The sequence below is a fragment of the Bradyrhizobium sp. CCH5-F6 genome, from assembly GCF_001556045.1.
Lineage (GTDB): Bacteria > Pseudomonadota > Alphaproteobacteria > Rhizobiales > Xanthobacteraceae > Bradyrhizobium.
Map to the genome: position 1 here is coordinate 1 of NZ_LSIC01000043.1, position 56,100 is coordinate 56,100.

The window sequence follows — 56,100 nt, forward strand, 5'->3', positions numbered from 1 at the left end:
TCCGCCCAGCCATTACAACGGAATACTGCCAGCCTTTTTCAACAGAATCGGCCAATTCCAGGCCATATCGCAGCAGGGTTGGTAATACGGGAGCCGCAGGGGCGATGCAAGGTTCCTGCGCCGGGGACGTCGCGCCAATATGACTGCCGTCAAGCACTCCGGCCGGGCCGTAGCCGATTTACATTGGCGGTGGTTTCTATAGAAGGCTCCGCAAGGGGTCTACACGACATGTATGTGATCGGAATAAGCTCGGGGATCAAGCACGGGCACCACGACGGTGCGGCGGTGCTGTTGCGCGACGGCGAGTTGATCGCAGCCGCGGAGGAGGAGCGCTTCACGCTGGCGAAACATGCGCGCGGCGAGCTGCCGCGTGGCGCGATCGGATTTTGCCTGAAGCAGGCCGGCATCACCATGCGCGAGGTCGACTGGATCTGCTCGCCGTTGAAGACCTACACGAATTACGCGCAGCGCCTCACCGAATACTTCAAATATCAGTTCGGCCACAGCCCGAAGATCGAACTCTACGACCATCATCTCTGTCACGCCGCGAGCTCGTTCTACGGCTCCGGTTTTCCGGAGGCGACCGTCGCCTGTTTCGATTTCTCGGGCGATTCCAGCTCCGGCCTCGTGGCGCATGCGCGCGGCAACGACTTCCGCGTGCTGACGCGATTTGGCCGCCACAACAGTCTTGGTCTCTATTACGGGATGCTGACGCAGTATCTCGGCTATCAGATGACCAATGACGAGTACAAGGTCATGGGCCTCTCCTCCTATGGCAGCCCCGACTATCTCGACAAGTTCGCGAAGCTCTTGCGTCCGAACGGCATCAACTACGAGCTCGATCCCGAGCTCGACAAGCGCCGGCGCGACTCGGACATCTTCACCAGCGATTTCTCGACGCGGCAGGAACGCATCTTCACCGAGAAGATGGAGGAAATTCTCGGGCCGCGGCGGCTGCGCGGCGAGCCGCTCGACCAGCGGCTGACCAACATCGCCGCGAGCGGCCAGAAGCAGCTCGAGATCGTCACCACCGAGGTAATCCGTTCAGCGATCGTCGAGACCGGCTGCGCGGACGTCTGCATCGCCGGTGGTGTCGGCCTGAATTGCAAGATGAACATGGAGATTGCGGCCGAGCCATCCGTGAAGCGTCTTTACGTGCCTCCGGTGCCGCACGATGCGGGCGTGGCGCTCGGTGCCGCGATGATGAAATGCGCCGAGGCAGGCCACGCAATTGCGCCGCTGACCCACGCTTACTGGGGACCGGAATATTCCAACGACACGATCCGGGAGACTCTGGACAAGATCGGCGCGCGGTTCGAGCGGCTCGACGATCCCGTGTCGCGCTGCGTCGCCGACCTGACGGAGCAGAAGACGGTGGGCTGGTTCCAGGGGCGGATGGAATACGGTCCGCGGGCGCTCGGCAACCGCTCGATCCTGGCCGACCCGCGCCAAGCGGGCATGAAGGATCGCATCAATCTCACCATCAAATACCGCGAGGAGTTCCGTCCGTTCTGCCCTTCGGTGCTGTATGAACGCCAGGCCGACTACTTCGAGGACACCTTCGATGCGCCGTTCATGGTTGTGACTTTCCCGGTCAACGAAAAGGTCGCAGAGACCATGCCCGCGGTTGTCCACGTCGACAACACCGCGCGCATCCAGAGCGTCCATGCGGACAGCAATCCGCTCTACAGCCGCCTGATCGGCGAATTCGCGAAGGCGACCTCCCTGCCGGTTCTGATCAACACCAGCCTCAACATCAACGAGCAGCCGACGGTGAACGCTCCGCTGGAGGCGTTGCACACGTATTTCTGCTCCGGTCTGGACGTGCTTTATCTCGGCAACTATCGGCTCTCGAAATCGAGCTGAGACTTACCGCTCATCCGCGATCACCTTGCCGTCGTTCGGCAGCACGCCGGGGCTGACCAGCTCGACGGTGCCGCCGAGTTTGGTTACCGCGCGCAAAGTGCCTGCGATCTCTTCGCGTAGCGTTTCGCTCGGGGCCGCCGTCTCCGCTCTCAATGTCATTGCGTCTGTCTCGCCTTGGCGGGTGACGACGAGGCGTAGTCTTCCGAGCGCAGAGTGGCGCTTGCCGATCTCGGCGACCTGCTCGGGCCGGACGAACATGCCCTTGACCTTGGTGGTCTGGTCGGCGCGGCCCATCCAGCCCTTGATGCGCATATTGGTCCGCCCGCATGGGCTCGTACCGGGCAAGGCCGCGGTGAGGTCGCCGAGGGCGAGCCGGATCCAGGGATGGTGCGGATCGAGCGAGGTCACCACGATCTCGCCGACATCGCCCGGCGCCACCGGATCCCCGGTGCCTGGCTTGACGATCTCCAGGATCAAGTCCTCGTTCACGACCATGCCTTCGCGCGCCTCGGTCTCGAATGCAATGAGGCCGAGATCGGCGGTGCCGAAGGCCTGGTAGGCATCGATGCCGCGCGCCTTGATCTCGGCCTGGAGCGAGGGCGGAAACGCGGCGCCCGAAACCAGCGCGCGCTTGATCGAGGAAATGTCGCGCCCCGAGCTTGCTGCGGCATCGAGCAGGATCTTCAGGAAATCCGGCGTGCCGCTGTAGCCGACCGGCCGGTAGGCTTCGATCAGCTCGAATTGCTGCTCGGCATTGCCCGGCCCCGCGGGAATCACCGCGCAGCCCAGGGCGCGCGCGGACGAGTCGAAGATGAAGCCGCCGGGGGTGAGGTGGTAACTGAAGGTGTTGAGAACGATGTCGTCGGGACGGAACCCGGCTGCGAACAGCGCCCTTGCACCGCGCCAGGGATCGGCGTGCCGCCCTTCCGGCTCGAAGATCGGGCCGGGGGAGGTGAACAGGCGGGCGAACGAGCCGGGGGGGCCCGCCACGAAGCCTCCGAAGGGCGCAGAGGCCTTGTGCAGGGCGGGCAGTTCCGACTTGCGCAACACCGGAAGGCCTGCCAGCGCCGCCCTGGAGGTCACGGCGGCGGGATCGCAACCTCTCAGCCGCTCCGCATAGGCCGGGGCGGCCATCGCGGCGCGCAGCACCTCCGGAAGGCGGGAGAACAGGTCGGCCTCGCGCGCGGCTTGCTCACGCGTCTCGCGGGCGTCGTAATGGGCGGTCATGGTTGTTCTTTCCGTGTTGGCGTCCGTTGCGCGCCGCCCCCGGCATGGCTATCAGACCGCCATGGGCGAGGCTTGAAGAGGACGCGATGGCGGACGAAGGAATCACTGCGGCGGAGCCGTCGAACGTCGTCGCGCGCCTGAAGCGCCGGATGGTCGATGAGGCGCTGCCGCTGTGGGCGACGGTTGGCTGGGATCACGCCGCGGGCGGCTTCATCGACAGGCTGCACCCCGACGGCGCGGCGGATGCGGCCGCGCCCCGGCGCGTGTTCGTGCAGGCGCGCCAGATCTGGTGCTATGCCAAGGCCGCACAGATGGGCTGGTACCCTGAGGGGCGCGCCATCGCGTTGAAGGGGCTGGAGCATCTGCTGGCCAGAGCGAAGGCGCCCGACGGCCGGCCCGGCTATGTGCACCGGCTGACACCGGAAGGATCGGTGCTGGATGCCCGGCGCGATGCCTATGACCACGCCTTCATCCTGTTTGCGCTCGCGGCCGTCTACGCCCTCGACCAGGACGCGCAGGTCCGCACCGAGATCGATGCACTGCTCGCCTTCCTCGACGGCCATCTGCGCTCGCCGCATGGCGGCGTTCACGAAGGCCTTCCGGTCTCGATGCCGCGCCGGCAGAACCCGCATATGCATCTGTTCGAGGCGATGATCGCGTGCTTCGAGGCGACCCACGATCTGTCGTTCCAGAACCGTGCCGGAGAGTTCTTCGCCCTGTTCCTGGCCAATCTCTACGACAAGCAGAAGCGCATCCTGACCGAATATTTCGAGGAGGACTGGTCGAAGATCGAGCCCGTCAGCGTCGAGCCGGGCCACCAGGCGGAATGGGTGTGGCTGCTGAAGGGTTTCGAGCGCATCACGGGCTGCCCGACCGGGGCGCGCCGCGCCGAACTGCTGGCGACCGCGCTGCGCTATCGTGACGAGGCCACGGGCTGCCTGATCGACGAGGGGGACGACGCCGGCAACATCCGCCGCAGCACGCGCCGGCTGTGGCCGCAGACCGAGATCGCGAAGGCGTGGATCGCGCAAGCCGAGTCCGGGGAGGCGGGTGCGGCGGACGAGGCGCGCGCGTCGCTGGTGCGGCTCGAACGGCATTATCTCAGCCATCCCGTGAAGGGCGGCTGGTACGACCAGTTCGATCGCGACGGCAAGTCGCTGATCGACACCATTCCTGCGTCGTCGTTCTATCATGTTCTCTGCGCAGTCACGGAAGCGGAGCAGGTGCTCGAAAGCTGAAGCTCTTTTGTATCGACGCGTTTTCTTCACGCGAACCGGTTCCCACTTCGCTTGAAAATGCTACAGCCAGCGCTTGCGCCGCTTGAAGCTCTTGAGGTTCTTGAAGCTCTTGCGCTGGTCGCCGGCGCCGCCGAGATAGAACTCCTTGACGTCCTCGTTGTCGCGCAATTCGTCCGCGCTGCCGTCGAGCACGACCTTGCCCTGTTCCATGATGTAGCCGTGGCTTGCCACCGAAAGCGCAGCGCGCGCGTTCTGCTCGACCAGGAGTATGGTGACGCCGAGGTCGCGGTTGATCTTCTGGATGATCGAGAACACCTCTTTCACCAGCAGCGGCGACAGGCCCATCGACGGCTCGTCCATCAGGATCATCTTCGGGCGAGCCATCAGCGCGCGACCGATCGCGAGCATCTGCTGCTCACCGCCGGAAAGATAGCCGGCAAGGCCGGTGCGCTCCTTCAGGCGCGGGAAGTAGTTGAAGACCATGTCGAGGTCGGAATCGACCTCGCGGTCCCTGCGGGTGAAGGCACCGAGCTTGAGGTTCTCCAGCGACGTCATGTCGGCGACGATGCGGCGGCCCTCCATCACCTGGAAGATGCCGCGGCGGACGATCTTGTCGGGGTCGATGCCGTTGATCCGCTCACCTTCGAACAGGATCTCGCCGCGCGTAACCTCGCCGTCTTCGGTCTTGAGCAGCCCGGAGATCGCCTTCAGCGTCGTCGACTTGCCGGCGCCGTTGGCGCCAAGGAGCGCCACGATCGCGCCCTTGGGCACATCGAGGCTGAGGCCCCGCAGCACCAGGATGACGTCGTCATAGACGACCTCGATGTTGCGCACGGCGAGGAGGGACGGGGCGGCGATCACCGTAGGCGAGGGACGAGCTGCTTCGGCGGTCTCGGTCATGCTTCATTACTCCGCTGTCGTCGCCCGGCTTGACCGGGCGACCCAGTATTCCAGAGACGCCGGAGGTTCACGGAGAAGCTGCGGCGTACTGGATCCCCCGCCTTCGCGGGGGACGACAGTTGCGTGTGTGGGAATAGTGATGCTCACCACCCCAGCAATTCCGGCTTGCGCGGCAGCTCGACGGTCTTGACCTTCTCGAGCTTGATCGTGCCCTTGGCCATGAGTTCGTTGAGGTCGCCGTCGGTCGGGCCCGAGACCTTGGTGCGATAGAGATCGACCTTCAGCGTGCCGCGATGGTCCTTCTCGGTCCAGGTCGAAGCATTGCAGACGCCCTCCATTCCGGCCGGCACCCAGTCCTTCTTCTGGTGGAAGCCCTTGGCGACGTTCTCGCCGGTGGCGCCGCCGTTCTTGGCGGCCCACTCGATTGCCTCCTTCATGTACAGCGACGAGCAGACGGCCGCGACGTAATGCACGGGGCGATAGACCTTGCCGGTGGGATCGGACATCTTCGAGATCTCCATCAACGTCTTCATGCCCGGCGCATCGCCGCCCCAGCTCACCGCGGTGCGCAGCGGGAAGATCACGCCGTTGGCGGCATCGCCCGCGGTCTTGGCGGCGTTCTCGTCCATGCCCCAGACGTTGCCGAGGAACTGGATATCGACGCCGGCGGTCTTGCAGGCCTTCATCACCGAGATGTTGGAGGCGGCGGTGTTGCCGAGATAGGCGTAGTTGGCGCCCGAGGATTTCAGGCTCAGGCACTGTGCGCTGTAGTCACCTGGCGCGAGGGCGAACACCAGCGGCGGCAGCACCTCGAAGCCGAGCTCCTGCGCCATCGCTTCACCGGCGGCCTTCGGCGCGTTCGGATAAGGATGGTTGGCGCCCATGTGCACGAACTTCGGCTTGCCGGGCTTGCCCTTGGCCTTCCAGTCCTCGGCTGCCCACATCAGCATCGCGCGCAGCGCGTCGGAATAGCTGGGGCCGTAGAAGAAATTGTAAGGCGCGGGCTTGGCCTTGCCGCTGACGCCTTCGGGATCGGTGAGGGCGGCGGCATAGGAGCCGGACATGTCGGGGATCTTGTCCTGGGCAAGGAAGCCGGTCAGCGCCTCGGTGTCCGCGGTGCCCCAGCCCATGATCGCGGCGACTTTGCTGTCCGGCGCCGACCACTTCTTGTAGAGCGCGATCGCACGCGGCACCTGGTAGCCATAATCGTTGGTGTCGACGTTGAGCTGCTTGCCGTTTACGCCGCCGTTCTTGTTGACCCAGGCGAACGTATCCGCGACGGCCTGGCCGTACGGCGTGCCGACGTCGGAGGTGCCGCCGGAATAATCGGCGAGATGTCCGATCGCGATCTGCGCCTGCGCGCCCGCCGAGAATGCGGCGATCGCAAGCGCGAGCGATGCTGTGCTCAAAAGGGACTTTGTCGTCATGGGTCGCTTCCTCCTGTTTTATTGTTTAAGTGAAGTTGCCCGCGCTCAATGCGAGAACGGGTAGAGTTTCCAGTACGCCTTGATCTGTCGCCAGCGATGCGCGAGCCCGTCAGGCTCGAACATCAGGAATGCGATGATGATCACCCCGATCGCGATCTCGCGTAGGAAGGTGATGTTGGTGTTGAGCGAGAGCGCCTGATCGATCGCGCCGCCCTTAAGATGATGGCTCAGCCACTCCATCGATTCCGGCAGCAGCACCACGAAGGCGGTCCCCATCAGCGTGCCCATGATCGAGCCGGTGCCGCCGATGATGATCATGGCGAGGAACAGGATCGAGCGCTCGATGCCGAAACCCTCCTGGGAGACCACGAGCTGGTAGTGCGCATAGAGCGCGCCGGCGATGCCGGCGAAGAAGGCGGCAAGGCCGAACGACAGCGTGCGGTACTTGGTGAGATTGATGCCCATGATCTCGGCGGAGAGATAATGGTCGCGGATAGCCACCAGCGCGCGGCCGTCACGGGTGCGCATCAGATTGGTGACGAGGACGTAGCTCACGAGCACATAGGCCAGCACGACGTAGAAATACTGCCGGTCGCCGCGCAGCGTGTAGCCGAAGATCGAGAAAGGCGCGGCGCTCGCCGGCACCGAACCGCCGGAGAACCATTCGGCGCGCGAGAAGAAGTCGAGCAGGATGTATTGCGCGGCCAGCGTAGCGATGACGAGATAGAGTCCCTTCAGCCGCGCCGCCGGAATGCCGAAGATCAACCCGACCAGCGCGGTCACGACTCCGGCGAGCGGGATCGCGAAGAACACCGGGATCGGCGCGTTGTTGGAGATGTAGGCCGAGGTGAAGGCGCCGAGCAGGAAGAAGGCGGCGTGGCCGATCGAGATCTGGCCGGTGAAGCCGACCAGGATGTTGAGGCCGAGGGCCGCGATCGAAAAGATGCCGATCTGGATCAGGATGCTCAGCCAGTAACCGCTGAAGAATTGCGGCGCAAGACAGAGCAACAGCACGCCTGCGATGGCGAAGTTGCGGCTCGTCGCGGTCGGGAAGATCGTGGTGTCGGCCGCGTAGGAGGTGCGGAAATCACCAGCGGGAATGAGGGCAGGGCCGGCCATGGGTCAGATCCGTTCGATGTCGTGGGTGCCGAACAGCCCGTAGGGCTTGATCATCAGCACGATGATGAGGACGTAGAACGGCGCGATCTCGTAGAGATTGCCCCAGTGCAGGTACTCGCTGTCGATATATTGGGCCACGTTCTCGAGCAGCCCGATGATGATGCCGCCGAGCACGGCGCCGCCGACGGAGTCGAGGCCGCCGAGGATCGCCGCCGGGAATACCTTGATGCCGTAGGCGGCAAGGCCTGACGACACGCCGTTCACGACGGCAACGACGACGCCCGCCACGGCCGACACTGTCGCCGAGATCGCCCAGGCCATCGCGAACACGCTCTTGACGGAGATGCCGAGCGACTGCGCGACCTGCTGGTTGAACGCGGTGGCGCGCATCGCGAGGCCGTACTTCGAGGCCCGGAAGAACCAGGCCATCCCGATCATCATGGCGACGGAGACGACGAGGCTCATGACATAGACGGTCTGGATCTGGAGCCCGAGCAGGCTGACGGATTGGCTTTCGAACACGCGCGGGAACGGCTGCGGATTGACGCCGAATATCCACTTCAACGTCGCCTGCAGCACGGTGGAGAGGCCGATCGTCACCATGATCACCGAGATGATGGGCTCGCCGATCATCGGACGCAGGATGAGCACCTGGATCGCGATGCCGAACACGAACATGAACACCAGCGTGATCGGCATGCCGATCCAGAATGGCACCTGGTACTTCGCCAGCAGCGCCCAGCACACCCAGGCGCCGACCAGCAGCAATTCACCTTGCGCGAAATTGACGACCTGCGTCGCCTTGTAGATCAGCACGAACGACATCGCGACCACGCCATAGAGCGTGCCGACCACGAGGCCGTTGACCAGGAGCTGGATGAGGAAGGCGGTGTTCATGCATGATCTCCTGCTGCACCCACATCGTCATTGCGAGCGCAGCGAAGCAATCCAGGTTCTTTCTGCGGAGACAGTCTGGATTGCTTCGCTGCGCTCGCAATGACGGAGTGCAATTGGGATAGCCCTGCCGCGAGCGGGGAGAGGCGAAGGGCAGCGTCGTGCGTGGCGATCACCTGCCTCACTCCGCCGCCTCCGCCATGTGCCCGTGCCCGCCGAGGTCCACCACGCGCAACGTCGTCCGCACCCGCTGCGTGGTGCCGTCCTGGAAGCGGATCACGGTATCGACGGGAATATCCGGGACGCCGCGGTAGATGGCGTCGATGATGCCTTCGTATTTCTCGTTGATGACGCTGCGCCGGACCTTTCTGGTCCTGGTGAGCTCGCCATCGTCGGCATCGAGCTCCTTGTAGAGCAGCAGGAAGCGGGAGATGCGCTGGGCCGGCGGCAGCGTGGCGTTGACGGTCTCGACCTCCTTCTGCAGCAGTGCGTAAACCTCGGGCCGCGAAGCGAGGTCGCTGTAGGTGGTGAACGAGAGCCGGTTCTTCTCCGCCCATTTCGAGATGATCGAGTAGCGGATGCAGATCATCGCCGCGAGCGCGTCGCGGCCGGCGCCCAGTACCACGGCCTCCGCGATATAGGGCGAGAATTTCAGCTTGTTCTCGATGAATTGCGGCGAGAAGCGTTCGCCGCGAGAGGTTTCGGCGAGATCCTTGATGCGGTCGATGACGACGAGTTGCTGGTTGGCATTGAAATAACCGGCGTCGCCGGAGCACATCCAGCCGTCCTTGATGTCGGCGACGCTGGCCTCGGGATTCTTGTAATAGCCGAGGAACATGTTGGGATGCCGCACCACGATCTCACCGACGCCGTGGACGTCGGCATTGTCGATGCGAATCTCGATGCTGTCGGCCATCGGCACGCCGGTCGTATCAGGGTCGACGTTGCCCTGGGGATGCAGCGTGTAGGCGCCCAGCAGTTCGGTCTGGCCGTAGAGCGTGCGCAGCGGGACGCCCATGGCCTGGAAGAACTTGAACGTTTCGGGGCCGAGCGCCGCGCCGCCGGTGGCGGCCGACCGCAGGCGGGTGAAGCCGAGGCGGTCGCGCAGCGCGCGGAACAGGATGGCGTCGGCGAAGCCCGAGCGCTTGCCCTGCTGGAGCGCGGCGAGGCCGCTCTTCATGCCGATGTCGAACAGGCGTTGCTTGAAGGGCGTTGCGTCCATCACCTTGGCGCGGACGTCGGCCGCGATCGATTCCCAGACGCGCGGAGCGAACAGCACGAACGTCGGCGCGATCTCGCGCAAGTCGTTCATCATCGTCTCGGGCTCTTCGACGAAGTTGATCTTCATCCGGCAGAGCAGGCCTTTGCCGAGCACATAGACCTGCTCCATGATCCAGGGCAGCGGCAGCACCGAGACGTATTCGTCATCGGGCCCCTTCGGATCGAAGGCGAGGTAGGTCGCGCAATGACCGAGCACGCGGCCCGCCGCGAGCATCGCGAGTTTCGGATGCGATGTGGTGCCCGACGTCGTGCAGAGGATCGCGACGTCCTCTCCCTTGGTGGCATCGACCAGCTTGTCGTAAAGCTCCGGCTCCCGCGCAGCACGCGCACGGCCGAGCTCGGCGAACTTCTCGGCCGACATCAGGCGCGGGTCGTCATATTTCCGCATGCCGCGCGGATCGGAATAGATGATGTGCTTCAGCTTCGGGACGCGGTCTGCCAGCGTGAGCACCTTGTCGACCTGCTCCTCGTCCTCGGCGAAGACGAGCTGCGCCTCGCCGTAGTTGAGGAGATAGGAGGCCTCTTCGTCCAGCACGTCGCGATAGAGCCCGAGGCTCAATCCGCCGATCGCGTGGGTTGCGACTTCGGCCGCGACCCAGTCCGGACGGTTGTCTCCGATGATGCCGATGACGTCGCCGCGACCAAGGCCGAGCTCGACCAGACCGAGCGCGAAATCGCGCACGCGGGTCTGGTAGTCGTTCCAGGTGAAGATGCGCCAGAGTCCGAGATCCTTCTCCCGCAATGCGATCTCGTTGCCGTGCTCCCTGGCATTGAGCCGGAGCATCTTCGGATAGGTGTCGGCCTGCGCGGCGCGGCCTGCATAATCCATCATGCCGCGCTCTCCTGCGCCGGCGGCGCATCGTCGGGATCGACCAGCACCTCGTCCTCTTCGCCGAGATAGGCGCGCTTGACGTGGGGATCGGCGAGCACGGTGGCCGGATCGCCCTCGGCGATCTTCTTGCCGAAATCCAGCACCATGACCCGATGGGAGATGTCCATCACCACGCCCATGTCGTGCTCGATCATCACCACCGTCATCCCGAACTCCTCGTTGAGGTCGACGATGTAGCGGGCCATGTCCTCCTTCTCCTCGAAGTTCATGCCGGCCATGGGTTCGTCGAGGAGAATGAGACGCGGCTCCAGCGCCATGGCGCGGGCGAGCTCGACGCGCTTGCGCAGGCCGTAGGAGAGAGTGCCGGCGGCGGCCTTTCGTACCGACTGGAGATCCAGGAAGTCGATGATCTCCTCGACCTTGCGGCGGTGCTCGAGCTCTTCCTTGCGCGCGCCGGTGAGCCAGTACAGCGAGCCCGTGAGGAAATTGTTCTTCAACAGGTGATGGCGGCCGACCATGATGTTGTCGAGCACGCTCATGTGGTGGAACAGCGCCAGGTTCTGGAAGGTGCGGCCGATGCCGAGCGAGGCGCGGGCATTCGGCGTCAAACCGGTGATGTCGCGGCCTTGGTAGAAGAGCTGGCCTTCGGTCGGCTTGTAGCGACCGGAAATACAGTTCACGATCGAGGTCTTGCCGGCGCCGTTGGGGCCGATGATCGAGAACAGCTCGCCGTCCCTGATGGCGAAGCTGACATCGGTCAGCGCCCGGACGCCGCCGAATCGCAAGGACACGCCGCGCACTTCAAGACTGGTAGCCACCAAACAAATCCCTCCCGGTGATGGCGCGTTCAGCGGCGCTCTTCGTCGGTTCCTGTCGGGCGATCCTAGTACGGCCGTGCCGGTGAGGCCATGCAGCAGATGGTCTCCACCGGAGCCGTACCGCTTTCCGCCCGTTCGGGATGAAAAGCCGCATCGCCCAAGGTGGCCCTCAATAGGGGAAAGCGCTATTTTGGATTGTCTTGCGGCTGACAATTCTGCGAGAAAGTTTTTCGGGTGGCTACGGCCTTCGTCTTTCGTCGGATGGCTGTTGAGACAATCGTGTTGCGGTGCAGCAGAAGGCTTGGGTGACGAAACGGTGCGTCTGGCTTCGGGATCATGATTTCAGAGGATCAACTGAAGCGCGTCGCCGCCTGGTCGCGCGAGCTGACGCAGGCTGAAATCGAGGTCGCGCGCGCAGGCATCACGGAGCGGTCCTACGGCACCGGAGAGACCGTGTTCATGCGCGGCGATACGTTCGACTATTGGGCCGGCATGGTCTTTGGCCTCGCCCGGATGGGCGGTGTCTCGCGCGACGGCAAGGAGACCAGCCTTGCCGGTCTCACGGCAGGGGCCTGGTTCGGCGAGGGCAGCGTGCTCAAGAACGAGCCGCGCCGCTATGATGTGGTCGCGCTGCGCGACAGCCGCGTCGCACTGATGGAGCGCAGCGCCTTCATGTGGCTGTTCGAGAACAGCGTCGGCTTCAACCGCTTTCTGGTGCGCCAGCTCAACGAGCGGCTCGGCCAGTTCATCGGCATGCTCGAGGTCAACCGGACGCTGGATGCCACCGCGCGGCTTGCCCGCAGCATTGCCTCGCTGTTCAACCCGATCCTATACCCGGAATCGACCGCGCATCTGGAGATCACCCAGGAGGAGATCGGCGCGCTCTCCGGCATGTCCCGCCAGAACGCCAACCGTGCGCTGAACCGGCTGGAGAAAGAGGGGCTGCTGCGGCTCGAATATGGCGGCGTCACCATTCTCGATATCGAGCGGCTGCGCGGGTACGGGGACTAGGAAGCCCGTAGGATGGGTAGAGCGCCAGCGAAACCCATCAATCCGTTCGCCGCTGGCAAAGCATGATGGGTTTCGCAAGGGGGCAACCCATCTTACGCGGGCTACGGCGAGCCATCGTTCGAATTTATGGGCAATCATGCGGATGGTCTTGCACTTGATATCTGGTTTGCTCAGCGCCTTAGGCGTGATTGCGGCAGGTTTCTTTGGCTACGGCGCCTGGCAACCGCTGTTCTTGTTCGTTTGGATGCCGGCAATCTGGCTGGTCCGCCTATCGGACGTGATATGCCCACCGAAAGGCGTGAGATGCTTTCTGGGATCTGTCAGTCAAGGCTCACATCATCTATGGTTTGGACTTTGCCTGCTGGTCTTCTGGTGGACCGTTATGTGGTTCGCGATATCGCCGCTGTTTCGTTCACGTCAGACGGACCCGCCGAAAGATTAATCTTCTTCGTTTGGCCCTAAGCCAAATGTAAAGACACGCACTTACCGCGCATTGGCGGGAGCGTTGACCGGCCAGAGGTCGGCTCGCCAGAGCCCGTATGATGTGTAGAGCGCCAGCGAAACCCATCAATCCGTTGCCGATGACGAAGCATGATGGGTTTCGCAAGGGCTCAACCCATCCTTACGTGTGCTGAATTACAAACGGAAATCAAACAGAAATGTCCAGTTACAATGGGCGTGCTTACATTGCACGTCGCGCAAGATGCGTCGCGAGGCAATGAGGAGTCCAACAGAATGGTGGAACGTTTCACGCGACGCGGAGTTTTTGCGGTTTTTGCCGGCGCGGCAACTATCGTCATGAGTCAGGCTGGCGCCGAGGCGCAGCCCTTTCCTCCGCCTCCACCCGGACCTCCTCCTCCGCCGGGCATGCGACGGCCGCTACCACCTCCGCCTCCTCCGCCGCGTCGACGGTGGCGTCGTCCGTTGCCGCCTCCGCCCCCGTACCCGCCGCCGCCGCCTCCATTCCCGCCGCCGCTTCGGTGAGAGGCAAGGCAGGTCGGATCAACTCGCGGCTGCCGGTGGCTTCCGCTCCGCAAGCGCGGAGGCCATCGCCGAGATCGGCCCGTAGGATGGTAGAGCGCCAGCGAAACCCCTCAATCCGTTCGCCGCTGACGAAGCATGATGGGTTTCGCAAGGGCTCAACCCATCCTACGCGTGCTGAACCGGTTGGAAAAGGAGGGACTGCTGCGGCTCGAATATGGCGGCGTCACCATTCTCGACATCGAGCGGCTGCGCGGGTACGGGGATTAGGGCGAAAAATTCGTCACCCTGCATTGGCGGGGGCATGGGCTGGCCAGAGGTCGGCGCGCCAGCGGATCGCGATTGCCAGCATCGCGACGAGGCCCGCGGCGGCATAGAGCGAGCCCGTCGCGGAATAGCCGATGATGTCAATCAGGCTGCCGGCTGCGAGCAGTCCGATAGGCAAGCCATAGATGACCATCATGCGCACGCCCATCACGCGGCCGCGCAGATGCGCGCTGGCCGTGCGCATCAGGATCACCGCTGCCGAGATCATCGACATGCTCTGGGCGATGCCGGCGAGAACGAGGCAGGCCATCCCGACCGGCATGGTCCTGACTTCGACGAAGACCAGCAGCATGGCATACCAGGCCAGTGTTGCACCGATCAGAAGCCGGGCAATGCGCACTCCAGTGACCAGGCTGAGCGTGACGGAGCCGATCAGCGAGCCGACGGCGAAGCTCGCCGAGAGATAGCCGAGGCCGGTCTGGTCGGTTTGAAAGATCTCGCGCGCGATGTAGGGCAACAGTCCGCCGGTAAAAGGAAAAGCGGTGAGATTGGCCAGAAAGGCGACGCAGAGCGCCGCCCGCATTCCTGGGCCATTCCAGGCGTAGACGAGCCCCTCCTTGAGTTCGCCAAGTAACCGCGAAATGGCGTGGCTGTTTGCTGGAAGGTTCGTCGTGGTGACAGTCCGTTTCGGCCGGGTGAGGCAGAGCATGAGAAGCGCAGCCACGAGGTAGAGGGATGCGATCGCCACATAGACAAGACCAATGCCGAGGACAGCGAACAATCCGGCGCCCGTCAACGCTCCGGCGATGCGGGCGCTGTCCTGGGTCGTACGCGCGACGCTGATGGCTCCCACGAGTTGCTCGGGCGGCATGATCTCGGCAAGCAGCGCGCCCCGGACGCCGAGATCCGAAGGGCGGATCAAGCCCATGATCGCGACGATGATCATGACGCTCAGCGGCGACAGGTGACCGGTCAGCGCCAGAACCATGATGGTCGACGACAGCACCGTGTAGGCAAGACGCATCGCGACCAGGAGATCGCGATGACCCATGCGGTCGCCGATCATGCCGAATACGGGCGCGACCAGCGTGCCGACGAACTGGAGCGAGGCAAGGACGGTGAGCAGCAGCACCGAGCCGGTCTCGACCAGGATGTACCAGCCGAGCACCAGCGTCTCGACCTCGAAGGCCCAGGAGGTGAGCAGGTCGGACGGCCACTGGAAACGATAGTTGCGGATGCGGAATGGCGCGAGCGCCGAAGGTCGTGCGGTGGCGCTCACGACGCGATGACGGGTGTCACGGCGATTCCCTTGCCCTTGTTGTTTCTTCTTGCGGTGGCGCAACCTAGCGCCGGCGATGCCTGTGTCAATCGCAGCCGCCGCAGGTCGCCCCCGCGCTCGGCTTTTACCTTGCGGCGGCTCCCGGCTTCCGCGATGGCCGCTCCGCGAGCGCAGCGGCCATCGCGGAGATCAGCGGACGCATGAAATACGCTTCATCCGCCGGCGAGACGTCCGTGCGCAGACCGTGCGCGGCGAGCTCGCCGGAGACCGCAGGTCCCACCGAGGCGATCAGCGTCCGCTCCAAGCCGCTGCGAAGGCGCGGCTCGCTGCCATGCGCTTTCGCGGCCTCGATCAGGCGGCGGACTTGGCCGAGATTGGTCAGTGCGATGGAATCGATCCGCCCCTCGGCCATGTCGTCGATGGCGGCGACGATGTTCGCATCCGCCGCCTTGGAATCGTAGACATAGGGCAGCACGCTATCGACGGCGGCGCCTTGCGCGGCGAGCGCGCCGGTCAGGGCGCTGTGGTCCTTGTCCGGATAGAGCTGGAGACCGAGGCGTCGTCCTTTCAGGTTGAGCCTGGCCAGCATCTCGATCACGCCGTCCGTGGTCGGCTTCTCCGTGGTCTGCTGTGCCTCGAGACCGATCTCGCGCAGCGCCTTGCCGGGCTTCGGGCCGCGGGTGAATTTTCGCGCTTTGGCGAGTGCCGCGACAAGGGCGGTGTCGAGCCCGCGGGCGCGGGCGAGCTTCATGATCCGGCGCAGGCCTTCGCCCGTCATCAGCACGAGATCGTCCAAGGGCTCGTCGATGGCACGGCGGATCCAGGCCTCCACCGGAGCCGGGTCCGGTGCATCATGGATGGTGAACATCGGGCACTGCACGACTTCGGCGCCTTGCTCGACCAGAAGCTTCGAAAACTGCGCCTCCTCCCGCGTCTCCAGGATTAAGATGCGGTAGCCGTTCAGGCGGTCGGCCATGGGTATGCTCCGGTCAGACAATCGCAATCGTCCGTTCATCCTGACTCCGCGCGCGGGATTGGCGCAAGGGCGGGGTCGGTGCTAGAGCAGGGCGCAATCGCGGAGAGTTCCGCTGCCCAAACCTTCATCAAGAGCCATTGCTTAAAAGACCATGCCCGACCATCAATATGTCCTGACCCTGTCCTGTCCGGATCGCCCCGGCATCGTCTCGGCGGTGTCGACGTTCCTTGCCCACAACGGACAGAACATCCTCGACGCTCAGCAGTTCGACGACGTCGAGACCAGGAAATTCTTCATGCGCGTGGTATTCACCGCGGCCGATCTCGCCGTGGAACTGTCGGCGCTCCAGACCGGCTTTGCCGCGATCGCCGAGCGTTTCGGCATGGAATGGCAGATGCGCGACCGGGCTGCGCATCGCAAGGTGATGCTGCTGGTGTCGAAGTCCGACCATTGCCTGGTCGACATCCTCTATCGCTGGCGCACCGGCGAATTGCCGATGATTCCGACCGCGGTCGTCTCCAATCATCCGCGCGAGGTCTATGCCGGGCTCGATTTCGGCGGCATCCCGTTCCACCATCTGCCTGTCACCAAGGAGACCAAGCGCGAGCAGGAAGCGCAGATCATGGACCTCGTCGGCAAGACGAAGACCGATCTGGTGGTGCTCGCCCGCTACATGCAGATCCTGTCGGACGACCTGTCGGCAAAGCTGTCGGGGCGCTGCATCAACATCCACCACTCGTTCCTGCCGGGCTTCAAGGGCGCCAAGCCTTATCACCAGGCCCATGAGCGCGGCGTCAAGCTGATCGGCGCGACCGCTCATTACGTAACGCGCGACCTCGACGAGGGCCCGATCATCGACCAGGACGTCGAGCGCATCAGCCATCGCGATACGCCCGAAGATCTGGTCCGCAAGGGCCGCGACATCGAGCGCCGCGTGCTGGCACGGGCCATGCGCTACCATCTCGACGACCGCGTCATCCTCAACGGCCGCAAAACGGTGGTGTTCGTGGATTAGTGAATGGGGAGTAGCGAATGGAAGAGGGTATATTCGCCATTCCCTATTCGCCCCTCAGCGTACCGCGCTCCCCGATGTCGTCCCCGTTGCACCCTTCTGGGCCTGCTCTTCCTTCTCGCGATCCGCGGCTGGCAGCAGGCGTTTGCGTTCGCGCTCCTTCATGTAAGCGTCGTATTGCGGCGTGCCCGGCCGCGGCGGGGCATCGGCCGGCAGGCCGCCGGCCCATTGCGGGACGTAGTCGCCCACGCCGGCCGAGAGCCTTTCGTTGACAGTGCCGCAGCCGGCCAGCCCCGCAGCGAGTGCAACGAGGGCGAGGACGGAACGCAATGGCTTGGACATTATGGGGGCGCGGGTTCGGTCGTTGGACGCCAGCCGATCTGGCGGGAGGAGACTAGCCTTCAACAAGGTAAAATAGGCTTATTCGAGGGCAGGTATTATATTGCCAGATTGCGGCCGGGCGAGACGCGCGGGTGTATAAATTCTCCAAAAGAATGGTGAAATCCTCCATCCACCCGATCCCTGGCATTTCTAGACTCGGGGCAAGGCTCGCGACAACATGGCTTGGTCCGCGGCGGGGTTTTCGTTGACAAGTCCATTCAATTTGTACATTCGTACAAATGAATGGGTCGCGGTGAGTTGTGGGTACCCGGACGTAAGCGCGGCACCGCGTCCGGTCGATCGGTCTACGGACCACTCGGGTTGCGCCGAAGGGCCGCCGAACGTCCGATTGACAAGCAGGGCGCGAAAGACGCCCATGTGGCGCCCGAGAGCACTCGCGCGCGGTCTGAGGTCAAGGGTCTAAAGTCAAGGAAGGGCCGGGCACTCGGTCCAGGGCACAAGAGTCAGGAATGAAGGGGAGGGACATCGGATGTTCGAACGCAAACAACTGTCGCATAAGGCGACTTGGGCCGCTGCCGTTGCAGCCATTGCAGGCCTCGCTGGTCTCGCGCCTGCGATGGCCCAGGACAGCGTCAAGATCGGTCTGATCCTGCCGATGACCGGCGGCCAGGCCTCGACCGGCAAGCAGATCGAGAACGCGATCAAGCTCTACATGCAGCAGAAGGGCGACACCGTCGCCGGCAAGAAAATCGAGATCATCCTCAAGGACGACGCTGCGATCCCCGACAAGACCAAGACAGCCGCACAGGAGCTGATCGTCAACGACAAGGTCAACTTCATCGCCGGCTTCGGCGTGACGCCGGCCGCACTGGCCGCCGCGCCGCTCGCCACGCAGGCCAAGATTCCGGAAATCGTGATGGCAGCGGGCACTTCCATCATCACCGAGCGCTCGCCCTATATCGTGCGCACCAGCTTCACGCTGGCGCAGTCCTCGACGATCATCGGCGACTGGGCCGTCAAGAACGGCATCAAGAAGGTCGCGACCCTGACTTCGGACTACGCGCCGGGCAATGACGCGCTCAACTTCTTCAAGCAGCATTTCACGGCCGGCGGCGGCGAGGTGGTCGAAGAAGTCAAGGTCCCCTTGCAAAATCCCGACTTCGCGCCGTTCCTCCAGCGCATGAAGGACGCCAAGCCTGATGCGATCTTCGTGTTCGTGCCGGCCGGCCAGGGCGGCAACTTCATGAAGCAATATGCCGAGCGCGGCCTCGACAAGGCCGGCATCAAGGTGATCGGGCCGGGCGACGTCACCGACGACGACCTGCTCAACAACATGGGCGATGCGGTGCTCGGCACCGTCACTGCGCATCTCTACTCCGCGGCACATCCCTCGCAGATGAACAAGGATTTCGTCGCGGCCTACAAGAAGGCCTTCGGCAACCGTCCGGGCTTCATGGCCGTGGGCGGCTATGACGGCATCCACCTGATCTACGAGGCGCTGAAGAAGACGGGTGGGGACACCAACGGCGACAAGCTGATCGAAGCCATGAAGGGCCAGAAGTGGGAGAGCCCGCGCGGCCCGATCTCGATCGATCCCGAGACCCGCGACATCGTGCAGAACATCTACATCCGCAAGGTCGAGAAGGTCGACGGCGAGCTCTATAACGTCGAGTTCGCAACCTTCGAAGCCGTCAAGGACCTCGGCAAGACGAAGAAGTGACGCGCTCTTCCAACCTCTCCCGCTTGCGGGAGAGGTCGGCGTGACCGGGCGATGCAAAGCATCGTCCCGCGCGCCGGGTGAGGGTTCTCTCAATGCGGGGATTGTCCCGTTGCGGAGATACCCTCTCCCGAACCCTCTCCCGCAAGCGGGAGAGGGAGCACAGCAGCCCGCTCCGCTAGACCAAATTGTCTGGACAACGACCCGCCCCGATGACCGCAATCCTCACCAACCTGTTCGACGGCGTCGCCTACGGCATGCTGCTGTTCGTGCTCGCCTGCGGGCTCGCGGTCACGCTCGGCCTGATGAACTTCGTCAATCTCGCCCACGGCGCCTTCGCCATGGCCGGCGGCTATGTCTGCATGGTGCTGGTCAACCGGATGGGCTGGCCGTTCTTCGCCGCGCTGCCGCTCGCTTTCGTCTCGTCGGCCGCGATCGGCATTCTGCTTGAGCGCACGCTGTATCGCCATCTCTATGCGCGCAGTCATCTCGACCAAGTTCTGTTCACGATCGGTCTGACCTTCATGTCGGTCGCCGCCGTGGACTACATCCAGGGCTCCTCGCGGGTGTTCATCAACCTGCCGGCCGCGCTCCAGGGTCAGTTCGACGTGTTCGGGGTCGGCATCGGCCGCTACAGGTTGATGATCATCGTGATCTGCGGCCTGCTCACCATTGCGCTTCAGATGGTGCTGGCCAAGACGCGTTTCGGCAGCCGCCTTCGCGCCGCGGTCGACGATCCGCGCGCCGCCAGCGGCCTCGGCATCAACGTGCCGCAGGTGTTCGCCTTCACCTTCGCATTCGGATGCGGGCTCGCCGGCCTCGGCGGCGCGCTCAGCGCCGAGATCCTCGGCCTCGACCCGTATTTCCCGCTGAAGTTCATGATCTACTTTCTGATCGTGGTCACCGTCGGCGGCTCGTCCTCGATCACCGGCCCGTTCCTGGCCTCGCTCCTGCTCGGCATCGGTGACGTCGCCGGCAAATATTACGTGCCGAAGATGGGCCCCTTCGTGATCTACACCATCATGATCGTGATCCTGATCTGGCGCCCGAACGGCCTGTTCGGCCGCACGGCCGCGCGTTGAGAACGCCGATGAGCGCTGCTTCCGAGGTCGGCTATCATGCTCAGCGCCAGGCGCGCTGGCACTACGGCGAAATCGCGTTCTGGCTCATCGTGCTGGCCTGCGGCTTCGCATTTCCCTCGCGCTACCTGATCATGACCGACATCCTGCGGCTGGCGCTGTTCGCGATGTCGCTCGATCTCATCCTCGGCTATGCCGGCATCGTCTCGCTGGGCCACGCGGCGTTCTTCGGCGTTGGCGCCTATGCGGCGGGACTGCTTGCCTTGCACGGCATCGTCACCGAGCCCGTGCTGGCGCTGATCGTCGCCGGCCTCGCCGCGATGGTGCTGGGCTTTGCCACCAGCTTCCTGGTGATCCGCGGCGTCGACCTGACGCGCCTGATGGTCACGCTCGGCATCGCGCTTCTGCTGGAAGCGCTCGCCGAGCGCTTTTCCAACATCACCGGCGGCACCGACGGCCTGCAGGGCATCGAGATGCAGCCCATCTTAGGCACGATTCCGTTCGACATGTTCGGCAAGGCCGGTTTCTTCTATTCGCTGGCTGTCCTGTTCCTGTTGTTCCTGTTCGCGCGCCGCGTCGTGCACTCGCCGTTCGGCCTGTCCCTGCGCGCGATCAAGAACAATCCGCTCCGGGCCGCCGCCATCGGCATTCCGGTCAACCGTCGGCTGATCGCGATCTACACGCTCGCGGCGTTCTATGCCGGCATTGCAGGCGCGCTGTTCACCCAGACTACCGCGATCGCCTCGCTCGACGTGTTCGCCTTCGAGCGATCGGCCGATCTGATGCTGGTGCTCGTCATCGGCGGCACCGGGTATCTCTATGGCGGGCTGATCGGCGCGGTCGTGTTCCGCCTGCTGCAGGAATTGTTCTCGACCATCACCCCGCAATATTGGCAGTTCTGGATCGGCCTCGTGCTGGTCGTGATCGTGCTGGTCGGCCGCGAGCGCCTGCACCGCTGGGTGCTCTATGTGCCGAATCTGGTGATCAAGCAGGTCGCCGGGCGCAAGGCCGTGGTCGCCGTGCCGGAGAGCGATGCATGACCATCGTGCTCGAAACGAAGAACCTCGAAAAGCAGTTCGGCGGCCTCCGCGTCACCCGCGATCTGTCGCTGAAGGTCGAGCAGGGCGCCCGCCACGCGCTGATCGGCCCGAACGGCGCCGGCAAGACCACCGTCATCAACCAGCTCACCGGGGTGCTCAAGCCGAACTCCGGCCGCATCCTGCTCGAAGGCCAGGACATCACCGACTTGCCCGTGCACAAGCGCGTGCTGCGCGGGCTGTCGCGCACCTTCCAGATCAACCAGCTCTATCCCGACCTGACCCCGCTCGAGACCATCGGCCTTGCCGTCTCCGAGCGCCTCGGCCATGGCGGCGACTGGTGGCGGCGCATGGGCACGCGCAATGACGTCAATGACGAGCTTGCCGATCTGCTGACGCGCTTCCACCTTCTCGACGTCATGAACGAGCAGACTGTGACGCTGCCTTACGGCAAGCAGCGCCTGCTCGAGATCGCTGTCGCCATCGCCGCCAAGCCGCGCGTGCTGCTGCTGGACGAGCCCGCCGCCGGCGTGCCCGAGAGCGAGCGCCACGACATTCTGGCGGTGGTCGGCGCGCTGCCGCGGGACGTCACCGTGCTCCTGATCGAGCACGACATGGACCTCGTGTTCTCCTTTGCCGACCGCATCTCGGTGCTGGTCTCGGGCGCGCTGCTCACCGAAGGGGCGCCCGAGCAGGTCGCGCGCGACCCGCAGGTGAAGGCGGTTTATCTCGGCGAGGAGCCGGTCAATGTCTGACTTGCTCGCAATCGAGTCACTTCGTGCCGGCTATGGCGAGGCTGTGGTCCTGCCCAACATGTCCTTGCGCCTCGCCGAAGGACAGGTGCTGGCGCTGCTCGGCCGTAACGGCACCGGCAAGACCACGCTGATCAATTCCATCGTGGGCGTCACCCGCCGCTTCGCAGGCAGTGTCACGCTCGCCGGCACCGACGTCACGATGCTGCGTCCCGACCAGCGGGCACGTGCCGGCATCGGCTGGGTGCCGCAGGAGCGCAACATCTTCCGCTCGCTGACGGTGGAAGAGAACATGACCGCGGTGGCGCAGCCCGGCCCCTGGACGGTCGAGAAGGTCTACGAGATGTTCCCGCGGCTGAAGGAGAGGCGAAGCAATTTCGGCAACCAGCTCTCCGGCGGCGAGCAGCAGATGCTGGCGATCGGCCGTGCGCTGACGCTGAACCCGAAAGTCCTGCTGCTGGACGAGCCGACCGAAGGCCTTGCCCCCATCATCGTCGAGGAGTTGCTGAAGGCGATCGGGACCATCACCCGGGCGGGCGGCATCTGCTCGATCATCGTCGAACAGAATGCCCAAAAGATTCTGGGGCTGGCCGACCGCGTTGTGATATTGGAGCGCGGAACGATCGTCCACGACGCCCCGAGCGCCGCGCTGAAGTCCGACCCATCGGTCCTCGAGCGCCACCTCGGCGTCGCAGGGGCGGCGGCCCACTAGAACATCTCGGGAGTAACACATGCAGCGAACCAAAGCCCCCTTCCGCGCCGACGAGGTCGGCAGCCTCCTGCGTCCGGCCAAGATCAAGGAAGCCCGTGCCAGGCTGGAGAAGGGCGAGATCTCCGCCGACGATCTGCGCAAGATCGAGGACATGGAGATCGAGAAGGTCGTGCACAAGCAGGCCTCGATCGGGCTGAAGCTGGCAACCGACGGCGAATTCCGCCGCTCCTGGTGGCATTTCGACTTCCTGGCCAAGCTCACCGGCTGCGAGCTGTTCCACCCCGACACCGGCATTCAGTTTGCGGGCGTGCAGACCCGTCACGACGCGGTGCGCGTGATCGGCAAGCTCGATTTCCCCGACGACCACCCGATGCTGGACCACTTCCGCTTCCTGAAGAAATGCGCCGATCAGGCCCACGTCACCGCCAAGATGACGATCCCGTCGCCCGCGGTGCTGCATTTCCGCGGCGGCCGCAAGTCGATCTCCAAGGACGTCTATCCCGATCTCGAAGCGTTCTATGAGGATCTCGGCAAGACCTATCGCAAGGCGGTGAAGGCCTTCTATGATGCCGGCTGCCGCTATCTCCAGTTCGACGACACCGTCTGGGCCTATCTCTGCTCGCAGGACGAATTGCAGAAGGCGCGCGAGCGCGGCGACAATCCCGACGGCCTCCAGCAGATCTATGCCCGCGTGATCAACTACGCGCTGGCCGAGAAGCCCGTCGACATGGTGGTGACGACGCATGTCTGCCGCGGCAATTTCCGCTCGACCTGGATCTCGTCGGGCGGCTACGAGCCGGTCGCCGAAACCATGCTCGCCGGCACCAATTACGACGGCTATTTCCTCGAATACGACAGCGACCGCGCCGGCGGCTTCGAGCCGCTGCGTTTCCTGCCCAAGGGCAACAAGATCGTCGTGGTCGGCGTCATCACCTCCAAGTTCGGCGAGCTCGAGAAGAAGGACGACATCAAGCGCCGCCTGGAAGAAGCCGCCAAGTTCGCTCCCCTGGAGCAGCTCGCACTCTCTCCGCAATGCGGGTTTGCCTCGACGGAAGAGGGCAACGTCCTCTCCGAGGAGGAGCAATGGGCCAAGCTCAGCCTGGCGGTGGAGATCGCCAAGGAAGTGTGGGGTAACTGAGCCCCACGTAGTTCGTCACGTGAGCGGTGGCGAAGCCTCTCCACACATTCACTGTCGTTCCCCGCGAAAGCGGGGAATCCAGTACGACCCGGCTTCCCCGCATCTCTCGCTGTCTCTGGAATACTGAATCGCCCGGTCAAGCCGGGCGATGACAGCTGAGGGTTGGGCGAGAGCTGCGAGCCGTCGCAAACCCCGCCCTCACTTTCCCGCCAAGCAAACCTCGACAAGCGGCGACGAGTTCGATCGCGGTACCTGCTTGTTCGTCGTGCCCAGCACGACCTCAGCCTACCCACGCCAGCATCTCCTGCAACTCCAGGCCCCCGCACGCGATAACGGCCGGCTCGCCAAGGTCGCCTCGATCCGCTATTCCCAGGGTGGGCAGAGTTTGCTAGGACGTGAATACCCAATCGGTCTGCCCACCGCTTCCCACTTATGAAAAACGACGAAATCCTCAGCCAGATCACCGACTTCTGCCGCAAGGCGGACATGGCGGAATCGACTTTCGGCCGGCGCGCGGTGAACGATGGGAAGCTGGTGCATCGCCTGCGCGAGGGAAAGCGCATCACCATCGACACCCTGGAGCGGATCCAGGCCTACATGGCCGCATCCATGGCCGGCGGCGTGCCACCGTCCCGGGGCCTCCAGGTGCCACCGGAAAAGCGCGACCCGCGCGGCAATTTCCGCTTCTTCGAGAACCGCCAGAAATATTTGCTGTTCGTCCACACCTGCAGCGAAAAGCGGGTGATCGCGGACCGGGTCGCGCTGGAGCTCGCCTCGATCCATCCGCGCCCGCCGGCGCTGCGCCTGTTCGACGCGGGCGTCGGCGACGGCACGGTGCTGGCGCGGGTGCTGCGCGCAACGCACCAGCGTTTTCCACACATGCCGTTCTATGTCGCCGGCAAGGAGCTCAGTCTCGAGGACCTGCGCCTGACGCTCGAGAAGGTGCCGGACCGCATTTTCGAGCATCCCGCGTCGGTGTTCGTCTTCACCAACATGTTCTACGCGGAGGCGCCCTGGCTCACGCCGGCATCGCCTGCGGCGGCGGCTGCGACCGTCTGGCACGAGGTGCCGCTGCGCGGTGCGTCATCGGGCGAGTTCGAGCAGCAGATCGCCGAGCTGAGGCCGTTCCTGGAACAGAACTGGCGCGCTGCGATCAGCCCACGCACGGCCATGCCGCTCTACGAGCGGCCTGTCGTCCTCGTGCTCTATCGCGAAGACCACAGGTTCTTGCTGGATTCGACCATTCCGCGGCCGGGCCAGACCGAGGCCAATTTCGACCTCGTCATCGCATCCCAGCCCTACCGGGCCCTGTCCTCGGTCAATTTCCGGGCCAAGCGGATCATCGCACCGCTGGCGCGGGCGCTTCGGCCCGGCGGCAGGCTGATCGGAATCCACTCCCACGGCCAGGATCCTGGCATGGAAATGATCCAGGCGATCTGGCCGGGAGAAAATCCTTTCTCGGTCAGCCGTCATGAGCTACTGCGTGCAGTTAAGTATGAACTTGGATCGGTGGGCCGCGACTTAAATTTTAATGCTTACGCGGATAACCGTTCGATCTTCAGGTATGATATGGAAGCGCTGCCCAACGAGGTCACGGGTACCATCGGGACCTCTACGGCCTTTGCAGCGTGGAATGCGGCGGTGTATGTCGCTCAGATTGAGGACGACCGGTTGACGGAAATGACTCAAAACGGCCGCACTCTGGATGCCGCCAGGGACGTGCTGCGAAAGTACAACGGGCTCTGGTTTCTCGACGAATCCTACGTCATCTCGCGTCGGCGTGATTGACATCATCCAAAGTAAACATCGCAAACGCCCGCCGGTAGCGGCGGAACAAGGGGTTACTGATGCGCGCGTCCTATCTCTTCACCAGCGAGTCCGTGTCCGAGGGCCATCCGGACAAGGTCTGTGACCGGATCTCCGATGAGATCGTCGACCTGTTCTATCGTGAAGGGCCGAAGGCGGGCATCGATCCCTGGCAGATCCGCGCGGCTTGCGAGACGCTCGCGACCACCAACAAGGTGGTGATCGCCGGCGAGACCCGCGGTCCGAAGTCGGTGACCAACGAGCAGATCGAAGGCGTCGTTCGCGACGCGATCAAGGACATCGGCTACGAGCAGGCAGGCTTCCACTGGAAGACCTGCGACATCGAGATCCTCCTGCATCCGCAGTCCGCCGACATCGCCCAGGGCGTCGATGCGCTGCAGCCGGGTGAGGTCAAGGAAGAGGGCGCGGGCGACCAGGGCATCATGTTCGGTTACGCCACCAACGAAACGCCCGATCTGATGCCGGCGCCGATCTTCTACGCCCACAAGATCCTGCGCCTGATTTCCGAAGCTCGTCACTCCGGCAAGGAGAAGGTGCTCGGTCCGGACTCCAAGAGCCAGGTCACCGTGCAGTACGAGAATGGCAAGCCGGTCGGCGTGCGCGAGATCGTGGTCTCGCACCAGCATCTGATCGAGGACATCTCCTCCAAGCAGATCCGCGACATCGTCGAGCCCTATGTGCGCGAGGCGCTGCCCAAGGACTGGATCACGCCGAAGACGATCTGGCACATCAACCCCACCGGCAAGTTCTTCATCGGCGGCCCCGATGGCGATTCCGGCCTGACCGGTCGCAAGATCATCGTCGACACCTATGGTGGCGCGGCCCCGCATGGCGGCGGCGCCTTCTCGGGAAAGGATCCGACCAAGGTCGACCGCTCGGCGGCCTATGCTGCGCGCTACGTCGCCAAGAACATCGTTGCCGCCGGTCTTGCCGACCGCTGCACGCTCCAGCTCGCCTACGCCATCGGCGTCGCGCGTCCGCTGTCGATCTACATCGACACCCACGGCACCGGTAAGGTGCCGGAGGAGCAGCTCGAGAAGGCGGCGGCGCAGGCGATGGATCTGACGCCCCGTGGCATCCGCACCCATCTCGACCTCAACCGCCCGATCTACGCGCGCACCTCGGCCTACGGCCATTTCGGTCGCACGCCCGACAATGAGGGCGGCTTCTCCTGGGAGAAGACCGATCTCGTCGAGCCGCTCAAGCGCGCGCTCTAGTTCTCTCGCGTTATTCCGGGGCGCCGCGATAGCGGCGCCCCGGAATCTCGAACCTCCGGATTCCGGGGTCGCTCGTTTCAGAAGCGCACCGGAACGACGGCCAAACAGACAGGAACCCCCAATGAACGCGAAGCCCGGCTTCAACGATTACATCGTCAAGGACATTTCGCTGGCCGATTTCGGCCGCAAGGAACTCTCGCTGGCCGAGACCGAGATGCCCGGCCTGATGGCCACCCGCGAGGAGTACGGCCCGAAGCAGCCGCTGAAGGGCGCGCGCATCGCCGGCTCGCTGCACATGACGATCCAGACCGGCGTGCTGATCGAGACGCTGGCAGCCCTCGGCGCCGACATTCGCTGGGTCTCCTGCAACATCTATTCGACGCAGGATCACGCTGCCGCCGCGATCGCGGCAGCCGGTATTCCCGTCTTTGCCGTCAAGGGCGAGACACTGACCGAGTACTGGGACTACACCGCGAAGCTGTTCGACTGGCACGGCGGCGGCCACCCGAACATGATCCTCGACGACGGTGGTGACGCCACCATGTATGTCCATCTCGGTCTGCGCGCCGAGAACGGCGACACCGCTTTCCTCGACAAGCCCGGCTCCGAGGAAGAAGAAGTCTTCTTCGCGCTGCTCAAGAAGCAGCTCAAGGAAAAGCCGAAGGGCTACTTCGCCGGAATTGCCAAGAGCATCAAGGGCGTTTCCGAAGAGACCACGACGGGCGTGCATCGTCTCTACGATATGCAGAAGGCAGGCACGCTGCTGTGGCCGGCGATCAACGTCAACGACAGCGTCACCAAGTCCAAGTTCGACAACCTCTATGGCTGCCGTGAATCGCTGGTCGATGGCATCCGCCGCGGCACCGACGTGATGCTGTCGGGCAAGGTCGCGATGGTCGCGGGCTTCGGCGACGTCGGCAAGGGCTCGGCTGCTTCGCTGCGCCAGGCCGGCTGCCGCGTCATGGTCTCCGAAGTCGATCCGATCTGCGCGCTCCAGGCGGCGATGGAAGGCTACGAGGTCGTGACCATGGAAGACGCCGCGCCCCGCGCCGACATCTTCGTGACCGCCACCGGCAACAAGGACATCATCACCATCGAGCACATGCGCGCGATGAAGGATCGCGCCATCGTCTGCAACATCGGTCACTTCGACAACGAGATCCAGATCGCGTCGCTGCGCAATCTGAAGTGGACCAACATCAAGCCGCAGGTCGACGAGATCGAGTTCCCCGACAAGCACCGCATCATCCTGCTGTCGGAAGGCCGCCTCGTGAACCTCGGCAACGCGATGGGCCACCCGTCCTTCGTGATGTCGGCGTCCTTCACCAACCAGACGCTGGCGCAGATCGAGCTGTTCGCCAACAACAAGGACGGCAAGTACGAGAAGAAGGTCTACGTGCTGCCCAAGTCGCTCGACGAGAAGGTCGCCCGCCTGCACCTCGCCAAGATCGGCGTCAAGCTCACCGAGCTGCGCAAGGACCAGGCCGAATACATCGGCGTCAAGCCGGAAGGCCCGTACAAGAGCGATCACTATCGCTACTGAGCCGTTGGTTCACAGGCCATCGACGCGAAGCCCCGGAGCGATCCGGGGCTTTGTTGTTTCGGCGCATGGAATTGTCTCGCTTTGCAGTTGCTGCACGGCTGATTGTCAATTGACGGCCGGCAGCGACGAGCGGACAATCCTCGGTGGCGGAGGAAACCATGCAACCAGAACATTTCGACGTGCTGATCGTCGGTGCCGGCCTGTCCGGCATCGGCGCGGGCTATCATCTTCAGACCAGGTGCCCAGGCAAGAGCTACGCCATCCTCGAGGGCCGAGACTGTATCGGCGGCACCTGGGACCTGTTCCGCTATCCCGGCATCCGCTCCGACAGCGACATGTTCACGCTCGGCTATTCCTTCAAGCCGTGGACCGATCCGAAGGCGATCGCCGACGGGCCGCAGATTCTGAGCTATGTGCGCGAAACAGCGAGCGAGAACGGCATCGACAGGCACATCCGTTTCCGTCACCGCGTCAAGCGCGCGTCGTGGTCGACGCCTGATGCTCGCTGGACCATCGAGGCCGAGCGCATGACGGGCGAGGGCGCGATCGAGGTGGTGCGCTTCACCTGCAATTTCCTGTTTCTGTGCTCGGGCTATTACAAGTACGAGGAAGGCTACACGCCGGAGTTCAAGGGCACGGCGGATTTCGCCGGCCGGATCGTGCATCCGCAAAAATGGACCGAGGACATCGACTACGCGGGCAAGCGCGTCGTCGTGATCGGCTCCGGCGCGACCGCGGTGACTCTGGTGCCGGAGCTCGCCAAGAAGGCCGCGCAGGTCACCATGCTCCAGCGTTCGCCGACCTACGTGGTGTCGCGGCCGGCGCAGGATCCCCTCGCCAACAAGCTGCGCCGGAACCTGCCGGCACGGCTCGCCTATCATCTGATCCGCTGGCGCAACGTGATGTGGGGGATGTTCTTCTTCCAGCTCAGCCGGCGCCGGCCCGCGAAGGTGAGGGACCTCATCCTCAACGGCGTCCGCATGGCGCTCGGCCCCGACTACGACGTCGCGACCCACTTCACGCCGCGCTACAACCCCTGGGACCAGCGGCTGTGCCTCGTGCCTGACGGCGATCTCTTCAAGGCGATCCGCGAGCAGCGCGCCAGCGTCGTCACCAGCGAGATCGACACGTTTACACGCGACGGCATCCGCCTGAAGGACGGCCGCGAGCTTGCCGCCGATATCATCGTCACTGCGACCGGGCTGGTGCTCCAGGTCGTCGGCGGTCTCGAGATCAGTGTCGACGGCCGCGTCGTCGATTTCGCCAATACGCTGACCTACAAGGGCATGATGTATGCCGACGTGCCGAACATGGCGTCGGCCTTCGGCTACACCAACGCGTCCTGGACGCTGAAATGCGATCTCACCTGCGAGTATGTCTGCCGGCTCATCAACTACATGGACCGGCACAATTTCCGCCAGTGCATGCCGCACAATGAGGACCCGGACGTCACTCTTCAGCCCTCGCTCGATTTCACCTCGGGTTACGTGCAGCGCTCGATTGCGAAGATGCCGAAACAAGGCTCGAAGCGGCCCTGGCGGCTGTATCAGAACTACGCGCTCGACATCGTTTCCCTGCGCTTCGGCCGGATTGACGACGGCGTGATGCAATATTCCTGATCGCGTCGCCGAGATAGCCGCGAGGTTCGCGGCGCCGGGACAGACGACGTCGGATGGGCGGAACCATTTTGCGGCGATCAAAGCCGTGTAGGAGAAGCGGGCAAGGCCAAGCCCGATCAACGATGCGGACAAACCCCCCAGGGCATACCGCTAGGTCGTGCAAGAGGCCGAGCCCGGCCGCGGTTGCGGACGGGTCTCGACGTGTCGCCTGTGTCTGCGTTGGTCATGTCGTCGTCCGGCGCGCAAGGGCGCGGATCATCCTGTCTTTGCGGCACGGCGGCGCCTGAACTCCTGCACCGGCAGGCCGCCCCAGCCCCAATTGTCTTTGTCCACTTCCTCGATCACCACGAAGGTGGAATCGAGCGGCTTGCCTAGCACGTCGAGCAGGAGCTGGCTCGAGCCCCCGATCAACGCGGCCTTCTCCTCCGCAGTGAGCGACGCCGTTCCCGGCGTCGTTCCCTCGCGGGTCACTTGAATGGTGACGATGGGCATGGTGCCTCTCCTACTCTCAATGACCGGCGCTCTGGCCGCCGTCGACATGCAGGATCTCGCCGGTGACGAAGGAGGCCCCCTCGAGATAGAGGACCGCATCGACGATGTCGGACATCTCCCCCATGTGACCGACCGGGTGCAACGCACTGAGCTGCGCATGTGTCGCGACCGGATGCATCGGCGACCTGATGATGCCGGGTGAGACCGCGTTCACGCGGATGCCGCGCTTGGCATATTCGATTGCGAGCGATTTGGTCGCAGCGTTCAGCCCGCCCTTGCTCAGCGAAGCCAGCACAGATGGCACGTTGGAGTTGGCCTGATCCGCCAGTGTGGTCGTGATCTGCACCACGTGACCGGAGCCTTGCTTCTCCATCTCGGCGATGGCGAGCTGCGTGATGTTGAAGAAGCCCGCGACGTTCGTTCCCATCACCGCCGCATAGTCCTCGGCCGTGTATTGCGTGAACGGCTTTGCGACGAAGATGCCGGCGTTGTTGACCAGCGTGTCGATTCGGCCGAAGCGGGCGATCGCCTGCGAAACCACGCGCTCCGCAGTGGAACGATCGGCGATGTCGCCGGGAACGGCGAGGACATCATCGTCGCCCAACGGCTTGATGGAGCGCGCCGTGGCAACGACGCGGTAGTTGCGATTGCGAAAGCCCTGGACCATGGCGGCGCCGATACCCTGCGATGCACCGGTGACAATGGCGACCTTCTGCTCGATACCCATGATAGGGCTCCTGTTGTTGGCTTTGAGAACCTGCGCCAGCAGCGGCTGGCTTGCGTGCTGAGTTACGCCGCAGCGGCCCGGTCGCGAATATCCGCCGTCCGGCAGACACTCTTTCGCCGCGCGAACGAATGCGGGCCGGTGCGGGCCGGCGCCCGGCGGTAGTTGTCGTGATCGCGGCGAACGCCTAGCCTGCGAGCAGCAGCTCAGGGGACGACGGACGGGAATGGATCGTCTGGATGCGATGAAAGTGTTCGTCCTGGCGGTGGACGAGGGCAGCTTGGCTGCCGCGGGACGCAAGCTCGGCCGCTCGCCGGCGGCGGTGAGCCGGGCCATCGCCTTTCTGGAAGAACGCGTCGGCGCCGAGCTGCTGCACCGGACCACGCGCTCGATCAAGCTGAGCGAGGAGGGCGAGCGCTATGCCGCGATCTGCCGCCGAGTGCTCGCCGAGCTCGAGGAAGCCGACGACATTGCGGCTGGACCGCGCACGGCGCCGCGCGGGCTGCTCACGATCACGGCTCCCGTGGTCTCGGGGGAGATGGTCTTGCGGCCGATCCTTGATGCGTTTCTCGATGCCTATCCCACAGTGTCGGCAAAGCTCCTGCTGTTCGATCGCGCGGTCAATCTGATCGAGGAGGGCGTCGATATCGCGCTACGCATCGGTCCCTTGGCCGATTCGGCGATGATCGCCATGCGGGTCGGCGAGATCAGCCGTGTCGTGGTGGCAGCGCCGCGCTATCTGAAGCAGCATCCGCGCATCGCTGAGCCGGGCGATCTCGCCAAGCACCAGATCGTCGCAATGGCACATCTGCCCAATTCCTGGACCTTCGCGCCGCAGGCGGGTTCATCGGTGTCGCGCTCGGTGCAGTTCACCCCGCGGCTCGTCGTCAACAGCACCTATGCGGCAGTGGCCTCGGCTGTCGCCGGACGCGGCGTGGCGCGGATGTATTCGTATCAGGTGGCCGAGCAGGTCGCGCGCGGCGAGCTCGAGATCGTGCTGGCCGGCGACGAGGACCCGGAGGTGCCCGCGCATTTGATCTGCCCACAGGGCCGGCTCTCGCTGCCAAAAGTGCGGGCCTTCACCGACTTCGCGGTGCCCCGGCTGAAGAAGCAGTTTGCGCTGCTGAAGAAGAGCATTAAGGCGCGCTGAGCCGCTTCGCGCCCGCGCAATGCGCTATTTTGCGTATACGGCGGCGGGGCTGAATCGGCGATGGTTCCGAAACGGTTAACGCCGATTTAACGGATGAGTCCTAGCCTGTCTCGGCCGGGGTTACTCGTAAGGCCGAGGTAAGCCCAATGGAAGCCCAGAGAATCGCAGTCGACGCCGTCGTCGCGCTGACCGATTGCGACCGCGATGCCGTCATCGCCTTCATCCGCCGTCTCTATCTCGCTGGCATCACCGACCCCAAGCGCCTGACCTTCAAGGGGCTCCAGGCTCTGTCGCGAGCCTGATTCGGTCGGTTTCGGTCCCGGCTCCCTGCAAGCGCTCTCCCCACCGTGATTGCAACCCTGCGGTGAATATCTTGTCGCCCGGATCGGGCGGGAGTAGATGACGTCCCCGGCTGGGTTCACTCGGGAACTGGGGAAATGCTGAAACAGCTTTTTGCGCCGCAACTCGTCATCCTTTATGTGCTGGCTGCCTCGACGATTTACGTTCACTTCCGCGGCAAGCAGCGGCTGCGCTTCGCGCGCCAGCTCGGCGATCACTCGACCTATCTCGCGCCCTACAACGTGCTGATGTATGCGGGCTCGGCTGTGCCGAACAGGCCGGTGATCCCGGTCGAGCAGTTTCCCGAGTTGAAGCCCCTCAGCGAGAATTGGGAGACCATCCGCGACGAGGCGGTGCGCCTGTTCGACGAAGGGTTCATTCGAGCCGCCGCCAAGAACAACGATTGGGGTTTCTACTCGTTCTTCAAGAGCGGCTGGAAGCGGTTTTACCTGAAGTGGTATGACGACTTCCTGCCCTCGGCGCGCACGCTGTGCCCCAAGACGGTGGAGCTGCTCAATTCCATCCCGAGCGTGCATGGCGCGATGTTCGCGGTGCTGCCGCCCGGTGGCAAGTTAGGGGCCCACCGCGATCCCTTCGCGGGCTCGCTGCGCTACCATCTCGGCTTGGTCACGCCGAACTCGAACAAGTGCCGGATCCTCGTCGACGGGGTCGAATGCGTCTGGCGCGACGGCGAAGCCTTCATGTTCGACGAGACCTTCATCCATAGCGCGGAGAATGCGACCGACGTCAACCGCATCATCCTGTTCTGCGACGTCGAGCGCCCGATGAAGTTCGGTTTCATGACCGCGATCAACCGCTGGGTCAGCCACCACATCGTCAAGGCGTCGGCGACCCAGAATGTCGACGGCGAGAACGTCGGGGTGCTCAACAAGGTGTTCGGCAAGCTCTACGAGATCCATCTCGCCAGCCGCAAGGTCAAGGAGTGGAACCGCAACGTCTACTACACGCTGAAATACTCGCTGACCGCGTTGATCCTCGGCCTCATCGTCTGGTCGGCGCTGCGGTGACCGTCACTTATCACTGGCTCCGAAGCAACGAGCAGGTCAATCAGCAGGACTGAATCAAAAACCCCGGAGCAAGCTCCGGGGTTTTTCTTTCGCGCGGCCCAAACTACTCCGGCTGGCCGATCGAGACCTTCAGCGTGCCGACGCCGTCGACGCCGCATTCCAGCTTGTCGCCGGGCTGGAGCTGCGACACGCCGGCGGGCGTGCCGGTCATGATGATGTCGCCGGCGGCGAGCTTCACCTGCTGCGAGAGCTGCCAGATGATCTCGGGCACGTTCCAGATCAGCTCGGTGAGGTCGCCCTTCTGGGCTTCCTTGCCGTTGACCGTGAGCCAGATCTTGCCCTTGGCCGGATGGCCGATCTTCGAGGCCGGCTGAATTGCGGAGCAGGGCGCCGAATAGTCGAACGACTTGCCGATCTCCCAGGGACGCTCCTTCTTGCGCGAGGCGATCTGGAGATCGCGGCGGGTCAGGTCGATGCCGACGGCGTAGCCGTAAACGTGTTCCAGCGCCTTGTCGGCGGGGATGTTGAGGCCGCCGCTCTTCATCGCGACGATCAGCTCGACCTCGTGATGCAGGTCCTTGGTCAGCGGCGGATAGGGAATGGTGGCGCCGTCGGGCACCAGCATGTCGGCGTGCTTGGCGAAGAAGAACGGCGGGGCACGCTCGTCATTGCCCATCTCGCGGATGTGCTCGAGATAATTGCGGCCGACGCACCAGATGCGGCGCACCGGATAGCGGCCGCTTTCCCCGACGACGGGAAGCGAGGCCTGGGGCGGAAGCGGGATGACGTAGGAGGCGGCGTTCATGCAGGGTCTCGCTGCTCTTGAGGTGGAACGAACTCTATGCGGTCGCACTGATCGGCGCCAGAGCGCCGGACCCGTGGTGTTGCAGACGGAAGAAAGAGGCGTAGCGGCCGGAGCGGCGCAGCAGATCGTCATGCCGCCCCTGCTCGACGATCTCGCCGCCCTCGACGACCAGAATGGCGTCGGCGTGCATGATGGTGTGCAGGCGGTGCGCGATCACGATGGTGGTGCGGTTCTGGCAGAGATGCTCGATCGCCTCCTGCACTTGCCGCTCGGACTCCGAATCGAGTGCGGCGGTGGCTTCGTCGAGGAGGATGATCGGCGCATTCTTGATCAGCGCGCGCGCCACCGCAATGCGCTGGCGCTGACCGCCGGAGAGCTGCGTGCCGTGCTCGCCGACCGGCGTGTCGTAGCCGAGCGGGAAGCTCATGATGAAATCATGCGCGCAGGCGGCCTTGGCGGCGTCGACGATCTCGTCCTCGCTCGCGCCCGGCCGGCCGAAGGCGATGTTGTTGCGGATGGTGTCGCGGAACAGATAGACGTCCTGGCCGACATAGGCGGTTTGCGCGCGCAGCGATTTGCGCGAGACCGACGAGATCGACTGGCCGTCGATCACGATGTCGCCTTGCGTCACCTCGTAGAAGCGCAAGAGCAGCGCCAGCACTGTCGACTTGCCGCCGCCGGAGGGGCCGACCAGCGCGGTGACCTTGCCGGGCTCGGCCGTGAAGCTCATGCGGTTGAGCACGGTCTCGCCGTTGCGATAGGAGAAGCTGACGTCGCGCAGCTCGATGCGGGCATCCGACAGCTTCAGCGACGGCTTGTCGTCGTCGGACTTTTCGCTCGCCGGGCTGTCGACGACTTCGAGCAGCATGCGTGCACCGACCAGCTGGCTGTTGAGGTCGATGTTGAGCCGCGCCAGCCGCTTGGCCGGCTCGGTCGCCATCAGGAACGCGGTCATGAAGGAGAAGAACGCGCCGGGCGTGGCGTTGAGCGCCACGACGGCATAGCCGCCGTACATCAGGCAGCCGGCGACCGCGAAGCCGCCGAGCATTTCCATCAGCGGGTTGGAGCGGTTGGCGACGCGGGCCATCTTGTTGGCGTTGCGCTCGACGACCGCGATGTTCTCGTCGATGCGCTTCTGCATGGTCTCTTCGAGCGTGAACGCCTTCACGGTGCGGATGCCCTGCAGCGATTCCTGCATCGTCTCCATGATGTCGGCGGTGCCGGTGAACTGGTTGTAGGCGAGGCCCTTGATACGCTTCACCAGCTTGCGCAGCACCAGCATCGCCGGTGGCACCGCGACGAGGCCGATGAACGACATCAGCGGATCCTGCCACACCATCACGCCGATCATGGCGAGCAGCATCAAGAGGTCGCGCCCGACGGCGTTGACCAGCATGTTGAGGACGTCGGTGATCGATTTCGCGCCGGCGGTCAGGCGCGCAAGGAATTCGGAGGAATGCCGCTCGGAGAAGAAGCCGACGCTCTCGCGCATCAGCTTGGCGAACAGCTGGCGCTGGTTGGTGGCGAGGATCGCGTTCGAGATCTTGGTCAGGATCACCATGTGGCCGTAGGTCGCCACGCCCTTGATGAACAGCAACACGACCGTGATGCCCGAGAACATCGCGATGCCCGGGATGTTCTTGTCGACATAGGCCTGGTTGATGACCTGGCCGAGCACATAGGTCGCGCCTGCGGTCGCGCCTGCGGCGAGCGCCATCAGCGCGAAGGCGACGAGATAGCGTCGCCAGTAGACGATGCCCTGTTCCGTGACCAAGCGGCGAATCAGGACCGCTGCCGCGTAGGGATCGTCGGTGATTTTCTTTGGAAACTGGGCCATCCGGTGTCCATTGACGGCGCGGGACAAAGCCTGCCCGCGCGTCAGGGATCGATGGGCCTCTGTGCCCGCTCAAGCCGAGTTTTTCAAGCCCAATTAAGGGCTTGCGCTTGGGATGATTCTAGGCCGAAGCGGCGTGGCGGAGGTCGCCGTGGCGCTCGCGGAACAGCTTGTCCTCCCAGGCCAGCGCGTGCGCCGCGATGGTCTCGAGGTCGTCATATTGCGGCCGCCAGTCGAGCAGGCCGCGGATACGGCTGGTGTCGGCGACCATGGTCATGATGTCGCCGGGCCGGCGCGGGGCGTATTGCACGGCGAAGCTGCGGCCCGAGACCCGGCGCACCGCGTCGATGGTCTCCAGCACCGAGTAGCCGCGGCCATAGCCGCAGTTCAGCGTGGTCGAGGCGCCGCCGTTGCGCAGGTAAGCGAGCGCCGAACGATGCGCCTGCGAGAGGTCGGTGACATGGATGAAGTCGCGAATGCAGCTGCCGTCGGGGGTCGGATAGTCGGTGCCGAACACGTCGATCTTGGCGCGCTGGCCGGTGGCGGCTTCCACCGCGATCTTGAGAAGATGCGTGGCGCCGACGGTGGCGAGCCCGATGCGCGCCTGCGGATCGGCGCCGGCGACGTTGAAGTAGCGCAACGTGACGTATTGCATGCCGTAGGCGGCGGCGACGTCATGCAGCATGATCTCGGTCATCAGCTTCGACGAGCCGTAGGGCGACAGAGGCCGCGTCGGCGCGTGCTCGGGCACCGGCACCTGGTCCGGATTGCCGTAGACGGCGGCGGTCGAGGAGAAGATGAAGCGGCTGATGCCGCGCTTCACGGCGACATTGAGCAGATTCCGCGCGGTCGTGAAATTGTTGCGGTAGTAGCCGAGCGGATCGCGCATCGAATCCGGCACGACGACCGAGCCCGCGAAATGGATGATGCTCTCGATGTCGTGCTGGGCGATCACGCCTTCGAGCAGATTTTCATCGCCCGCATCGCCGATGAACAGCGGCACGCCTTCGGGCAGGTAAGTGGAGAAACCGGTGGAGAGATCGTCGATCACGACCACGTCCTCGCCGGCTTCCGCCAGCGCCAGGACCGTGTGACTTCCAATGTAGCCGGCGCCGCCGGTGACTAGCACAGTCATGATCTCACCCGTCTTCGATCAACGCGCAAAACTAGCGTTTGCGTGGTGAAGAGGGGGTATCGGCGCGGCTGAACTGGTCACTATGCTTAATGTTGCGTATAGGGGCTTTGCGAAACGGAGCATGACGTGGCGAATTCCCCTGATGATCTCGACGTGATCGTGCCAAATCTGCACAGGCGCTATTCCGGGGTCACCGCGACCAACCGGATGGTGGCGCCGCGACTGGCGAAACTGTACCGCGCCGCCTGGTTCGGCTCGGATGCGCCGGAGGGGATCGCGCGGCTAGGAGTTGCCGATTTTCTGAGATTGTGGCGTCGCAAGCGGCCCGTGATCTGGCATGCGCGCCGCAACAACGAGATGATCGCCGGCGTCGTGTTGCGCGCGCTCGGCTGGCCACTGAAACTCGTGTTCACCTCGGCGGCGCAGCGGCATCACAGCTGGATCACGCGCTGGCTGATCCGGCGCATGGACGCGATCATCGCGACATCAGATATCTCGGCCTCGTTCCTGAAGGTGAAGGCGACGGTGATCCCGCACGGCGTCGACACCGACGTCTACGCGCCGCCGACGGATCGCGCTGCGGCGTTCGCGGAAAGCGGGCTGCCGGGCCGCTACGCCATCGGCTGCTTCGGCCGCGTGCGGGCGCAGAAGGGCACCGATGTGTTCGTCGATGCGATGTGCCGCCTCTTGCCGCGCCATCCCGATTTCACCGCCGTCATCGTCGGTCAGGTCACGCCAGAACAGACTGCCTTTGCCAATGACCTGAAGAAGCGCATCGAAGCTGCCAACCTGCGATCGCGCATCGTCATCACCGGCGAGCTGCCGATCGAAGCGGTGCAGCGCTGGTATCAGCGACTGACGATCTACGCCTTCACTTCGCGCAACGAAGGCTTCGGCCTGACCCTGATCGAGGCGATGGCGGCCGGCAGCGCGCTGGTCGCCGCACGTGCCGGCGCGGCCGAGCTCGTGGTGGAGGATGGCGTCACCGGCGTGCTGATCCCGGCGGGGGATGCCGACGCGCTCGCCGCGGCGCTGGAGCCGCTGATGCGCGACGTCGCCGCTGCGACGATGATGGGCGAGCGGGGGCGGGCGAGGGTGCTGGCGGAGTTCAGCCTCGATGCGGAAGCAGCGCGGATAGGGGAGGTCTATCGGCCGCTGCTCTGATGCGGTTTTCGCCGGTCGCAAACAAAAACCGCGAAAACAACCCCATGCACAGTAGCCGGGGACAGCAGAATCAATGGCTTGGCCGCGGGGCGATCAAATGCTGATTTTGCGAAATCGTTTTGACTCGTCGGGCAAAACAGCTGTAGACAGGCAATCTCCAAAAACCATCGATGACATCCTGGACCTCTTCGCCACTGCGGGCCTGCAAGTCCGCGGGCTGCGGCTAGGGACGGCTCACAACCTGATCAAGTCGGGCGGCCGCGATTTTTCTGACGATCTGACAGGCAGCTCACCTCGAACTCATCACCCGCCAAAGACGGGCGCGTTACGACAGCTTCCATAGCGCAACGCCCCAAAAAAGAGCGCGTTCCCAATCTGGGAATTTTGATTGATCCCGTAATGGGAACATGTTATGGCAATGAATGTAATAGCAAGACGGGCACTCAAGGCCTTTTGGGAGCGATATCCCCAAGCCGAGATCCCGTTGGGAACCTGGTATGAAATCGTTTCCAAGGGGGACTGGAGCGGCCCGGTCGACCTGAAGAAGGCATTCGGAAACAACGTGGATTTTGTTGGAGACAACAGAGCCATCTTCGATATCGGCGGCAACAAGTATCGCCTCGTGGTCCATTTCTCCTACAGGTTCAAGACAGCGCTCATAAAGTTCGTTGGCACGCACGAAGAGTATGACGGAATAGACGCGGAGACTGTGTGATGATGGACGTCAAGCCTCTCCACAACGAACAGGATTATGATTGGGCAATCCGCGAAGTGTCTCGCTACTTCGAGGTCGAGCCGACGCCCGGTACGCCTGACGCTGATCGCTTCGAAGTCTTGTCTTCGCTCATCAAGGAGTACGAAGATAATCACTTCGCAATCCGTCACGGCGATCCAATCGACGTGCTCCATTTCGCAATTGAGTCCATGGGGCGCTCGCAGGCGGAATTGGCGGCGTTGATTGGACGTAATCGTGCGTCCGAAATCCTGAATCGCGTCCGGCCACTGACTTTGGATATGATCCGGACCATTAGCAAGGAATGGAATATTCCAATTGATGCTCTGACGGCGAAATATGATCTGGGACGTGCGTATGGGTGAATCGCATTTGAGGGCGCATCAAGTCCCAGCTTAGGTGAGGTCGCCGACTCTCACGTCATCGCCCTTGCCTCCGCCTCTCTCAGCACCCGCTCCGCGATCCCCACCACGTCCGCTGCTGCGATATTCCGCATGCACCTGTGGTCGTTCATCTTGCAGATCGTGCTCTGGCAGGGCTGGCAGGACAGCGCTTCCTTGTCCTGCACCACAGTCGCGGCGAGACCGTTCAGCGGGGCCCAGAGATAGGGGCTGGTGGGGCCGAAGATGCCCATCGTGGGCGTGCCCAGGGCGGCTGCAATGTGCATCAGGCCGGAATCGTTGGAGATCGCGACGCCGGCTGCGGCCATGGCCAGCACGCCGTTGCGCAGATCAGTGCCGGTGAGGTCGCGCACCCCTGGGCCGCCAGCGGTCCCCGGGCCGCCGGCCGCGACGATCTCCTGGGCGAGGCCCTTCTCGCCGGGGCCGCCGACCACCCAGACCTCCAGCCCGCGCTCGACCAGCAGCCGCGCGGCCTCCGGATAGGAGGTCCAGCGTTTTGAGACGCCGACCGAGCCCGGGGCGAGCGCCACCGCAGCGCCTGCGGTCAGGCCGTTGGCTTGGCGCCAGCGGACGATCTGCTCGGCCGGGACGCGCAATTGCGGCACCGGCCATTCGGGGGGAAGAGGCGCGCCGTCCGGCTGGGCCAGGGCGGCGTTCTTGTCGATGAAGCGGGGCAGCTTCTTCTCGCCCCAGCGCCAGCGGTTGATCAGGCCGAACCGAAACTCGCCGACGAAGCCGACCCGTTCAGGAATACCGGCCAGGGCCGGCGCGATGGCCGCCTTCCAGGTTCGAGGCAGCACCAGGGCGGTGCCATAGTTCCGCTTCCGAAGGAGCTTTGCCAGGCCGAGCTGGCGGCCGATCGCGAGCTGGCCGCGCGGCAGGTCCCAGGCGATGCCCTCCCGCACGCCGGGCATGTAGTCGATCAGGGGGGCGCACAGCGACGTGGTCAGGAGATCGACCGGCCGGTTGGGCCAGCGCTCCTTCAGGACCCGCACCACGGTGTGATTTCGTACGAAATCGCCGATCCACATGTAGGGAATGATCAGGATCGGGCGGGTGTCGCTCCGGTCTGCATCTCCAACAAGTTGCGAATCAATATTCATTCGTTATTAGGACTGAAGTCGTGCCGAGGATGGCGGTTCGGTAGCCGCTCCCGGCCGGCAGGTAAAGCCGGCAGAAGCGGCGATCCCAAAACCGCTTACACTTTGGCGGATCATGCGCTACGGCAGGGCCGGGCACCAAGAAAATCGGGCAGGTAGTTGGAATGTTGCTGGTGACCGGCGGGGCCGGTTTTATCGGGTCGAATGTCGTGGCCGCGCTGAACGAGGCCGGCCGCAGCGACGTCGTGGTCTGCGACCTGCTCGGCACCGAGGGCAAGTGGCGCAACCTCGCCAAGCGGCAGCTTGTGGATATCGTTCCCCCGGCCGAGCTGGCCGACTGGCTGACGGGCCGCCAGCTCGACGCCATGATCCATCTCGGGGCGATTTCTGAGACCACCGCAATCGACGGCGACCTCGTGTTCGAGACCAATTTCCGCCTGTCGATGCGTCTTCTGGACTGGTGCACGATGAACGCGGTGCCGTTCATCTATGCCTCCTCGGCCGCGACCTATGGCGACGGCGAGGCCGGCTTTGGCGACGACGCTTCGTTACCGGCACTGAAGAAACTGCGGCCGATGAATCTCTACGGCTGGAGCAAGCACATGTTCGACCTCGCGGTCGCCGGGCGCGTGGCGAACGGCGATCCGCTGCCGCCGCAATGGGCCGGGCTGAAGTTCTTCAACGTGTTCGGCCCCAACGAATACCACAAGGGCTCGATGATGAGCGTGCTGGCGCGGCGCTTCGACGACGTCAAAGCGGGCCGCGTCGTGCAGCTGTTCAAGTCGCATCGCGAGGGCATCGAAGACGGGGACCAGCGCCGCGACTTCATCTATGTCGACGACGTCGTGCGCGTCGTCATGTGGCTGCTGGCGACGCCGTCGGTGTCCGGCTTGTTCAACGTCGGCACCGGCAGGGCGCGCAGCTTCAAGGATCTGATGCTGGCTGCCTACGCCGCGCTCGGCAAAAGGCCCAACATCGAATACATCGACATGCCCGAGAGCATCCGCAACAGCTACCAGTACTTCACCCAGAGCGAGGTCGATCGCCTCTGTCGTGCCGGCTATAACGGCGGCTTCACGACGCTCGAGGACGCGGTGAAAGCCTATGTCGGGGATTATCTCGACCGGCCCGACCGCTTCCGCTGAGGCCCTTGATCATGGCGACCCCCATTCTCGATTTCGACGCCCTCGCGCAAACGATCTCAGGCCGCGCGGTGCTCTGCATCGGCGACGTCATGCTGGACGAATTCGTCTATGGCGAGGTGTCGCGGATCTCGCCCGAAGCGCCGACGCCGGTCATCGTCGCCCAGCGCAGCGAGATTCACATCGGCGGCGCCGGCAACGTCGCGCGCAACGTCGCTTCGCTCGGCGCGCGCTGCATCTTCGTCGGCCTCGTCGGCGAGGACGATGCGGGCAAGCGGCTGGCATCGGCGCTGGGTGAGCAGGCCGGCATCGAAAGCGTGCTGGTGTGCGATTCCTCGCGGCCGACCACGCGAAAGGTCCGTTTCGTCTCCGAGCATTTTTCCACGCACATGCTGCGCGCGGATTGGGAGCAGGCGGCGCCTGCCTCCGACGACGTCGAAACGAAATTGATCGACGCGATCCTGCCGCAGATCGCGCGCGCCGACATCGTGCTGCTGTCCGACTACGCCAAGGGCGTGCTGACCGCGCGCGTGATCCGCCACACCATCGATGCCGCACGAAAGCTCGGCAAGCCGGTGGTGGTCGATCCCAAAAGCCTGAACTGGGCGATCTATCGCGGCGCCACGCTGCTCACGCCCAATCGCAAGGAATTCTCGGAAGCGACCCGCAGCCGCGCCGAGACGGTGCAGAGCATCGTCGAGGCCAGCGAGGACGTGATGAGGCTCGCCGACTGCGAGGCGATCCTGGTCACGCAAGGCGAGCACGGCATGACGCTGGTGCCGCGCAATGGCGGGGCCGTGCACGTTCCGGCCTTCCCGGTGAAGGTGCGCGACGTCTCCGGTGCCGGTGACACCGTCGCCGCCGCCCTCGCGGTATCGCTCGCGGCCGGCGCGGACTGGGATACGGCGCTGCGCGTGGCCAATGCCGCCGCCGCCGTCGCCGTCGGCAAGCAGGGCACCGCCAGCGTGAGTGCGGCCGAGCTGCGCCGAAAGATCCTGCCGCACGCCACTCTCGCGGCCGAGGAGAAGATCGTGCTCGATCCGGCCGCGCTCGATGCCCAGCTCGACGAATGGAAGAGGCAAGGCCAGCGCGTCGGCTTCACCAATGGCTGTTTCGACATCCTTCATCCCGGTCACGTCAAGGTGCTGACCGCGGCGCGCGCCGCCTGCGATCGCCTGATCGTGGGACTCAACAGCGACGCCTCGGTGCGCCGGCTGAAGGGCGCCGATCGTCCGGTGCAGGACGAGCGCGCGCGTGCCGAGGTGCTCGCCGCACTGGAGGCCGTCGATCTCGTCGTCATCTTCGCGGAGGACACGCCGATCGACCTGATAAGCAGGATCAGGCCCGGCGTGCTGGTGAAGGGCGGCGACTACACCCGCGAGCAGGTCGTCGGCCATGAGGTCGTCGAGGCCGCGGGCGGAACGGTCGTGCTGGTGGACATTCTCCAGGGCTTCAGCACCACGGCGCTGGTTCATCGCGCCCGGGGAGGCGGCAAGTGACTGCGCTTGTCCGGGAGTCCCTCGGCCAGATGCTGCGGCGGCGCCTGCGCAGCCCGGCGGCCTGGCGCGAGACCGTCGATCTGTTTGCGATTCTGACCGCGGCCTCGCTGCCATGGTCGACGTCGCTCGCGGGGATCTTCAACGCCCTGATGCTGCTCTGCATGGTGCCGTTCCTCGACGTCCGCGCCTTCCTGCAATCGCTGAAGCGTCCGATCTGTGTGGCGCCGATCGCGCTGGTGCTGCTCGCGCTGGTGGGGACGCTGTGGTCGGATGCGTCGTGGGGCGCGCGCTTCTATGCGGTCAATCCGACCGTCAAGCTGCTCGTGCTGCCGGTCCGCGGCCAATGGGTCTTCGTCGCCTTCCTGGTATCCTGCGCCCTGCTGTCGGTGATGTCCTGGCTGGTCGCCTTCTATCCGAACCTCGCGCTCAAGACCGACCCCATGGAGCGCGGCATCTTCGTCAAGAACTACATCGACCAGAGCCAGGAATTCGCGCTCTGCGCCGTCGCGCTCGCATATCCGATCGTGATGCTGCTGCGCGAGAAGCGCTACTGGTTCGCCGGGTTGCTCATCGCGCTCGCGCTCAGCTTCGTCGTCAACATGGCCTTCGTGGTCGTATCGCGCACCGCGCTCGTCACGATCCCCATCATGTTCGGCGTGTTCGCGCTGCTTCACCTCAAATGGCGCAGCATTGGGATCCTCGCCGCCGCGCTTCTCACCGGTGCCTTTCTCGCCTGGCAGATATCGCCGCAATTGCGACATACTGCCGAGCGTTTTACCGACGACTACACGCGCTATGTGGAAAAAGGCGAGCCGACCTCGCTGGGTCTGCGGCTCGAATTCTGGCGCAAGTCGCTCGGCTTTTTCGCGGAGGCACCGATCGTGGGGCACGGCACCGGCTCGACGCGCGGATTGTTCGAACGCGTCGCGACCCCTAGCGGCATGTACCAGGCCTCCGCCGAGGTGGTTGGCAATCCCCACAACCAGACGCTGAACGTTGCCGTGCAATGGGGCGTGATCGGCGTCGCAATCCTCTACGCGATCTGGATCCTGCATCTGCTGTTGTTTCGCGGCGACGGGCTTGCCCATTGGATCGGGCTCCTGGTCGTGGTGCAGAACGTCTTCACCTCGCTCTTCAATTCGCATCTGTTCGACTTCCACGAGGGCTGGATGTACGTCATCGGCGTCGGCGTCGCCGGCGGCATGGTGATCCGCGCACAACAGGCGGGGGCGAAGATGGGGGAAGCCGGTTCCTGAGAGATCGCGCGGCTGGCAAGTCTCGTCCGGATGGGCTATCAGCGCGGTCAGGTTGCATCTAACTGGGTTTCCATCGGTCGGCGGATGACGCGTCTTTCGCATCTCAACTTGCGCAATTTCCTGATCGCGCTCCACGACCTGCTGGCGACGACGGCGGCGCTTTTTGCCGCCTTCTATCTGCGGTTCGAGGGTGGCGACGGCTTCTTCGACCGCCTGCCGCTGCTGTTCCAGATCCTGCCCTACTTCCTCGCCTTCAGCGTGGTCGTGTTCTTCATCTTCAACCTGACCACGACGAAATGGCGCTTCATCTCGCTGCCCGACGCGCTGAACATCATCCGCGTCGCGACCGTGCTGACGGTCGCGCTGCTGGTGCTCGACTACATCTTCGTTTCGCCAAACGTGCGCGGTGCCTTCTTCCTCGGCAAGGTGACGATCGTCCTCTACTGGTTTCTCGAGATCACCTTCCTCAGCGCCCTGCGCATGGCCTACCGCTACTTCCGCTATACGCGGGTGCGCCGTCATGCGAGGACCGATGATGCCGCGCCGACGCTGCTGATCGGCCGCGCCGCGGATGCGGAGGTGCTGCTCCGCGGCATCGAGAGCGGGGCAATCAAGCGCATCTGGCCCGTCGGCGTGCTGTCGCCGTCGAGCTCCGACCGCGGCCAGTTCATCCGCAACGTGCCGGTGCTGGGCGGCATCGACGACCTCGAGGACGTCATCGCCGACTTCGCCAAGCGCAACAAGAAGATCGCGCGCCTCGTCATGACGCCGTCGGCATTCGAGCCGGAGGCCCATCCGGAATCGATCCTGATGCGGGCGCGCAAGCTGGGTGTGATCGTCAACCGCATGCCCTCGCTCGAGAGCGGCGACACGCCGCGCCTCACGGCCGTCGCGGTCGAGGACCTGCTGCTGCGGCCGAGCGAGACGATCGATTATGCGCGCCTCGAAGCGCTGATCAGGGGCAAGGCGGTGATCGTCACCGGCGGCGGCGGCTCGATCGGGTCGGAGATCTGCGAACGCGTCGTCGCCTTCGGCGCCGCGCGGCTCCTGATCGTGGAAAACTCCGAGCCGGCGCTCTACGCGATCACGGAAGCGCTCGCCGCGCACGGGGCGGCAGCCGAGACCGAAGGGCGGATCGCCGACATTCGCGACCGCGAGCGCATCATGCGCCTGATGGCGGAGTTCAAGCCGGACATCGTGTTCCACGCCGCGGCGCTCAAGCACGTTCCGATCCTCGAACGCGACTGGAGCGAAGGCGTCAAGACCAACATCTTCGGCTCGATCAACGTTGCGGATGCCGCCGTGGCGGCCGGCGCCGAGGCGATGGTGATGATCTCGACCGACAAGGCGATCGAGCCGGTGTCGATGCTCGGCCTGACCAAGCGCTTTGCCGAGATGTACTGCCAGGCGCTGGATCACGACCTCGCAGCCGGGGTGCGCGGGGCCAAGCCGCCGATGCGGCTGATCTCGGTCCGATTCGGCAACGTGCTGGCCTCGAACGGCTCGGTGGTGCCGAAGTTCAAGGCGCAGATCGAGGCCGGCGGGCCGGTCACCGTGACGCATCCCGACATGGTCCGCTACTTCATGACCATCCGCGAGGCCTGCGATCTCGTCATCACCGCGGCCACGCATGCGCTCGGAACGCAGCGTCCCGACGTCTCGGTCTACGTGCTCAACATGGGCCAGCCGGTGAAGATCGTCGATCTCGCCGAGCGCATGATCCGCCTTTCCGGACTGCAGCCCGGCTACGACATCGAGATCGTGTTCACCGGCATGCGGCCGGGCGAACGCCTGCACGAAATCCTGTTCGCCTCGGAGGAGCCGACCCGCGAGATCGGCGTCGCCGGGATCATGGCCGCGCAGCCCAACGAACCGCCGATGCAGACGCTGCGCAAGTGGATCGCGGCGCTCGAGCAGGCGATCGCGCGCGACGATCGCGCCACCATCAGGACCATCCTGAAGGATGCGGTGCCCGAATTCGGGTCGACCGCGGCCTGACCATGGAGCCCTCCGGCAAGATCGTCGTCGCGAGCCAGCATTATCCGCCTGATCCGAGCACGACGGCGGCGATCATGGCCGAGATCGCCTGCCGTCTCGCCATCGAGCATGAGGTCCTCGTGCTCTCGGGCTCGCCAGGGGCGTTGCCGGCGACCCAGATCGGCCCGGGCAAGCCGCGCGTCGTCGCAATCAGGAACCGCATGGCAGGCAAGGCGGCGCTGGTGCGGCGCGGCGTCTCCGAGCTGCTGTTCGCAGGCCGCACGTTCTTCGCGTTGGTGCGGGAGCTGAGGCGAGGGGACGTCGTGCTCACGGTGACCGCGCCGTTCATGCTGCCCTACGCCGTGGCGGCGGCAGCGAAGGTCAAGGGCGCGCGCTCCGCGCTGATCATGCACGACCTCTTTCCCGATGTGCTGGTGATGGCGGGCCTGCTGAAGCCAGGCTCGTTCGTGACGCGGACGATGCGCGCCGCCAACGGCCTGATGTTCCGTGCGCTGAACGCCGTCATCACCATCGGACGGGACGCGGAGCGGCCGCTGCTCAGCTATTCCGGGATGAGGCGGAGCAAGATCCGCTTCATCCCGAACTGGGCGACGCTCGTGCCCGCGCCGCGGCCGGTCACGCCCGACAATCCGTTCCGCAAGGCGCTCTCCGCGCGCTTCGTCGTCGGCCTGTCGGGCAATCTCGGCTTTACCCATGATCCGGAGGTCGTGTTCGAGGCGGCGCGGCTCCTGAAGGACGAGGCGGACGTTCACTTCCTGCTGTCCGGATGGGGCATCGGCTTCGAACGGCTGAAGCAGTTGCAGGCGGCGGCGAACCTCTGCAATGTCTCCTTTGTCGGGCGCGTCGAGGATTCAGAGCTCGAAGCGTTTCTGTCCGCCGCCGATCTCTGGATCATTCCGTACCGGAAGAACGTCGCGGGGGTGTCGGTGCCGAGCCGGTTCTACAATCTGCTGGCGGTCGGCCGTCCCGTGGTGCTGGTGTCCGAGCCGGAGGCCGAGGCCGCGCTGACGGTCGTGGAGAGCAGGCTCGGCTGGGTCGTGCCGCCCGGCCGCGCCGATCGGCTCGCTGAAGCGATCCGCGCCGCGTCCCGTTCCGACGACGGCACCATGTCGCTGCGCGCGGTGGAGGCGGCGGCGCGGTTCGACAGAACGACCGCGATGAACGCCTATGCCGCGCTGATCGACGAATTATTGCGCAACCCCGACCTTTCGGAGCAACGATGAGCGAGCGCAGGCCGATCGTGCTGGTGACGGGAGCGAGCGGCTTCGTCGGCCGTCATCTCACGCCAGCGCTCGTGCGCGGGGGGTGGTCGGTCCGCCGTGCGGTCCGCAGTCCGGAAGGTGTCGACGACGAGGCCGTGATCGAATCGATCGGTCCCGAGACCGACTGGAAGGCCGCGCTGGAAGGCGTCGATGCCGTCATCCATCTCGCTGCGCGCGTGCACCACAAGCACGAGGAGCACGCGGTCCAGCTCTACCGCAACGTCAACATTGCCGGCACGCTGCATCTGGCGCGCTGCGCGGCGACGGCCGGCGTGCGCCACTTCATCTTCATCAGCACCGTTCTCGTTCACGGCCGCAGCAATGACGGCCGCGCTGCCTTCAGCGAAAACGACGTCCTGACTCCGCGCGGCCTCTATGGCATGTCCAAGGCCGCGGCCGAGGCCGGCCTGAGGACGCTGGCGCGCGACAGCGACATGAAGATCACGGTGATCCGGCCGCCGCTGGTCTATGGCGCGGGTGCCAAGGGCAATTTCGCGCTGCTGACGCGGGCGGTGAGCCTGGGGCTGCCGCTGCCCTTTGCGGCGATCGGCAACCAGCGCGCCTTCCTTGCCGTGCAGAACCTGTCGTCGTTCATCCTGCACCGGCTCGGCCATCCCGATCCCGCCAGCAATTTCGAGATCTTCCTGGTGGCCGACAGGGAACAGGTCTCGACGCCAGAATTCATCAGGCGCCTCGCCGCCGCGTCCGGCAAGAGCCCGCGTCTGTTCGGCGTGCCGCCGCGCCTGCTCTCCACGCTGCTCGGCGCGATCGGCCGGCAGGATACGCATGACAGCCTGATCGGCTCGCTCGAGCTCAACATCTCCAAGGCGCTCGCGACCGGCTGGCAGCCGCCGGTCTCACTCGACGAGGGGTTGCAGCTCGCGCTGTCGGCTCAGAATCCTTAAACGCGGGAGAAACGCCGCAGCACGAGTGCGACCGCGCCCGCGCCTGCGAACAAGCAGAGGATGGTGATCGCCGTCGAGCCGGCGCGGACGGTGGCGACGGCGAGCGAGGCCAGCACGAGATTGAGCGCGAATGTCTCGCCGACCACCCCCTTGACCGTGAATCCGTTGTCGGTCGCGCGCTGATAAAAGTGCGTCCGGTGAGCCGACCAGAACGGTTCGCGTCTGATGATGCGTCGAAACAGCGTGATGGTGGAATCCGCAAGATAGTAGGCAGGCAACAGCAGCGCCGCGGCCGGTTGGCCCCGAAAGGCGAGCTCCAGCAGGCACCAGCCGAGCAAGAGGCCGATCGGCAGGCTGCCGACATCGCCCAGGAAGACCTTTGCGACGGGACGGTTGAACGGCGCAAAGCCGAGCATGGCGCCGCACAGCGCCGTGGCGATCAGCACGGCCGGCCATGAGAGGTCGCCGAGCCATCCGAGCAGCAGCAGCGCAGCGGTGACCGGCACGACTTCCGCCACCGTCATCAGGTCGAGCCCGTCCATGAAGTTGACGAGGTTCACGAACCAGACTCCGGCAAGGACGATGAGACCGCGCTCCAGCGGAAGCGGCAGCGCCGGCACGATGCGCGCGGTCTCGGGCGCCGTGAACACGATTGCGCCGACGCAGGCTGCCTGCAGCGCCAGCCGCACGAGCACCGGCAGCGACACGATGTCGTCGGCGAAGCCGACCAGCGCGATCACGACCGTCGCAGCGACCAGCGCCGGCGGGATCGCGACATTGGCCGAGGCTGCCCAGAGCGAGGCGACGATCAGCGTCGCGGCGATCACCGCGATGCCCGCGCCCTGCGGGGTGGGGATGCGATGCGAGGACCGCGCATTCGGCCGCGCCAGCGCGTAGCGCTGGAGCAGGGGCCGGCTCATCCAGGTGACGAGCGCCGAGATCAGCGCGGCGATCGCAAGAGCAAGCAGCAAGGGCGCGCCGGCGAGCGCATCGGCGGCCGGGCTCACTCCGGCACTCCGATCGGGGCCGACCCTTGCGCGGCCTTCTCTGCGCTGAGAATCCAGACCAGGCCGCCGAATGCGCCGACAATGAAGAACACGGCGCCGAACAGCAGCGAGACGTTGACGCCCTCGTTGGGGGCAAGCCCTGCGAAGCCGAACGCAAGGCTCATCGTGGCTTCGCGCACACCCCAGCCGGCAATCGAGATCGGCATCATCGTGATCAGCATCACCGGCGGCACGAGCAGAAAGACGTCGCTGAAGCGGACCGGGGCTGCGATCGACTGCACGACGCACCAGGCGATGACGACGGCCAGCACGTGAACGAGGATCGACAGGATTGCGATGATCGGCCCGCGGGTGCGGCTGAAGATCACGCGGTTGGCGATGACGGCGCAGGCGTGAATGTGATGCGTCGCCCACCAAGTCTTCAGCCAGGGCCATTTCAGCGCGCCGAAGATCAGGAAGCCGAGGCCGCCGGCGAGCGCCAGGAGGTCGATCAGCAGCAGCGCCGAGCGTCCGTGCGGATCGGTGATGAGGGCGTAGCTCCAGGGCAGGCTTGCGACGATGACGATCGCGAGCGCGATCAAGCCGATCGCGCGGTCGACGAAGATCGAGTAGGTCGCCGCACGCCATCCGGCGCCGGCACGCGCGACCAGCCACAACCGGACCGCGTCGCCGCCGATCGCCGAGGGCAGGGTCTGGTTGAAGAACGAGCCGATCACGTTGTAGCGCATGGCGCGGCCGAGCTCGAGCGGCGCGCCGCAGACCGCGCTGATCTCGCGCCAGCGCAGCACGCCGACGAAGATCTGAAGGAACGTGACCGCGATCGCGACGCCGATCCAGAGCAGGCTGGTCGCGGTGAAGCGCGAGAACAATTCGGACAGATCGACTTTGCGCAGCGCCAGATAGAGCAGCGCCGCGGAAATCATGATCTTGGCCGTCGACAGCAGGATTCGGCGCATTTCGCCCGCATGAACAGGGTTTGCGAAGATTTGAGGCAACCCGACGCGAGGCGCCGAATTCGGTCGCTTTGGTATGGTCTTGGCGCCGATCTTGCAATAGCCGTCGTTGGAGCGTGATGAGGTGGCGCTCACGAACCCGATGGGCCTATTGCGACCCCGTCGAGGGGGCGGCTAAACAGGCCCGGGCGCTGGAACCTCAGGGGAACAGGATGGCGGATCAGGCGATTTTGGTGACGGGGGCCGCCGGCTTCATCGGCTTCCACGTCGCCCGCCAGCTTCTCGGCGAAGGCCGCCCCGTCGTCGGGCTCGACAATCTCAACAGCTATTACGATCCGGCGCTGAAGAAAGCGCGCCTTGCGCTGCTCGGGGGCCACTCCGGCTTCTCCTTCGTCGAGGCCGATCTCGCCGACCGCGAGACGATGGCGGCGCTGTTCGCGCAACATCGTTTTGCCAAAGTCGTGCATCTCGCGGCGCAGGCCGGCGTGCGCCACTCGATCGAGCAGCCGTACGCCTATGCCGATTCCAATCTCCAGGGCTTTCTCAACGTGCTGGAGGGCTGCCGCAACAACGGCTGTCGTCATCTCGTCTACGCCTCGTCATCCTCCGTTTACGGCGCCAACACAAAACTGCCATTTGCGGTTGCGGACCGCACCGATCACCCCGTGAGCTTCTATGCCGCGACCAAGAAGGCGAACGAGGTCATGGCGCAGTCATACAGCCACCTCTATCGCCTGCCGGTCACGGGACTGCGCTTCTTTACCATCTACGGCCCGTGGGGCCGGCCCGACATGGCCATGTTTCTGTTCGTGAACGCCATCATGGCCGGCAAGCCGATCCGGCTCTTTAACCATGGCAAGATGCGCCGCGACTTCACCTATATCGACGATGTGACCCGTGTCGTATCCAGGCTGGTGGATCTTGTGCCTGCGGACGATCCGGCTGCCGCAAATGCGCCGTTTAAGCTCTACAATGTCGGCAATCATCATCCGGAGGAACTGATGCACGTCGTCGGTCTTCTGGAGCGGGAGCTGGGCCGGACGGCGATCAAAGAATTGCTGCCGATGCAGCCGGGAGATGTGCTGGAAACGTTCGCGGATGTCGAGGATCTGATGCGCGACACCGGCTTTGCACCGTCAACGCCGATCGAGCATGGGGTCCATAATTTCGTCACCTGGTATCGCGGCTATTTCAAGGTTTGAGATCACGATGGACAAACGCATAATCCCCCTGATCATGTGCGGCGGTGCCGGCACGCGGCTGTGGCCCGCTTCGCGCGAAGTGCGACCCAAGCAATTCCTTCCGCTGTTCGGCGCACGCTCGACGTTCCAGGATACGCTGCTGCGCGTGTCCGATCCCTCGCTGTTCGATCGTCCGATCGTCATCACCAATGCGGCCTATCGCTTCATGGTGCTGGAGCAGCTCGCAGAGATCGGCATCGAGGCCGACGTGATACTCGAGCCGATGCGGCGCGATTCCGGTCCCGCGATCGCCGCGGGCGCGGTGTTCGCGCAGAACCGCGACAGCGAAGCGATCGTGCTCGCGCTCGCCGCCGACCACGTGGTGCAGGACAATGCCGCCTTCGTCGCGGCCTGCCGCGAGGGCCTCACCGCCGCGATCGCCGGGCGCATCGTCACCTTCGGCGTCAAGCCGGAGCGGCCGGCGACCGAATACGGCTACATCAATCCGGGTGAGGTGATTTCCGGCGAGGTGCATGCGGTCGCCCGCTTCGTCGAGAAGCCGGACGCGGTGAAGGCATCCGACTACGTCAATTCGGGCTATCTCTGGAACAGCGGCAACTTCATGTTCCCCGCCAGCGTGCTGCTCGACGAATATCGCAGGGTCGATGCCGCGAGCGTCGAGGCGGTCACGAGCGCCGTCAACAATGCCGGCCGCGATCTCGGCTTCGTCACGCTGGAGCCGCAGGCCTTCGGCTCGGCGAAGGCGATCTCGATCGACTATGCGGTGATGGAAAAGACCTCACGCGCGGCCGTGGTGCCGGTGTCGTGCGGCTGGTCCGACGTCGGCTCCTGGCTCGCGGTGTGGGAGTTGTCGGAGAAGGACGCGCAAGGCAATGCGGCGCATGGCACCGCCGTGTTCGAGGACTCCCGCAACTGCAACGTCACCACCGATTCTGCGCTGGTTGCGCTCGAAGGCGTCGACGATCTCGTCGTGGTCGCCACGGCCGACGCGATCCTGGTCTCGCGTCAGAAGGATGCCAACGGCCTGAAGCGCCTCGTGACCAAGCTGAAGGCGGTCGCGCCGAAGGTCACCGAGGAGCATCTTAAGGTGCACAGGCCTTGGGGCAGCTATCAGTCCGTCGACAATGGCGAGCGCCACCAGGTCAAGCGCATCGTGGTGAAGCCGGGCGGGCGGCTGTCGCTGCAGAAGCACCATCATCGCGCCGAGCACTGGATCGTGGTGCGCGGCACGGCTCAGGTCACCGTCAACGAGACCGTGAAGACGGTGCACGAGAACGAGTCGATCTACATCCCGATGGGCGCCGTCCACCGGATGGAGAACCCCGGCAAGATCCAGCTGGAACTGATCGAGGTCCAGACCGGCTCTTATCTCGGGGAAGACGACATCATCCGGATTGAAGACGACTATCAAAGGTCGTAACCAGCAAGCTCCGAATCACGCGACCCGGGCCGAGAAGGCGGTATCTTTTGCGGCCTAAGGCCCGGGGAACGTGTAACTTTTTGAATCAAATCGTGTCCGGACTGCCCGCTCCGCATTCGCCACAAATGTGGCGGCCGTGCTAGGAGAGGCACCGGGGATTTGGGTTGAATCGGGGTTTGCTCAGATGAGTTCCAAAGGGTCTGCGCCGGCGAAGGCCGGCTTGCGCGTCGGCGTGATTGGCGCCGGCGTGATGGGCAGCAACCACGCGCGGGTGCTTGCGGGGCTCCCCGGCATCAGCCTCGTCGGCGTCGTCGATCCCTCGCCGGCACATCGTACGCGGGCTACGGAACTTGCCAATTGCGAAAGCTTCGAGACGCTCGACCAGCTCCTCGCCGAAGGCGTCGATGCCGTCACCATCGCTGCTCCCACCCATCTGCATCACGAGCTCGCGCTCGCCTGCATCGCCAAGAACATCCACGTGCTGGTCGAGAAGCCGATCGCGTCCACGGTGGAAGAGGGCCGCGAGATCGTCGCCGCGGCACAGAAGGCCGGCGTGACGCTGATGGTCGGCCATGTCGAGCGCTTCAATCCGGCGGTTGCCGCCGTCAAGCAGGCCATCGCTGGCGAGGATATTCTCTCCATCGCCATCACGCGCGTCGGCCCGTTCCCGCCGCGCATGTCCAATGTTGGCGTCGTGATCGATCTCGCCGTGCACGACATCGATCTGATCCGCTGGTTCACCGAATCCGACATCGTCGAGGTGCAGCCGCAATTGTCGAGCGCCGTCGCCGAGCGCGAGGACATCGCGCTGTTGCAGTTCCGCACAGCCAACGGCGTGCTCGCCCACATCAACACCAACTGGCTGACGCCGTTCAAGGCACGCAGCGTCACGGTCGCCACGCGCGGCAAATACGTGATGGGCGATCTGCTCACGCGCCAGGTCACCGAATGCTTCGGCTTCAAGCCGGATGGCAGCTATTCGATGCGGCATCTGCCTGTCGGCCATGACGAGCCGCTGCGTGCCGAGCTGATCGCGTTCCTGAAGGCCGTGCGCAACGGCGAGACGCCGGCGGTCACCGGCGACGAGGGCGTCGCCAGCCTCGAGATCGCGACGCAGTGCCTTGAGACACCGGCGCGGCCTGCGGCCGCCGCGCCCGCCCGGAAGGCTCCGCGCCGCGTCGCCGTCTGATCCCTCTCCATGTCGACCGCTCCAGAAGTGCAAGGCGCCATGAACCAGCATCTGCGTTCCGATCCCATTCCCTTCATCGACGTCGGCACGCAGCGGCGCCGGCTCGGTGCCTCGCTCGATGCGGCCGTGACGCGGGTTCTCGATCATTGCCAGTTCGTGAACGGCCCCGAGGTCTTCGAGCTCGAGAAGCAGCTCGCGGCCTATTGCGGCGCCAAGCACGTGATCGGCTGCGCCAGCGGCACCGACGCGATCCTGATGGTGATGATGGCGAAGAAGTTCGGGCCCGGCGATGCCGTGCTGTGTCCTTCCTTCACCTTCATCGCGACCGCCTCGCCGGTAGCGCGGACCGGCGCGACGCCGGTCTATGTCGACGTGGAGGAAGCAACCTTCAACATGAGCCCGGAGTCGCTGAAGCGCGGCATCGCGAGCGCCCGCAAGGCCGGCCTCAAGCCCGTCGCGGTCATTCCGGTCGATCTGTTCGGCCAGCCCGCCGATCACGATTCCATCGCCGAGATCGCAAAGGCCGAAGGCCTGTTCGTGCTCGACGACGCCGCGCAGGGCTTTGGCGCGAGCTACAAGGGCCGCAAGCTCGGCACCATCGGGCATGCCACCGCGACCAGCTTCTTCCCGGCCAAACCGCTCGGCTGTTTCGGCGACGGCGGCGCGATCTTCACCGATGACGACGAGCTGGCAACCACGCTGCGCAGCATCCGCGTGCACGGGCAGGGCGTCGACAAATACGACAACGTCCGCCTCGGCCTGACCGGCCGGCTCGACACCATGCAGGCCGCGGTCCTGATCGAGAAGCTGAAGATATTCGACGACGAGATCGCCGCCCGCAACAGGGTCGCGGAACGCTATGCGCGGGGCCTGTCCAATGTCGTCACCGTGCCGCGGCTGGCGGCCGGCAACACCTCGGTCTGGGCGCAATACACCATCCGCCTCCCCAAAGGCACCGATCGCGACGGCTTCGCGGCCGCGCTGAAGGCCCAGGGCGTACCGACCGCGATCTATTATGGCAAGTCGATGCATCAGCAGACCGCCTACAAGCACTATCCGGTCGCAGAAGGCGGGCTGCCGGGGTGCGAGAGCCTGTCGCAGGACGTCATCAGCCTGCCGATGCACGCTTATTTGACCGAAGCGGACCAGGAGCGTGTCATCGCCGCCGTGCGCGGCGCGATCGCGGGTTGAGGTCCACCTCTCCCGCTTGCGGGAGAGGTCGCGCCGAAGGCGCGGGTGAGGGCTCTCTCC

Annotated in this window: 48 protein-coding genes and 1 pseudogene; 31 read left to right on the forward strand and 18 right to left on the reverse strand. The window is 64.6% G+C overall.

Annotation, left to right across the window (positions count from 1 at the left end; all coding sequences use genetic code 11):
- The coding region (locus AX729_RS07080) for a carbamoyltransferase family protein (protein ID WP_245325088.1) at positions 1-1,866 on the forward strand (1,866 nt) is incomplete at its 5' end.
- A 3-nt stretch (positions 1,867-1,869) separates the two neighbouring features.
- On the opposite strand, the gene AX729_RS07085 is transcribed toward AX729_RS07080, so the two are convergent.
- A complete protein-coding gene (locus AX729_RS07085; protein WP_061021465.1) occupies positions 1,870-3,093 on the reverse strand; it encodes a phenylacetate--CoA ligase family protein in 1,224 nt (407 codons plus the stop codon).
- 86 nt (positions 3,094-3,179) lie between these two features.
- Between AX729_RS07085 and AX729_RS07090 the strand changes: the two genes are divergently transcribed.
- The gene (locus tag AX729_RS07090) at positions 3,180-4,331 is read left to right on the forward strand and encodes an AGE family epimerase/isomerase (protein WP_061021466.1); all 1,152 of its coding nucleotides are present in this window, start codon (positions 3,180-3,182) and stop codon (positions 4,329-4,331) included.
- Between the two features lie 60 nt (positions 4,332-4,391).
- On the opposite strand, the gene AX729_RS07095 is transcribed toward AX729_RS07090, so the two are convergent.
- The 6 genes from AX729_RS07095 to AX729_RS07120 all read right to left on the reverse strand — a co-directional run bounded on the left by AX729_RS07095 (position 4,392) and on the right by AX729_RS07120 (position 11,602).
- On the reverse strand, positions 4,392-5,231 hold the full coding sequence (locus AX729_RS07095) for an ABC transporter ATP-binding protein (RefSeq protein WP_061021468.1): 840 nt from the start codon (positions 5,229-5,231) through the stop codon (positions 4,392-4,394).
- Positions 5,232-5,374: 143 nt separating this feature from the next.
- Positions 5,375-6,658 (reverse strand): ABC transporter substrate-binding protein, encoded by a 1,284-nt coding sequence (locus tag AX729_RS07100; protein WP_061021470.1) that lies wholly within the window; start codon positions 6,656-6,658, stop codon positions 5,375-5,377.
- Positions 6,659-6,703: 45 nt separating this feature from the next.
- Positions 6,704-7,777 carry a branched-chain amino acid ABC transporter permease gene (locus AX729_RS07105; RefSeq protein ID WP_061021472.1) on the reverse strand — a complete coding sequence of 358 codons (1,074 nt, stop codon included), beginning with the start codon at positions 7,775-7,777 and terminating at the stop codon, positions 6,704-6,706.
- Between the two features lie 3 nt (positions 7,778-7,780).
- Positions 7,781-8,674 carry a branched-chain amino acid ABC transporter permease gene (locus AX729_RS07110; RefSeq protein ID WP_061021474.1) on the reverse strand — a complete coding sequence of 298 codons (894 nt, stop codon included), beginning with the start codon at positions 8,672-8,674 and terminating at the stop codon, positions 7,781-7,783.
- Between the two features lie 178 nt (positions 8,675-8,852).
- On the reverse strand, positions 8,853-10,784 hold the full coding sequence (locus AX729_RS07115; RefSeq protein WP_061021476.1) for a long-chain fatty acid--CoA ligase: 1,932 nt from the start codon (positions 10,782-10,784) through the stop codon (positions 8,853-8,855).
- Positions 10,781-11,602, reverse strand: coding sequence for an ABC transporter ATP-binding protein (locus AX729_RS07120; RefSeq protein ID WP_061021547.1), 822 nt, complete (start codon positions 11,600-11,602; stop codon positions 10,781-10,783). Before AX729_RS07120 ends, AX729_RS07115 begins: the two co-directional genes overlap by 4 nt.
- A gap of 336 nt (positions 11,603-11,938) precedes the next feature.
- Between AX729_RS07120 and AX729_RS07125 the strand changes: the two genes are divergently transcribed.
- Together AX729_RS07125 and AX729_RS39440 are read left to right on the forward strand one after the other, a co-directional pair.
- Complete coding sequence (locus tag AX729_RS07125; RefSeq protein WP_061021477.1) at positions 11,939-12,613, forward strand: Crp/Fnr family transcriptional regulator; 675 nt, start codon at positions 11,939-11,941, stop codon at positions 12,611-12,613.
- Between the two features lie 1,149 nt (positions 12,614-13,762).
- Positions 13,763-13,864, forward strand: a pseudogene (locus AX729_RS39440) (Crp/Fnr family transcriptional regulator); the annotation flags it as partial.
- A 13-nt stretch (positions 13,865-13,877) separates the two neighbouring features.
- Here AX729_RS39440 and AX729_RS07130 read toward each other — a convergent pair.
- Positions 13,878-15,140 carry an MFS transporter gene (locus AX729_RS07130; protein ID WP_061021480.1) on the reverse strand — a complete coding sequence of 421 codons (1,263 nt, stop codon included), beginning with the start codon at positions 15,138-15,140 and terminating at the stop codon, positions 13,878-13,880.
- Positions 15,141-15,264: 124 nt separating this feature from the next.
- Positions 15,265-16,116, reverse strand: a complete 852-nt coding sequence (locus AX729_RS07135) for a uroporphyrinogen-III synthase (RefSeq protein ID WP_061021482.1) — start codon at positions 16,114-16,116, stop codon at positions 15,265-15,267.
- Between the two features lie 151 nt (positions 16,117-16,267).
- Between AX729_RS07135 and purU the strand changes: the two genes are divergently transcribed.
- On the forward strand, positions 16,268-17,131 hold the full coding sequence (gene purU / locus AX729_RS07140; protein ID WP_061021484.1) for a formyltetrahydrofolate deformylase: 864 nt from the start codon (positions 16,268-16,270) through the stop codon (positions 17,129-17,131).
- Positions 17,132-17,185: 54 nt separating this feature from the next.
- Here the strand turns inward: purU and AX729_RS07145 are convergent, their stop codons facing one another.
- The gene (locus tag AX729_RS07145; RefSeq protein ID WP_061021486.1) at positions 17,186-17,470 is read right to left on the reverse strand and encodes a hypothetical protein; all 285 of its coding nucleotides are present in this window, start codon (positions 17,468-17,470) and stop codon (positions 17,186-17,188) included.
- Between the two features lie 529 nt (positions 17,471-17,999).
- On the opposite strand from AX729_RS07145, the gene AX729_RS07150 reads away from it, so the two are divergent.
- From AX729_RS07150 to AX729_RS07195, 10 genes are all read left to right on the forward strand, one after another.
- A complete protein-coding gene (locus AX729_RS07150) occupies positions 18,000-19,190 on the forward strand; it encodes an ABC transporter substrate-binding protein (protein ID WP_061021488.1) in 1,191 nt (396 codons plus the stop codon).
- Between the two features lie 209 nt (positions 19,191-19,399).
- A complete protein-coding gene (locus tag AX729_RS07155; protein ID WP_061021489.1) occupies positions 19,400-20,269 on the forward strand; it encodes a branched-chain amino acid ABC transporter permease in 870 nt (289 codons plus the stop codon).
- Positions 20,270-20,277: 8 nt separating this feature from the next.
- The gene (locus AX729_RS07160; protein ID WP_061021491.1) at positions 20,278-21,306 is read left to right on the forward strand and encodes a branched-chain amino acid ABC transporter permease; all 1,029 of its coding nucleotides are present in this window, start codon (positions 20,278-20,280) and stop codon (positions 21,304-21,306) included.
- Positions 21,303-22,058 carry an ABC transporter ATP-binding protein gene (locus AX729_RS07165; protein WP_061021494.1) on the forward strand — a complete coding sequence of 252 codons (756 nt, stop codon included), beginning with the start codon at positions 21,303-21,305 and terminating at the stop codon, positions 22,056-22,058. Before AX729_RS07160 ends, AX729_RS07165 begins: the two co-directional genes overlap by 4 nt.
- The gene (locus AX729_RS07170; RefSeq protein WP_061021496.1) at positions 22,051-22,767 is read left to right on the forward strand and encodes an ABC transporter ATP-binding protein; all 717 of its coding nucleotides are present in this window, start codon (positions 22,051-22,053) and stop codon (positions 22,765-22,767) included. The genes AX729_RS07165 and AX729_RS07170 overlap by 8 nt, the downstream gene beginning before the upstream one ends.
- A gap of 19 nt (positions 22,768-22,786) precedes the next feature.
- The gene (locus AX729_RS07175; RefSeq protein ID WP_061021498.1) at positions 22,787-23,905 is read left to right on the forward strand and encodes a cobalamin-independent methionine synthase II family protein; all 1,119 of its coding nucleotides are present in this window, start codon (positions 22,787-22,789) and stop codon (positions 23,903-23,905) included.
- A 432-nt stretch (positions 23,906-24,337) separates the two neighbouring features.
- Positions 24,338-25,693, forward strand: a complete 1,356-nt coding sequence (locus AX729_RS07180) for a hypothetical protein (RefSeq protein WP_061021499.1) — start codon at positions 24,338-24,340, stop codon at positions 25,691-25,693.
- A gap of 59 nt (positions 25,694-25,752) precedes the next feature.
- Positions 25,753-26,949: a methionine adenosyltransferase gene (metK, locus tag AX729_RS07185; protein ID WP_061021501.1), complete on the forward strand. Its 1,197-nt coding sequence runs from the start codon at positions 25,753-25,755 to the stop codon at positions 26,947-26,949.
- Between the two features lie 121 nt (positions 26,950-27,070).
- On the forward strand, positions 27,071-28,492 hold the full coding sequence (gene ahcY, locus AX729_RS07190; RefSeq protein ID WP_061021504.1) for an adenosylhomocysteinase: 1,422 nt from the start codon (positions 27,071-27,073) through the stop codon (positions 28,490-28,492).
- Positions 28,493-28,650: 158 nt separating this feature from the next.
- Positions 28,651-30,111, forward strand: coding sequence for a flavin-containing monooxygenase (locus AX729_RS07195; RefSeq protein WP_061021506.1), 1,461 nt, complete (start codon positions 28,651-28,653; stop codon positions 30,109-30,111).
- A gap of 255 nt (positions 30,112-30,366) precedes the next feature.
- Here the strand turns inward: AX729_RS07195 and AX729_RS07200 are convergent, their stop codons facing one another.
- Both AX729_RS07200 and AX729_RS07205 read right to left on the reverse strand, forming a co-directional pair.
- A complete protein-coding gene (locus tag AX729_RS07200; RefSeq protein WP_197433549.1) occupies positions 30,367-30,603 on the reverse strand; it encodes a tautomerase family protein in 237 nt (78 codons plus the stop codon).
- A 16-nt stretch (positions 30,604-30,619) separates the two neighbouring features.
- Positions 30,620-31,330: an SDR family NAD(P)-dependent oxidoreductase gene (locus tag AX729_RS07205; RefSeq protein WP_061021510.1), complete on the reverse strand. Its 711-nt coding sequence runs from the start codon at positions 31,328-31,330 to the stop codon at positions 30,620-30,622.
- Between the two features lie 223 nt (positions 31,331-31,553).
- Between AX729_RS07205 and AX729_RS07210 the strand changes: the two genes are divergently transcribed.
- From AX729_RS07210 to AX729_RS07215, 3 genes are all read left to right on the forward strand, one after another.
- On the forward strand, positions 31,554-32,477 hold the full coding sequence (locus tag AX729_RS07210; protein WP_061021512.1) for a LysR family transcriptional regulator: 924 nt from the start codon (positions 31,554-31,556) through the stop codon (positions 32,475-32,477).
- A gap of 146 nt (positions 32,478-32,623) precedes the next feature.
- Entirely contained in the window at positions 32,624-32,779 is a 156-nt protein-coding gene (locus AX729_RS40390; protein WP_197433550.1) for a hypothetical protein, read from the forward strand.
- Positions 32,780-32,914: 135 nt separating this feature from the next.
- Positions 32,915-33,844: an aspartyl/asparaginyl beta-hydroxylase domain-containing protein gene (locus tag AX729_RS07215; protein WP_061021514.1), complete on the forward strand. Its 930-nt coding sequence runs from the start codon at positions 32,915-32,917 to the stop codon at positions 33,842-33,844.
- A 103-nt stretch (positions 33,845-33,947) separates the two neighbouring features.
- Here AX729_RS07215 and AX729_RS07220 read toward each other — a convergent pair whose 3' ends face one another.
- The 3 genes from AX729_RS07220 to galE form a co-directional block, all read right to left on the reverse strand.
- On the reverse strand, positions 33,948-34,649 hold the full coding sequence (locus AX729_RS07220; RefSeq protein ID WP_061021516.1) for a fumarylacetoacetate hydrolase family protein: 702 nt from the start codon (positions 34,647-34,649) through the stop codon (positions 33,948-33,950).
- A gap of 34 nt (positions 34,650-34,683) precedes the next feature.
- On the reverse strand, positions 34,684-36,486 hold the full coding sequence (locus AX729_RS07225; protein WP_061021517.1) for an ABC transporter ATP-binding protein: 1,803 nt from the start codon (positions 36,484-36,486) through the stop codon (positions 34,684-34,686).
- 118 nt (positions 36,487-36,604) lie between these two features.
- The gene (gene galE / locus AX729_RS07230) at positions 36,605-37,618 is read right to left on the reverse strand and encodes a UDP-glucose 4-epimerase GalE (protein WP_061021519.1); all 1,014 of its coding nucleotides are present in this window, start codon (positions 37,616-37,618) and stop codon (positions 36,605-36,607) included.
- 126 nt (positions 37,619-37,744) lie between these two features.
- On the opposite strand from galE, the gene AX729_RS07235 reads away from it, so the two are divergent.
- The 3 genes from AX729_RS07235 (at position 37,745) to AX729_RS07245 (ending at position 39,880) form a co-directional block, all read left to right on the forward strand.
- A complete protein-coding gene (locus AX729_RS07235) occupies positions 37,745-38,782 on the forward strand; it encodes a glycosyltransferase family 4 protein (RefSeq protein WP_061021521.1) in 1,038 nt (345 codons plus the stop codon).
- Positions 38,783-39,200: 418 nt separating this feature from the next.
- Positions 39,201-39,497, forward strand: a complete 297-nt coding sequence (locus AX729_RS07240) for a type II toxin-antitoxin system HigB family toxin (protein WP_061021549.1) — start codon at positions 39,201-39,203, stop codon at positions 39,495-39,497.
- Positions 39,497-39,880, forward strand: coding sequence for a helix-turn-helix domain-containing protein (locus AX729_RS07245; protein WP_349643753.1), 384 nt, complete (start codon positions 39,497-39,499; stop codon positions 39,878-39,880). The genes AX729_RS07240 and AX729_RS07245 overlap by 1 nt, the downstream gene beginning before the upstream one ends.
- A 50-nt stretch (positions 39,881-39,930) precedes the next feature.
- On the opposite strand, the gene waaF is transcribed toward AX729_RS07245, so the two are convergent.
- A complete protein-coding gene (waaF, locus tag AX729_RS07250; protein WP_061021523.1) occupies positions 39,931-41,019 on the reverse strand; it encodes a lipopolysaccharide heptosyltransferase II in 1,089 nt (362 codons plus the stop codon).
- Between the two features lie 161 nt (positions 41,020-41,180).
- Between waaF and rfaD the strand changes: the two genes are divergently transcribed.
- The 6 genes from rfaD to AX729_RS07280 all read left to right on the forward strand — a co-directional run bounded on the left by rfaD (position 41,181) and on the right by AX729_RS07280 (position 49,078).
- Positions 41,181-42,161, forward strand: a complete 981-nt coding sequence (rfaD, locus tag AX729_RS07255) for an ADP-glyceromanno-heptose 6-epimerase (RefSeq protein ID WP_061021525.1) — start codon at positions 41,181-41,183, stop codon at positions 42,159-42,161.
- A gap of 11 nt (positions 42,162-42,172) precedes the next feature.
- Positions 42,173-43,657: a D-glycero-beta-D-manno-heptose-7-phosphate kinase gene (rfaE1, locus tag AX729_RS07260; RefSeq protein ID WP_061021553.1), complete on the forward strand. Its 1,485-nt coding sequence runs from the start codon at positions 42,173-42,175 to the stop codon at positions 43,655-43,657.
- On the forward strand, positions 43,654-44,913 hold the full coding sequence (locus tag AX729_RS07265) for an O-antigen ligase family protein (RefSeq protein WP_061021527.1): 1,260 nt from the start codon (positions 43,654-43,656) through the stop codon (positions 44,911-44,913). The genes rfaE1 and AX729_RS07265 overlap by 4 nt, the downstream gene beginning before the upstream one ends.
- Positions 44,914-44,997: 84 nt before the next feature.
- On the forward strand, positions 44,998-46,911 hold the full coding sequence (locus AX729_RS07270) for an SDR family NAD(P)-dependent oxidoreductase (protein ID WP_061021528.1): 1,914 nt from the start codon (positions 44,998-45,000) through the stop codon (positions 46,909-46,911).
- 2 nt (positions 46,912-46,913) lie between these two features.
- Positions 46,914-48,134 (forward strand): glycosyltransferase family 4 protein, encoded by a 1,221-nt coding sequence (locus AX729_RS07275; RefSeq protein ID WP_061021530.1) that lies wholly within the window; start codon positions 46,914-46,916, stop codon positions 48,132-48,134.
- Entirely contained in the window at positions 48,131-49,078 is a 948-nt protein-coding gene (locus AX729_RS07280; RefSeq protein ID WP_061021533.1) for an NAD-dependent epimerase/dehydratase family protein, read from the forward strand. The genes AX729_RS07275 and AX729_RS07280 overlap by 4 nt, the downstream gene beginning before the upstream one ends.
- Here AX729_RS07280 and AX729_RS07285 read toward each other — a convergent pair.
- Positions 49,075-50,085, reverse strand: coding sequence for an MraY family glycosyltransferase (locus tag AX729_RS07285; RefSeq protein ID WP_061021536.1), 1,011 nt, complete (start codon positions 50,083-50,085; stop codon positions 49,075-49,077). The genes AX729_RS07280 and AX729_RS07285 overlap by 4 nt on opposite strands.
- Positions 50,082-51,041, reverse strand: a complete 960-nt coding sequence (locus AX729_RS07290; RefSeq protein ID WP_061021538.1) for a lysylphosphatidylglycerol synthase transmembrane domain-containing protein — start codon at positions 51,039-51,041, stop codon at positions 50,082-50,084. Before AX729_RS07290 ends, AX729_RS07285 begins: the two co-directional genes overlap by 4 nt.
- A 209-nt stretch (positions 51,042-51,250) precedes the next feature.
- Here AX729_RS07290 and AX729_RS07295 point away from each other — a divergent pair, with 209 nt between their 5' ends.
- The 4 genes from AX729_RS07295 (at position 51,251) to AX729_RS07310 (ending at position 56,040) form a co-directional block, all read left to right on the forward strand.
- Positions 51,251-52,240, forward strand: coding sequence for an SDR family NAD(P)-dependent oxidoreductase (locus AX729_RS07295; RefSeq protein ID WP_061021540.1), 990 nt, complete (start codon positions 51,251-51,253; stop codon positions 52,238-52,240).
- Between the two features lie 7 nt (positions 52,241-52,247).
- On the forward strand, positions 52,248-53,660 hold the full coding sequence (locus AX729_RS07300) for a mannose-1-phosphate guanylyltransferase/mannose-6-phosphate isomerase (protein WP_061021542.1): 1,413 nt from the start codon (positions 52,248-52,250) through the stop codon (positions 53,658-53,660).
- 184 nt (positions 53,661-53,844) lie between these two features.
- Entirely contained in the window at positions 53,845-54,849 is a 1,005-nt protein-coding gene (locus AX729_RS07305) for a Gfo/Idh/MocA family protein (RefSeq protein ID WP_061021544.1), read from the forward strand.
- Between the two features lie 39 nt (positions 54,850-54,888).
- A complete protein-coding gene (locus tag AX729_RS07310) occupies positions 54,889-56,040 on the forward strand; it encodes a DegT/DnrJ/EryC1/StrS family aminotransferase (protein WP_061021545.1) in 1,152 nt (383 codons plus the stop codon).
- The last annotated feature ends 60 nt before the right edge of the window (positions 56,041-56,100 follow it).

What these genes read in the sequence shown, in the direction of transcription:
- AX729_RS07085 (WP_061021465.1), bottom strand. Translation starts at nt 3,093, where the DNA reads ATGACCGCCCATTACGACGCCCGCGAGACGCGTGAGCAAGCCGCGCGC.
- AX729_RS07090 (WP_061021466.1), top strand. Translation starts at nt 3,180, where the DNA reads ATGGCGGACGAAGGAATCACTGCGGCGGAGCCGTCGAACGTCGTCGCG.
- AX729_RS07095 (WP_061021468.1), bottom strand. Translation starts at nt 5,231, where the DNA reads ATGACCGAGACCGCCGAAGCAGCTCGTCCCTCGCCTACGGTGATCGCC.
- AX729_RS07100 (WP_061021470.1), bottom strand. Translation starts at nt 6,658, where the DNA reads ATGACGACAAAGTCCCTTTTGAGCACAGCATCGCTCGCGCTTGCGATC.
- AX729_RS07105 (WP_061021472.1), bottom strand. Translation starts at nt 7,777, where the DNA reads ATGGCCGGCCCTGCCCTCATTCCCGCTGGTGATTTCCGCACCTCCTAC.
- AX729_RS07110 (WP_061021474.1), bottom strand. Translation starts at nt 8,674, where the DNA reads ATGAACACCGCCTTCCTCATCCAGCTCCTGGTCAACGGCCTCGTGGTC.
- AX729_RS07115 (WP_061021476.1), bottom strand. Translation starts at nt 10,784, where the DNA reads ATGATGGATTATGCAGGCCGCGCCGCGCAGGCCGACACCTATCCGAAG.
- AX729_RS07125 (WP_061021477.1), top strand. Translation starts at nt 11,939, where the DNA reads ATGATTTCAGAGGATCAACTGAAGCGCGTCGCCGCCTGGTCGCGCGAG.
- AX729_RS07135 (WP_061021482.1), bottom strand. Translation starts at nt 16,116, where the DNA reads ATGGCCGACCGCCTGAACGGCTACCGCATCTTAATCCTGGAGACGCGG.
- purU (WP_061021484.1), top strand. Translation starts at nt 16,268, where the DNA reads ATGCCCGACCATCAATATGTCCTGACCCTGTCCTGTCCGGATCGCCCC.
- AX729_RS07145 (WP_061021486.1), bottom strand. Translation starts at nt 17,470, where the DNA reads ATGTCCAAGCCATTGCGTTCCGTCCTCGCCCTCGTTGCACTCGCTGCG.
- AX729_RS07150 (WP_061021488.1), top strand. Translation starts at nt 18,000, where the DNA reads ATGTTCGAACGCAAACAACTGTCGCATAAGGCGACTTGGGCCGCTGCC.
- AX729_RS07155 (WP_061021489.1), top strand. Translation starts at nt 19,400, where the DNA reads ATGACCGCAATCCTCACCAACCTGTTCGACGGCGTCGCCTACGGCATG.
- AX729_RS07160 (WP_061021491.1), top strand. Translation starts at nt 20,278, where the DNA reads ATGAGCGCTGCTTCCGAGGTCGGCTATCATGCTCAGCGCCAGGCGCGC.
- AX729_RS07165 (WP_061021494.1), top strand. Translation starts at nt 21,303, where the DNA reads ATGACCATCGTGCTCGAAACGAAGAACCTCGAAAAGCAGTTCGGCGGC.
- AX729_RS07170 (WP_061021496.1), top strand. Translation starts at nt 22,051, where the DNA reads ATGTCTGACTTGCTCGCAATCGAGTCACTTCGTGCCGGCTATGGCGAG.
- AX729_RS07175 (WP_061021498.1), top strand. Translation starts at nt 22,787, where the DNA reads ATGCAGCGAACCAAAGCCCCCTTCCGCGCCGACGAGGTCGGCAGCCTC.
- AX729_RS07180 (WP_061021499.1), top strand. Translation starts at nt 24,338, where the DNA reads ATGAAAAACGACGAAATCCTCAGCCAGATCACCGACTTCTGCCGCAAG.
- metK (WP_061021501.1), top strand. Translation starts at nt 25,753, where the DNA reads ATGCGCGCGTCCTATCTCTTCACCAGCGAGTCCGTGTCCGAGGGCCAT.
- ahcY (WP_061021504.1), top strand. Translation starts at nt 27,071, where the DNA reads ATGAACGCGAAGCCCGGCTTCAACGATTACATCGTCAAGGACATTTCG.
- AX729_RS07195 (WP_061021506.1), top strand. Translation starts at nt 28,651, where the DNA reads ATGCAACCAGAACATTTCGACGTGCTGATCGTCGGTGCCGGCCTGTCC.
- AX729_RS07200 (WP_197433549.1), bottom strand. Translation starts at nt 30,603, where the DNA reads ATGCCCATCGTCACCATTCAAGTGACCCGCGAGGGAACGACGCCGGGA.
- AX729_RS07205 (WP_061021510.1), bottom strand. Translation starts at nt 31,330, where the DNA reads ATGGGTATCGAGCAGAAGGTCGCCATTGTCACCGGTGCATCGCAGGGT.
- AX729_RS07210 (WP_061021512.1), top strand. Translation starts at nt 31,554, where the DNA reads ATGGATCGTCTGGATGCGATGAAAGTGTTCGTCCTGGCGGTGGACGAG.
- AX729_RS40390 (WP_197433550.1), top strand. Translation starts at nt 32,624, where the DNA reads ATGGAAGCCCAGAGAATCGCAGTCGACGCCGTCGTCGCGCTGACCGAT.
- AX729_RS07215 (WP_061021514.1), top strand. Translation starts at nt 32,915, where the DNA reads ATGCTGAAACAGCTTTTTGCGCCGCAACTCGTCATCCTTTATGTGCTG.
- AX729_RS07220 (WP_061021516.1), bottom strand. Translation starts at nt 34,649, where the DNA reads ATGAACGCCGCCTCCTACGTCATCCCGCTTCCGCCCCAGGCCTCGCTT.
- AX729_RS07225 (WP_061021517.1), bottom strand. Translation starts at nt 36,486, where the DNA reads ATGGCCCAGTTTCCAAAGAAAATCACCGACGATCCCTACGCGGCAGCG.
- galE (WP_061021519.1), bottom strand. Translation starts at nt 37,618, where the DNA reads ATGACTGTGCTAGTCACCGGCGGCGCCGGCTACATTGGAAGTCACACG.
- AX729_RS07240 (WP_061021549.1), top strand. Translation starts at nt 39,201, where the DNA reads ATGAATGTAATAGCAAGACGGGCACTCAAGGCCTTTTGGGAGCGATAT.
- AX729_RS07245 (WP_349643753.1), top strand. Translation starts at nt 39,497, where the DNA reads ATGATGGACGTCAAGCCTCTCCACAACGAACAGGATTATGATTGGGCA.
- waaF (WP_061021523.1), bottom strand. Translation starts at nt 41,019, where the DNA reads ATGAATATTGATTCGCAACTTGTTGGAGATGCAGACCGGAGCGACACC.
- rfaD (WP_061021525.1), top strand. Translation starts at nt 41,181, where the DNA reads ATGTTGCTGGTGACCGGCGGGGCCGGTTTTATCGGGTCGAATGTCGTG.
- rfaE1 (WP_061021553.1), top strand. Translation starts at nt 42,173, where the DNA reads ATGGCGACCCCCATTCTCGATTTCGACGCCCTCGCGCAAACGATCTCA.
- AX729_RS07270 (WP_061021528.1), top strand. Translation starts at nt 44,998, where the DNA reads ATGACGCGTCTTTCGCATCTCAACTTGCGCAATTTCCTGATCGCGCTC.
- AX729_RS07275 (WP_061021530.1), top strand. Translation starts at nt 46,914, where the DNA reads ATGGAGCCCTCCGGCAAGATCGTCGTCGCGAGCCAGCATTATCCGCCT.
- AX729_RS07280 (WP_061021533.1), top strand. Translation starts at nt 48,131, where the DNA reads ATGAGCGAGCGCAGGCCGATCGTGCTGGTGACGGGAGCGAGCGGCTTC.
- AX729_RS07290 (WP_061021538.1), bottom strand. Translation starts at nt 51,041, where the DNA reads ATGCGCCGAATCCTGCTGTCGACGGCCAAGATCATGATTTCCGCGGCG.
- AX729_RS07295 (WP_061021540.1), top strand. Translation starts at nt 51,251, where the DNA reads ATGGCGGATCAGGCGATTTTGGTGACGGGGGCCGCCGGCTTCATCGGC.
- AX729_RS07300 (WP_061021542.1), top strand. Translation starts at nt 52,248, where the DNA reads ATGGACAAACGCATAATCCCCCTGATCATGTGCGGCGGTGCCGGCACG.
- AX729_RS07305 (WP_061021544.1), top strand. Translation starts at nt 53,845, where the DNA reads ATGAGTTCCAAAGGGTCTGCGCCGGCGAAGGCCGGCTTGCGCGTCGGC.
- AX729_RS07310 (WP_061021545.1), top strand. Translation starts at nt 54,889, where the DNA reads ATGAACCAGCATCTGCGTTCCGATCCCATTCCCTTCATCGACGTCGGC.